The organism is Pseudobdellovibrionaceae bacterium (assembly GCA_019637875.1).
Taxonomy (GTDB): Bacteria; Bdellovibrionota; Bdellovibrionia; order Bdellovibrionales; family Bdellovibrionaceae; genus JAHBUW01.
Genome location: JAHBUW010000008.1, coordinates 1 through 56815, shown reverse-complemented (window position 1 = coordinate 56815; position 56815 = coordinate 1). Strand labels below are relative to the sequence as shown.

General features: G+C 58.6%; 56 protein-coding genes and 1 tRNA gene (1 of these 57 cut by a window edge). 39 read left to right on the top strand and 18 right to left on the bottom strand.

Annotated features, from left to right (window positions below; translation table 11 throughout):
- Positions 1-896, bottom strand: partial view of a class II fructose-bisphosphatase gene (gene glpX / locus KF767_11185; GenBank protein ID MBX3018446.1) — the 5' portion only. The gene continues 76 nt to the left of window position 1, outside the view; the window shows 896 of its 972 coding nt (coding positions 1-896); the start codon lies at positions 894-896; the stop codon falls past the left edge of the window.
- A complete protein-coding gene (locus tag KF767_11180) occupies positions 866-1300 on the bottom strand; it encodes an acyl-CoA thioesterase (GenBank protein MBX3018445.1) in 435 nt (144 codons plus the stop codon). The genes glpX and KF767_11180 overlap by 31 nt, the downstream gene beginning before the upstream one ends.
- 36 nt (positions 1301-1336) lie before the next feature.
- Here KF767_11180 and pgsA point away from each other — a divergent pair, with 36 nt between their 5' ends.
- The 3 genes from pgsA to KF767_11165 all read left to right on the top strand — a co-directional run bounded on the left by pgsA (position 1337) and on the right by KF767_11165 (position 2851).
- Positions 1337-1909, top strand: coding sequence for a CDP-diacylglycerol--glycerol-3-phosphate 3-phosphatidyltransferase (gene pgsA, locus KF767_11175; GenBank protein ID MBX3018444.1), 573 nt, complete (start codon positions 1337-1339; stop codon positions 1907-1909).
- A 204-nt stretch (positions 1910-2113) separates the two neighbouring features.
- Positions 2114-2189 (top strand) — tRNA-Gly (locus KF767_11170).
- A gap of 293 nt (positions 2190-2482) precedes the next feature.
- Positions 2483-2851, top strand: a complete 369-nt coding sequence (locus KF767_11165; GenBank protein MBX3018443.1) for a CrcB family protein — start codon at positions 2483-2485, stop codon at positions 2849-2851.
- A 69-nt stretch (positions 2852-2920) separates the two neighbouring features.
- Here the strand turns inward: KF767_11165 and KF767_11160 are convergent, their stop codons facing one another.
- Positions 2921-3745 (bottom strand): hypothetical protein, encoded by an 825-nt coding sequence (locus KF767_11160; GenBank protein MBX3018442.1) that lies wholly within the window; start codon positions 3743-3745, stop codon positions 2921-2923.
- 155 nt (positions 3746-3900) lie between these two features.
- A complete protein-coding gene (locus KF767_11155; protein ID MBX3018441.1) occupies positions 3901-4320 on the bottom strand; it encodes a group III truncated hemoglobin in 420 nt (139 codons plus the stop codon).
- Positions 4321-4407: 87 nt separating this feature from the next.
- Here KF767_11155 and KF767_11150 point away from each other — a divergent pair, with 87 nt between their 5' ends.
- Positions 4408-5517, top strand: coding sequence for an NnrS family protein (locus KF767_11150; GenBank protein MBX3018440.1), 1110 nt, complete (start codon positions 4408-4410; stop codon positions 5515-5517).
- Positions 5518-5545: 28 nt separating this feature from the next.
- The gene (locus KF767_11145; GenBank protein ID MBX3018439.1) at positions 5546-5980 is read left to right on the top strand and encodes an Rrf2 family transcriptional regulator; all 435 of its coding nucleotides are present in this window, start codon (positions 5546-5548) and stop codon (positions 5978-5980) included.
- Here the strand turns inward: KF767_11145 and KF767_11140 are convergent.
- From KF767_11140 to KF767_11125, 4 genes are all read right to left on the bottom strand, one after another.
- Entirely contained in the window at positions 5974-8262 is a 2289-nt protein-coding gene (locus tag KF767_11140) for a nitric-oxide reductase large subunit (GenBank protein ID MBX3018438.1), read from the bottom strand. The two genes, KF767_11145 and KF767_11140, sit on opposite strands and share 7 nt — an antisense overlap.
- A gap of 83 nt (positions 8263-8345) precedes the next feature.
- On the bottom strand, positions 8346-8570 hold the full coding sequence (locus tag KF767_11135) for a SlyX family protein (GenBank protein ID MBX3018437.1): 225 nt from the start codon (positions 8568-8570) through the stop codon (positions 8346-8348).
- 138 nt (positions 8571-8708) lie between these two features.
- Entirely contained in the window at positions 8709-8957 is a 249-nt protein-coding gene (locus KF767_11130; GenBank protein ID MBX3018436.1) for a hypothetical protein, read from the bottom strand.
- Between the two features lie 93 nt (positions 8958-9050).
- On the bottom strand, positions 9051-9911 hold the full coding sequence (locus tag KF767_11125; protein ID MBX3018435.1) for a hypothetical protein: 861 nt from the start codon (positions 9909-9911) through the stop codon (positions 9051-9053).
- A gap of 99 nt (positions 9912-10010) precedes the next feature.
- Here KF767_11125 and tilS point away from each other — a divergent pair, with 99 nt between their 5' ends.
- The 8 genes from tilS (at position 10011) to KF767_11085 (ending at position 18260) form a co-directional block, all read left to right on the top strand.
- Entirely contained in the window at positions 10011-10970 is a 960-nt protein-coding gene (tilS, locus tag KF767_11120) for a tRNA lysidine(34) synthetase TilS (GenBank protein ID MBX3018434.1), read from the top strand.
- Positions 10971-11183: 213 nt separating this feature from the next.
- Complete coding sequence (ftsH, locus tag KF767_11115) at positions 11184-13139, top strand: ATP-dependent zinc metalloprotease FtsH (GenBank protein MBX3018433.1); 1956 nt, start codon at positions 11184-11186, stop codon at positions 13137-13139.
- A 125-nt stretch (positions 13140-13264) separates the two neighbouring features.
- Positions 13265-14068, top strand: coding sequence for a diadenylate cyclase CdaA (gene cdaA / locus KF767_11110; GenBank protein MBX3018432.1), 804 nt, complete (start codon positions 13265-13267; stop codon positions 14066-14068).
- An 8-nt stretch (positions 14069-14076) separates the two neighbouring features.
- A complete protein-coding gene (locus KF767_11105) occupies positions 14077-14454 on the top strand; it encodes a hypothetical protein (protein ID MBX3018431.1) in 378 nt (125 codons plus the stop codon).
- 31 nt (positions 14455-14485) lie between these two features.
- Positions 14486-15883, top strand: coding sequence for a phosphoglucosamine mutase (locus KF767_11100; GenBank protein ID MBX3018430.1), 1398 nt, complete (start codon positions 14486-14488; stop codon positions 15881-15883).
- Between the two features lie 68 nt (positions 15884-15951).
- Positions 15952-16707, top strand: a complete 756-nt coding sequence (locus KF767_11095; protein MBX3018429.1) for a pyridoxine 5'-phosphate synthase — start codon at positions 15952-15954, stop codon at positions 16705-16707.
- Positions 16704-17138 (top strand): tRNA (adenosine(37)-N6)-threonylcarbamoyltransferase complex ATPase subunit type 1 TsaE, encoded by a 435-nt coding sequence (gene tsaE, locus KF767_11090; GenBank protein ID MBX3018428.1) that lies wholly within the window; start codon positions 16704-16706, stop codon positions 17136-17138. Before KF767_11095 ends, tsaE begins: the two co-directional genes overlap by 4 nt.
- Before the next feature lie 63 nt (positions 17139-17201).
- On the top strand, positions 17202-18260 hold the full coding sequence (locus tag KF767_11085) for a hypothetical protein (protein ID MBX3018427.1): 1059 nt from the start codon (positions 17202-17204) through the stop codon (positions 18258-18260).
- On the opposite strand, the gene KF767_11080 is transcribed toward KF767_11085, so the two are convergent.
- Entirely contained in the window at positions 18257-19810 is a 1554-nt protein-coding gene (locus tag KF767_11080) for a hypothetical protein (protein ID MBX3018426.1), read from the bottom strand. The genes KF767_11085 and KF767_11080 overlap by 4 nt on opposite strands.
- A gap of 120 nt (positions 19811-19930) precedes the next feature.
- On the opposite strand from KF767_11080, the gene KF767_11075 reads away from it, so the two are divergent.
- The 8 genes from KF767_11075 to KF767_11040 all read left to right on the top strand — a co-directional run bounded on the left by KF767_11075 (position 19931) and on the right by KF767_11040 (position 28847).
- Complete coding sequence (locus tag KF767_11075) at positions 19931-21142, top strand: cysteine desulfurase (GenBank protein MBX3018425.1); 1212 nt, start codon at positions 19931-19933, stop codon at positions 21140-21142.
- A gap of 23 nt (positions 21143-21165) precedes the next feature.
- Positions 21166-22224: a tRNA 2-thiouridine(34) synthase MnmA gene (gene mnmA / locus KF767_11070; protein MBX3018424.1), complete on the top strand. Its 1059-nt coding sequence runs from the start codon at positions 21166-21168 to the stop codon at positions 22222-22224.
- A complete protein-coding gene (gene mtaB / locus KF767_11065) occupies positions 22221-23582 on the top strand; it encodes a tRNA (N(6)-L-threonylcarbamoyladenosine(37)-C(2))-methylthiotransferase MtaB (protein MBX3018423.1) in 1362 nt (453 codons plus the stop codon). The genes mnmA and mtaB overlap by 4 nt, the downstream gene beginning before the upstream one ends.
- Positions 23582-24304 (top strand): ribonuclease III, encoded by a 723-nt coding sequence (rnc, locus tag KF767_11060; GenBank protein ID MBX3018422.1) that lies wholly within the window; start codon positions 23582-23584, stop codon positions 24302-24304. The genes mtaB and rnc overlap by 1 nt, the downstream gene beginning before the upstream one ends.
- Positions 24301-25203 (top strand): GTPase Era, encoded by a 903-nt coding sequence (gene era, locus KF767_11055; protein ID MBX3018421.1) that lies wholly within the window; start codon positions 24301-24303, stop codon positions 25201-25203. The genes rnc and era overlap by 4 nt, the downstream gene beginning before the upstream one ends.
- Complete coding sequence (gene der / locus KF767_11050; protein ID MBX3018420.1) at positions 25196-26533, top strand: ribosome biogenesis GTPase Der; 1338 nt, start codon at positions 25196-25198, stop codon at positions 26531-26533. The genes era and der overlap by 8 nt, the downstream gene beginning before the upstream one ends.
- Complete coding sequence (locus KF767_11045) at positions 26530-27888, top strand: sodium-dependent transporter (protein MBX3018419.1); 1359 nt, start codon at positions 26530-26532, stop codon at positions 27886-27888. The genes der and KF767_11045 overlap by 4 nt, the downstream gene beginning before the upstream one ends.
- 77 nt (positions 27889-27965) lie before the next feature.
- Positions 27966-28847: an IS1 family transposase gene (locus tag KF767_11040; protein MBX3018418.1), complete on the top strand. Its 882-nt coding sequence runs from the start codon at positions 27966-27968 to the stop codon at positions 28845-28847.
- 12 nt (positions 28848-28859) lie between these two features.
- Here the strand turns inward: KF767_11040 and KF767_11035 are convergent, their stop codons facing one another.
- Entirely contained in the window at positions 28860-29579 is a 720-nt protein-coding gene (locus KF767_11035) for an outer membrane beta-barrel protein (protein MBX3018417.1), read from the bottom strand.
- Between the two features lie 191 nt (positions 29580-29770).
- On the opposite strand from KF767_11035, the gene KF767_11030 reads away from it, so the two are divergent.
- From KF767_11030 to mpl, 14 genes are all read left to right on the top strand, one after another.
- Positions 29771-30856, top strand: coding sequence for a naringenin-chalcone synthase (locus KF767_11030; protein ID MBX3018416.1), 1086 nt, complete (start codon positions 29771-29773; stop codon positions 30854-30856).
- Complete coding sequence (gene ubiG, locus KF767_11025; GenBank protein ID MBX3018415.1) at positions 30853-31599, top strand: bifunctional 2-polyprenyl-6-hydroxyphenol methylase/3-demethylubiquinol 3-O-methyltransferase UbiG; 747 nt, start codon at positions 30853-30855, stop codon at positions 31597-31599. The genes KF767_11030 and ubiG overlap by 4 nt, the downstream gene beginning before the upstream one ends.
- A 155-nt stretch (positions 31600-31754) precedes the next feature.
- Positions 31755-32774 carry a phosphoribosylformylglycinamidine cyclo-ligase gene (gene purM, locus KF767_11020; GenBank protein MBX3018414.1) on the top strand — a complete coding sequence of 340 codons (1020 nt, stop codon included), beginning with the start codon at positions 31755-31757 and terminating at the stop codon, positions 32772-32774.
- Positions 32771-33319, top strand: a complete 549-nt coding sequence (locus KF767_11015; protein MBX3018413.1) for a hypothetical protein — start codon at positions 32771-32773, stop codon at positions 33317-33319. Before purM ends, KF767_11015 begins: the two co-directional genes overlap by 4 nt.
- Positions 33316-34656 (top strand): hypothetical protein, encoded by a 1341-nt coding sequence (locus KF767_11010; GenBank protein ID MBX3018412.1) that lies wholly within the window; start codon positions 33316-33318, stop codon positions 34654-34656. The genes KF767_11015 and KF767_11010 overlap by 4 nt, the downstream gene beginning before the upstream one ends.
- Positions 34653-35939 (top strand): adenylosuccinate lyase, encoded by a 1287-nt coding sequence (locus tag KF767_11005; GenBank protein MBX3018411.1) that lies wholly within the window; start codon positions 34653-34655, stop codon positions 35937-35939. The genes KF767_11010 and KF767_11005 overlap by 4 nt, the downstream gene beginning before the upstream one ends.
- Before the next feature lie 269 nt (positions 35940-36208).
- Complete coding sequence (locus KF767_11000) at positions 36209-36937, top strand: phosphoribosylaminoimidazolesuccinocarboxamide synthase (GenBank protein ID MBX3018410.1); 729 nt, start codon at positions 36209-36211, stop codon at positions 36935-36937.
- 34 nt (positions 36938-36971) lie between these two features.
- The gene (locus KF767_10995) at positions 36972-37214 is read left to right on the top strand and encodes a phosphoribosylformylglycinamidine synthase subunit PurS (GenBank protein ID MBX3018409.1); all 243 of its coding nucleotides are present in this window, start codon (positions 36972-36974) and stop codon (positions 37212-37214) included.
- Positions 37211-37852 carry a phosphoribosylformylglycinamidine synthase subunit PurQ gene (gene purQ / locus KF767_10990; GenBank protein MBX3018408.1) on the top strand — a complete coding sequence of 214 codons (642 nt, stop codon included), beginning with the start codon at positions 37211-37213 and terminating at the stop codon, positions 37850-37852. The genes KF767_10995 and purQ overlap by 4 nt, the downstream gene beginning before the upstream one ends.
- The gene (gene purL / locus KF767_10985) at positions 37849-40053 is read left to right on the top strand and encodes a phosphoribosylformylglycinamidine synthase subunit PurL (GenBank protein MBX3018407.1); all 2205 of its coding nucleotides are present in this window, start codon (positions 37849-37851) and stop codon (positions 40051-40053) included. The genes purQ and purL overlap by 4 nt, the downstream gene beginning before the upstream one ends.
- Complete coding sequence (locus tag KF767_10980) at positions 40046-41509, top strand: amidophosphoribosyltransferase (GenBank protein ID MBX3018406.1); 1464 nt, start codon at positions 40046-40048, stop codon at positions 41507-41509. The genes purL and KF767_10980 overlap by 8 nt, the downstream gene beginning before the upstream one ends.
- Positions 41510-41522: 13 nt before the next feature.
- The gene (locus tag KF767_10975; GenBank protein ID MBX3018405.1) at positions 41523-42545 is read left to right on the top strand and encodes an LD-carboxypeptidase; all 1023 of its coding nucleotides are present in this window, start codon (positions 41523-41525) and stop codon (positions 42543-42545) included.
- Positions 42546-42551: 6 nt separating this feature from the next.
- A complete protein-coding gene (locus tag KF767_10970; protein ID MBX3018404.1) occupies positions 42552-43610 on the top strand; it encodes a serine hydrolase in 1059 nt (352 codons plus the stop codon).
- Between the two features lie 21 nt (positions 43611-43631).
- Positions 43632-45068, top strand: a complete 1437-nt coding sequence (mpl, locus tag KF767_10965; protein MBX3018403.1) for a UDP-N-acetylmuramate:L-alanyl-gamma-D-glutamyl-meso-diaminopimelate ligase — start codon at positions 43632-43634, stop codon at positions 45066-45068.
- A 26-nt stretch (positions 45069-45094) separates the two neighbouring features.
- On the opposite strand, the gene KF767_10960 is transcribed toward mpl, so the two are convergent.
- From KF767_10960 to KF767_10950, 3 genes are all read right to left on the bottom strand, one after another.
- Positions 45095-45307: a hypothetical protein gene (locus tag KF767_10960; protein MBX3018402.1), complete on the bottom strand. Its 213-nt coding sequence runs from the start codon at positions 45305-45307 to the stop codon at positions 45095-45097.
- Positions 45308-45570: 263 nt separating this feature from the next.
- Positions 45571-45930 carry a hypothetical protein gene (locus KF767_10955; GenBank protein ID MBX3018401.1) on the bottom strand — a complete coding sequence of 120 codons (360 nt, stop codon included), beginning with the start codon at positions 45928-45930 and terminating at the stop codon, positions 45571-45573.
- A 26-nt stretch (positions 45931-45956) separates the two neighbouring features.
- Complete coding sequence (locus KF767_10950) at positions 45957-47210, bottom strand: hypothetical protein (GenBank protein ID MBX3018400.1); 1254 nt, start codon at positions 47208-47210, stop codon at positions 45957-45959.
- A gap of 266 nt (positions 47211-47476) precedes the next feature.
- Between KF767_10950 and mutS the strand changes: the two genes are divergently transcribed.
- Together mutS and KF767_10940 are read left to right on the top strand one after the other, a co-directional pair.
- A complete protein-coding gene (mutS, locus tag KF767_10945) occupies positions 47477-50071 on the top strand; it encodes a DNA mismatch repair protein MutS (protein MBX3018399.1) in 2595 nt (864 codons plus the stop codon).
- The gene (locus tag KF767_10940; GenBank protein MBX3018398.1) at positions 50038-52326 is read left to right on the top strand and encodes an HD domain-containing protein; all 2289 of its coding nucleotides are present in this window, start codon (positions 50038-50040) and stop codon (positions 52324-52326) included. The genes mutS and KF767_10940 overlap by 34 nt, the downstream gene beginning before the upstream one ends.
- Before the next feature lie 7 nt (positions 52327-52333).
- Here the strand turns inward: KF767_10940 and KF767_10935 are convergent, their stop codons facing one another.
- Together KF767_10935 and KF767_10930 are read right to left on the bottom strand one after the other, a co-directional pair.
- Positions 52334-52561, bottom strand: a complete 228-nt coding sequence (locus KF767_10935) for a hypothetical protein (protein MBX3018397.1) — start codon at positions 52559-52561, stop codon at positions 52334-52336.
- A gap of 114 nt (positions 52562-52675) precedes the next feature.
- Positions 52676-53020, bottom strand: coding sequence for a hypothetical protein (locus tag KF767_10930; GenBank protein MBX3018396.1), 345 nt, complete (start codon positions 53018-53020; stop codon positions 52676-52678).
- A gap of 196 nt (positions 53021-53216) precedes the next feature.
- Here KF767_10930 and KF767_10925 point away from each other — a divergent pair, with 196 nt between their 5' ends.
- The gene (locus KF767_10925; protein MBX3018395.1) at positions 53217-53858 is read left to right on the top strand and encodes a CAP domain-containing protein; all 642 of its coding nucleotides are present in this window, start codon (positions 53217-53219) and stop codon (positions 53856-53858) included.
- A 66-nt stretch (positions 53859-53924) separates the two neighbouring features.
- On the opposite strand, the gene KF767_10920 is transcribed toward KF767_10925, so the two are convergent.
- Positions 53925-54326 (bottom strand): hypothetical protein, encoded by a 402-nt coding sequence (locus KF767_10920; protein ID MBX3018394.1) that lies wholly within the window; start codon positions 54324-54326, stop codon positions 53925-53927.
- A gap of 5 nt (positions 54327-54331) precedes the next feature.
- A complete protein-coding gene (locus tag KF767_10915) occupies positions 54332-55111 on the bottom strand; it encodes a hypothetical protein (protein MBX3018393.1) in 780 nt (259 codons plus the stop codon).
- A 198-nt stretch (positions 55112-55309) separates the two neighbouring features.
- Between KF767_10915 and KF767_10910 the strand changes: the two genes are divergently transcribed.
- A complete protein-coding gene (locus KF767_10910) occupies positions 55310-56182 on the top strand; it encodes a hypothetical protein (GenBank protein MBX3018392.1) in 873 nt (290 codons plus the stop codon).
- Positions 56183-56229: 47 nt separating this feature from the next.
- Here KF767_10910 and KF767_10905 read toward each other — a convergent pair.
- The coding region (locus KF767_10905) for an HNH endonuclease (GenBank protein MBX3018391.1) at positions 56230-56815 on the bottom strand (586 nt) is incomplete at its 5' end.

Below are 56815 nucleotides of genomic sequence, written 5' to 3'. Positions count from 1 at the left end.
CGCATGACGACCGAGTGGGTGGTCGCGCGGCCATTCGCCAGGAATTTCACGCCGTCCAGGAAGGGACCATCGGTCACGCCCGTCGCCGAGAACATCACCGAACCCGTCGCCAGGTCCTCGAGTTTCAGTTTGGCGTCGGGATTTTTCATTCCCATTTTCAAAGCGCGCTGTTTTTCGTCGTCGTTGCGGAACTTAAGACGGCCTTGGAAATCGCCGCCCAAACATTGCATCGCCGCGGCCGAGATCACGCCCTCGGGCGCGCCGCCGATGCCGATCAGAAGATCGATCCCGCTGTTCGGCCACGCGCTCGCGATGGCGGCCGAGACGTCGCCGTCGCCGATCAGCTGGATACGCGCGCCGGTTTTGCGGACTTCCGCGATCAGATCCGCGTGGCGCGGACGATCCAAAATCACGACCGTCATGTCTTCCAGATTTTTGCCGAGCGCTTTCGCGACGGCTTTGATATTTTCGGTCGGGGTCTTGTCGATGTCGATCTGACCTTTGGCGCCCGGTCCGCACGCGATTTTGTCCATGTAGGTGTCGGGGGCGTGCAGGAATTTGCCGCTCTCCGCGACCGCGATGACCGAGATCGAGCCCACGCCGCCGGTCGCGCAGATGGTCGTGCCTTCGAGGGGGTCGAGCGCGATGTCGATTTTGGGGGCGTCTTCGCCTTTGCGGCCGACCTTTTCGCCGATGTAAAGCATGGGCGCTTCGTCGCGTTCACCTTCACCGATGACGACCGTGCCGTCGATACGGACCGAATCAAACGCCCGGCGCATGGCATCGACCGCGGCTTGGTCGGCGGCCTTCTCGTTCCCGCGGCCCATCCAGCGCGCAGAGGCCAGGGCGGCGGCTTCAGTGATCCTTACAAATTCGAGAGCCAGGTTGCGGTCCATGTTTCTTTCTCCATCACGGCCTTCAAATTCGGCGTGGGTTTTTCCGGGCGGCCCTGGGCGTTGATCGCCACGTGCGTGCTGCGGACCTCGGCGGACAGTTTCGGGGGTAAAGAAGCATCCCCTAAATTCCATATTTTGTACTCAAAGACAATGCGGATTCCGTCCCGTTTCGCCTGCATCTCCACCTCGAACGTATCGCCGAATCGCAGAGGGGAAATGTGGCTCACCGCGGTCGAAAGGACGGCGAGGCTCGCGGCCTCTTCAGGGCGCGTGCGAGCGAGAACTTTTTCATGAAACGCCCACGCGACCCGCGTCTCTTCGGCGAAACGCAGATAGTTCGCGTGATGGACGATCTTCATCAGGTCGGTCTCGTAAAAATGGATCTCACGGCGATACTTGAACATTTGACAGTCCTCAGTCGCCCAGAGTCTATTGGGACGATGAAGCCTTGGCAAAAGAATCTGCCTCACTTGCTGACCATGTCGCGGATGGCGTTCGCGATCCCGATCGCCCTCATCATGAATCATCCCGAGCTGTGGGTGCGGGTCGTGGCGGCGGCGCTTTTCGCGCTGGCGTCCTTCACGGACTATCTCGACGGTTACTACGCGCGAAAATGGAATCTGATCTCGGACTGGGGGAAAATCATGGACCCCATCGCCGACAAAATACTGGTGACCACGATCCTTGTGATGTTCATTCCCGTCGGGAAAATTGAAACGTGGATCGTGATCATTCTGGTCGCGCGCGATCTTCTGATCGGTGGAATTCGCTCGGTGGCCGCGGCCGAACAGATGATCATCGCGGCCAATCCCGGCGGCAAATGGAAGACCGCTCTACAGATGGGCGCGATCCCGGCGGTGATGGTCGGAGATCAGTTTTTGGGCATTCCGTTTCAGACGGTGGGCGGCTGGATGCTGTGGCTTTCGACGCTACTTAGTTTGTACTCGGGGGCGCAATACGCTTGGGCGTACGAGCGGGCCAGAGGTCGTTTCGGTAAGTCTGCCAATCGCTAGTTCCGTGAGCATAGCCTAGGGACCAAGCACCGAGCCCGGCGAGGACGACCAAGCTCCACTTTAACACAAGGCGTTTGAAACCGAGGTTTCTGAAATGTCGATTTTGGGGCGTTGACAGAATTCCGCGAAACATGATCTAAGTGTTTCTCACAGTTTCTCGGGGATCAAGTTTTTTGAGTCTTGAGGGATTGAAGTTTCAAGAGCGCGGGAATAGCTCAGTTGATAGAGCGATGCCTTGCCAAGGCATAGGTCGCGGGTTTGAGTCCCGTTTCCCGCTCCACTCTACACAAAAGCCGACCTCTGGTCGGTTTTTTCGTTTTCGGGCTGCGCTTCGCGCGGCCCTTCAACTGCAAACGCTCCCCTGGTTTGTTTCGTTTCTGTTGTGTTCGCCTCTGCTCCGCAGAGGCTGTCGCGTCCTCCGGACGCTCCATTTTTTCTTCGTGTCGCCCTTGCTCCGCAAGGGCTGGTCGCGCCTTCGCGCTCCCATTTTTTTCTCGAAGTGGTTTGGGCTCTGAGGTCGCTTTGCTCCCTCATCGCTTGCTTTGGGGGTGAGGGTGTTTTTATCGTTTGTGAATGAACTTCTTTGTTGTCGGTCTCGGTGGATGTTTGGGGGCTTTGGCGCGGTACTCGAGTGCGCTTCTCGTGGCGCGGTTTTGGGGGCAGGCGTTTCCGCTCGCGACCTTATTGATTAACTTCGTCGCTTGTTTGCTGGCCGGAGTTTTGATGGGGGTGGCCGAGGTGCGGGCCGTTTCGCCGACGCTGGTTCTTTTTCTTGGGATGGGGTTTCTGGGGTCTTATTCGACCTTTTCGACTTTGGCGGTGGAGTCCTTTTCGCTTTTGCAGATGCGGGAGCTGGGACTTCTCGCTTTGAATTTGGGGCTCAGCTTGCTGCTTGGGATTTTGGCCGTGACGCTCGGACGGGCGGCGGTCGTCGGGTTTTGAGGTCGGGGATCGGAGCGCTCGGTTTCAAAAATAAAAAAAGCCGGGAGGTCCCGGCTTTTTTGTTTCTCTTTACTGGATGCGCGGTTTGGCGCGCGGCATGTCTTCGCGGGGATCACCCGTGCGCTTTCTGAGCTCGCGGTTCATTTCACCCAAACGCGCTTCGACGTTTTGGATGTTGGTCGCCAGCGCCGTGAGGGCGCGGTCCAGTGCCGACGTGTAGGACAGGTTCGAACGGTCGATGCCCTTCATCAGGGATTGCGCTTTCATCGAGTGCGCCATCAGTTTTTTCGCGTCGTCACGCATGTTCTCGAGTTTGCGCGTGTCCATCCGGTCGAGGCCACGCAGCGACTGCGTGCCGGTGACGTTGTGGTTGTAGCGCGAACGGATTTCTTCCTCGAGTTTTTCCGCCGACTTCAACTCGTCCAGGGCGATGTGCATGTTTTCGCCGTCGGTGCGTTTGCGGTCGAAGCGTTTTTGCGAGTCGGCTTTTTCACGATCACGGCGAGCTTCGTAGCCGTCCATTTGGGTCAGGTAAGATTGCGCCGAGCTGACTTGTGATTTGAGCTTGGCGGTATCACTGAAATAGACGTCTTTGTCGTTCGTGCGCATCAGAACTTGGTTTCCGAGCGTCACGTACTCGTTCAAAAGACCGCGGACGTAAGTGGCCTTGTCGTTGGACATATTCGAAGGAAGTGTGCGCGACGACGAGCGTGTGGAATAGAGCGAGCTGTCGTTCAGGGAAATTCCCTCTTGCGCGAGGGCGACGGAGATCGCGTTCAGGCGACTGATCTTGCCGTTCATGTCGTCGACTTTTTTCTCGGTCGTTTCTTGCGAGCAGGCGCTCAGCGCGAAGGCGAGCAGAGTCCCCATCATGAACTTCACTGCGGTATTCATGTTCTTCCTTTAAAAGGTTACGCCCCGCGATCGATCCCCGAATGATCCCTGAATCCCTCGCGATGGACAATTTTTGTCTCTGATTCGCGCGGAATTTAACATGTCTTCCATCCTCCGAAAAGACGGGCAGAGAACTCTACAGGTTCGTCGAAAGTTTAGACGGATTCGCCCTGCGCCCGACCGTAGATTTCGTTTTTAAGTGAAAGGGCGTGCCCCATCCGGCGGGCGATCTCGCTCCAGAGCTGGGCCGGAGCTTCGGGAAGGGTTTCAGTCAGAGTCCGTTCGAAGAGCTTCAGCCAGCGGGCCAGCAGTTCCGCGTTGAAGCCCGCATGGAAGTGTTTGGGGACCGGGTTGTAGTGAGTCCACTGATAGGGCTCGCCGCCAAAACGAATCCACCAGAAATGGGTCAGCCGCGAGACATGCTCGGGCCAGTCGTGCACGGAGCGGAAAGGAACGCTCAGTTCCGCATCCTCTTGGACTCGCGAGTAGAAGAGATCCACGACGTTGAAGATGTCGGCGTGGGTGAATTGCTGACCGTTCACGGTCACGAAGGTTTCGGGAAGCGGAGGGTTCATGCTTGACTCCGAAAAGATAAATGTTGCAAATCGGATGCAACAAATAGCACCTTCGTCCTACTGACGCAAATCTCGATTGGAGATGACATGGCTCCCTATCAGATCTTCTTTCCCATCGGTCTTTTGGGAGCGCTTTGGGCGGTGGGCGTGTGGTTCGTGCCGACGGCGGTTCTGGGCTCGCCCGCGATGTTCATCCACGGAAAGCTGATCGCCGGCGTCTTTTTGTGGAGTTACATCGTCGGTTTTTTGATGACGGCGGTCCCCCGGATGACGGGGACCCCGGCCGCGCGGATTTGGGAATATGTCGTGGGCCTTTCAATTACGGCGGTCCTTTTCGTCACGGCGTGGATGCTGGATCCGGTTCCTTTTTATAGCGCCGTGATCGCGCAGGTTTTGTTTCTGGCGGTCTTTGCGGGGCGCCGACTGTGGCTTGCGGTGAAGGTGCCGCCGGTCTTTTTCTCGCACGTGGGGCTGGCGTTCGGACTCGCCTTGGGGGGCGCATTCGCCCACGCCAAGGGCGAAAGCTATTTGGGGCTTCACCTTTATCATGTGGGGACGGTCCTTCTGCTGGTGTTGGGCATCGGGACGCGATTCTTCGCTTTTCTCTCGGGATTGCCTTCGGACTTCGAGACGAACGCTCCCTCGTGGGCGCGTCGTGGCTTTCATGCGCTTGGAGCGTTGACCGCGCTGCTGTTGATTTGTGCGGGCTGGGGCTTTGCGAGCGCCTATTTGGGACTAGCGGTTGTGGGGCTGGTTTACCTTTTCGGTATCTGGCGCATCCAACGTCCCGCCACGCGCCCGTCGGCGCTGAAGTGGGCGATGCGGGTCGTGGCGGCGGTCATCCCGCTGACGTTTTTTCTCGCGTGGTCCTGGCCGGAGTTGGCGCTCGCATGGCTGCATCTGCTTTTCATTGCGGGCTTTGCTTTGATCACTTTGGCCGTATCGACCCGCGTGACCCTTGCGCACGGGTCCTATCCGACCGAGATCGAAACGCGCGCGCCGGCCCTTTGGGGGATGTTTGTGCTTCTGGCTTTCAGCGCGCTGATGCGGGTAGGGTACGGCCTTGTGGATCCGCCCTTCAAAACGATGTTTCTGCACGGCGGGGGAGTGTTGTGGTTCCTCGCGCTCGGTTCGTGGAGCGTTTCGTTTTTGCCGAAAATTTTTATTCCCGGACCTCAACAAAAACCCTCTTGTTAAACGAGCGAAACCGCATAAGGAGGCGATCATGCGGCTGACCGACCATACCGACTATTCGCTGCGTGTTTTGATGTACCTGAACCAACGCGCGAAGCAGACCACGCTGAATGAAATTTCGGCGGCGCTCGGAATATCTAAAAACAATTTGATCCAGATTTCGCGGCGGCTGGCGCACGCGGGTTTCATCGAAACCAGTCGCGGTCGTCGTGGGGGGCTTTCGCTGCCGCCGTCGACCGGTGCACTGACGCTCAAAGAGATTATCTTAAAGACCGAAGAGTCTTTCGAGATGGCCGACTGTTTTACGGAGGGTCATAAGGACTGCAGTTTCTTGCGGGGATGCTTGCTCAGACGACGTCTGAACGATGCGTTGAAAGCCTTTTTGGAAAGCCTGGGCGCGACCACGCTGAACGAGGTCACGCCCGGCCGAAGATTCCTGGAGATCAGCCGTCCCGCGGGTCAGTGACCGCGCGGGGACGGGTAGTCTTCGTGGGAAAGATCGACTTCGGTTTTCAGCGAGTGCCCGGTTTTAAGACCGATCACGAACCAGCCGAGCGCGAGCGTCCCGATCGCGAAGATGGTATCGCCGATCACACGTAGCCAGCGAATCGTGTCGAAAAGCGGTTGTTGCATGAACTCCGCGGAACGCGCGTACCACAGGCCATGCTCCACGCTCGCCACCGTTTGGAAAAGTCCCAACGGCAGTAAGCTTAAAAGCGCCATCAGCAGCAGTCCGATGTTGATGCTCCAGAACGCGAAAGAGATGACGCCGTCTTTCCACTGATTGCGCGCGGCGAGTCCCTTGAGCACGAAAAGCATCAAGCCGATTCCCAAAACACCGTAGACGCCGAAGAGCGCGGTGTGGCCGTGCAGCGGTGTCGTGTTCAGACCTTGCATGTAGTAAAGCGCGATGGGCGGGTTGATCAGGAAGCCGAAGATCCCGGCGCCCAAAAAGTTCCAGAACGCGACCGCCACGAAACAGTAAATCGGCCATTTGTACGCCCGTAACCACGGCGTCGCCTTGCCGAGCTTCAGGTTGTGGTAGGCCTCGAACCCGATCAAAATCAGCGGCACGCATTCCAGCGCGCTGAACGAAGCGCCGATCGCGATCACCGCGGTGGGAGTCCCCGTGAAGTAGAGGTGGTGGAACGTGCCAAGAATTCCGCCGAACAAAAAGATCACCGTCGAAAACAGCACGGTTCCGGTCGCGATCTTCGGATGGATCAGGCCCATACGCACAAAAAGAAACGCGATGACGACCGTCGCGAAGACTTCGAAGAAGCCCTCGACCCAAAGGTGGACAACCCACCAGCGCCAGTACTCCGCGATGGCGAGATTCGTGTGCTGTCCCCACATGAGGCCCGCGCCGTAAAACAGGGCGATCGCACCACAGGAAATCAAGAAGAGCGCCAGCAGATGACGCTGCTCTTTCACCTTTTTAAAGGCGGGAAGGATCGCGCGGACCATCAGCGTCAGCCACAGGAAGAGTCCCACGAAAAGGAAGATCTGCCAGAAGCGGCCCAGATCCACGTACTCGTAGCCTTGATGTCCGAACCAGAAGTTCACCTCAAAGCCCAGGCGTTGCTGCACGGCCATCCACTGACCCACCATCGAGCCCACGACGATGACCAAAAGTGCGAGGAACAAAAAGTTCACGCCCGCGCGTTGAAAGCGCGGCTCGTGGCCTGAAACCGCGGGGGCGATGAAAAGTCCCGTCGCGAGCCATGAGGTCGCGATCCAGAAGATGCCGAGTTGGACGTGCCAAGTACGGGTGACCGAGTAAGGGAAAATCTCGGCGAGCGGAATCCCGTAGAAAGCGGTGCCCTCCACGCCGTAGTGGGCCGTGACCGCACCCAGCAGAACCTGCACGACCATGAGCGCCGTGACGACCCAGAAGTATTTAACCGTCGCCCGCATCGACGGCGTCGGCGAGAGCCCCAACAGCGGATCTTTTTCGGGAAGGCTTGAGGATTCGGGCGGCTCTTCGCGGTTCGTGGCGTAGTAGAAAGCCAAAAGACCAACGCCAAAAAGCAGGATGATGACGCTAAATCCCGTCCACAAATGCAGCGAACCGCTCGGCACGTTGCCGATCAATTGATCCGGCGGCCAATTGTTCGTGTAGGTGACTTTTTCGCCGGGACGTTCGGTGATCGCGGCCCAAGAGGCCCAGAAGAAAAACGCGTTCATCCAACGCATCCGTTCGGCATCGCGAATCGTGTGCGCGGGGATCGCGTAAGCTTCCCGCAAGTCCGCGAGCGCGGGGTCATCCATGAACAGACCGCGGTAGTGATCGCCATTACCGGCGATCGCCGCCGCTCGCGTCGGTGAAACCGTGAGGATCGCGCCCTCGGCCACGTAAGTATTGGTCCGCATCTCTTTTTTGAGACGCATTTCCAAAACAGCTTTCGCTTCAGGGGGGAGGTCCGCGTAACTTGTTTGGTGTTCCGCGCGCGCCCACTGCTCTAAGATGTGCAGGGCTTCGCGATGAAGCCAGTCGGCGCTCCAGTCCGGCGCGACGTAAGCGCCGTGTCCCCAGATCGAGCCGACCTGTTGGCCCCCGATGGACTGCCAAACGTTCTGGCCATTGCGGATGTCGTCGCCGGTGAAGATCACTTCACCTTGGGTGGTGACGATCCGATCAGGGATGGGTGGGGCTTGGCGGTAGATCTCATACCCATAAAAAAGAAGGACGGCGAACGAAAGGCCGACCACTAGAGCAAAGCCGACCCATAGCCTACGAAAACTCATTTGAACCTCGAGATGTGAAATCGTTGATGCGTGTTCTCATCGGACGAGAACAGCCTTCGGGAATTCGAGTTCTATGTCAATTGTCAATAATGCGGGGGTTTCTCGTGGCCGGGGCGAACGAACGCGTCCACCGTGCCCAAATCGCGAAGTCGCTTGATGATCGCATCGAATTTGGCAGTCAGACTGCCAATTTCATCCTGCTGTTGCGTCACGCTCTGATTAAGAGATTCTAAGAGTTGCTCTTGATGCGCGACTTTGGATTCGAGTTCGACGATCAGTCGGCTGAGCTCAAGGACTTTATCTTCCATAGCCGAGGTATAGCGAGACTCCCGCGAGCGAAGCCAGCGGGAGTTCGCGTCTCTGCAGAATCTTCAGGCACATCAGCCCTGCGGCTGTGCTGGTCTACTGGAACATCAGCCTTGCTGCTGTGCTGGTCTATTGCAACATCAGCCCTGCTGCTGTTGGTTCATCCCGGGGGCGTCTTCGACGGTGGCGCGGGGGCTTTCGGCGATGCCGCTGCGGACGTCGCCTTCGTCATGCTCCACCGAACGTTTGTCGTCGGCTTGCAGGTCCGGCACCGAATGATCGGGATTGGACTGCGGCGGCGGCGGTGTGCCCGTGGTCTTCTGCGGTTTTTCTTGTTCGTCGCCTTGATGTTTCAAGGGGTGCTGGTCGGGTTTGACTTTCGGTTCCATAGGTCCTCCTTGGTTCACGAAGACCCTTCATTGCAAGGCCAGGCCCTCCAGGCTTGTGTCGAAAATCGCGCGATAAAGGGCGAAATGGGACGATTAACGAAGCGTTGCGCTGTCGTCGGTGGAGCGAATGCTTTGAATCCGCGGGGCGGGCGGGGGCGGGCTGCCGATGATGTCTTCCAGGGCGGGCGTCGGCGTTTCGTTTTCGCCCTGTAGTTCCGCGAGAAGTTCCGGATCGAGGCTTTCCGCCTCGATGGTCTCCGGCAGGGCGGTTTGCGGCTCCTCGGTCGCGGTCAAGGTCGGAACCTCGGGCATCCCCGGGCCGATCAGTTGAATCGCTTCATCCACGGGCGCCTCGGCCTCCGGAGTCAGGGGCGAAAGCAGGGTGACGGGTGTCGTGTCCTCTTCAGAAATCAGCGTCATGCGTGCGGCGAGATCATTCCAATTCTCTTCGTCCATCTCGCGGGCGCTGACGGATTCTTGGCCATTTAAGTAGGCGCGTGAGGCCAGAAACTGATTGGCGCTCATCACGTTTTTGATTCCCGAAGCTTCGGTGAACTGACGAATGAAGCGGGCCAGGTTCTCGTTCGGTTCGCGAATCGTGCGCACCGCTTCGAGAAGTTCGCGCAGATAGCTTGTCGTGTACGACAGGCTCAGGTTCTGCGGCTGCTCTTCCAGCTCCAAGAGAAACGCCAGAATTCGGATCAGCGAAGCGTCGTCGCCGGTATAGCGTCGTTCGACTTGAAAGCGCAGACGCAAGATGAACTCGCGTTCCAGATCCCGCTCGAACGCATCCATGGCGCGGTCTTTCAGCGAGACCTCCCAATCCTTCAGGGCGGTCAGTAAATTCGTTTTGTTGTACACGCGCGGCGCGGGCGCGGCATGGCTGAACGACGGAGCCATCGGTCCGGCAAACAGGCTCATGATCAGAATGAAAAGACCCAGTGAACGGCGCATATTAGAACCCGTGAATTTACACGATTTCCCTTGGGAAATCGAAATTCCCGGCACTGTCAAAACATTGTCCAGAGAGGCTTTTCATGCTTTAACCTTCCCATGTCCGCGAAGAAGCCCTGGTCCGCCCTCGTTCACCGCGTCCACCGCGCCCTCAAAGCGCAAGGGGCGGGACCGCGCCGTGTGGGGGTGGCCGTCAGCGGGGGGCGGGACTCGATGCTGCTGCTCGAGGTCTTGTCTGATCTGCGCGAAGCCTTGGGCCTGGAACTGCATGTCCTGCATGCGCACCACGGCCCCACGGACGAACCGGCGCAGGCGGAATTTCGCGAGGCTGCGCGCGCGTTGGTCGAACAAAAAGCGCGCGCCCTGGGTTTGCCGTTTTCCCTTCGAATTTCAAAAACGCCACTCACCAGCGAAGAAGAGTTCCGCGATTTCCGGCGTGAATTTTTCCGTGAAGTCTCCGCTCAAGAAGGGCTCGCCGTGGTTTTTTTGGGACATCACGCCCAGGATCTGCTTGAAACCAGACTGCTTCGCTTGATTCGCGGAACGGGTCGTCAAGGATGGGATGCCATGAGCGAAAGTGACCATCCTTTTCTGCCCTGTTCTCGAGAGGAGCTCGCCGAGGAAGCCAATGCGCGGGCTCTTGATTTCGTTGAAGATCCGTCCAATGGGGACTCTCGTTATTTGCGCAATTGGTTGCGTCAAGAGTGGCTGCCTCAGCTCGAGGCGAAGTCCCCGGGCGCACTGCGCAGTTTTGCGCGCTCAATGGAGAATTGGGTCGAGGTCGAGCGCTCGCGAGATGAGCAGTTCCCGCCCGAGGGCCTGTTCTCGACAGCGCAAAGTCTGCATCGTGCGTTCTACCTTCGCCTGAGTGCGTCTGAGCAGAGACGGGCTTGGGCCTACCTGATTCATTCCCTCAAAGGCGCTGATTATTCACGCGGCCAGATCGAAGAAATTCAAAAGCGCCTCGACAATTCCCAAAACGAGTACACATTCAATGTGGCGGGTCTGGCGTTCGCCGTGAAATCTCAAGAGATCCGCGTTTCTCTCGAGGGAAAATAGCGACGCCGTCTTCGTATCGCCTTCATTGATCCTAGACTTCAGTCGAAGCGAAGGGTTTTTGGGAGCATCGAACGGAGGCGTCGACTTTGCCAAAGATTCAAGACGCTTTTCGGGAACAGAGGTTGTTCCCGGTCGCGCGCGGGTTTAAACTGTCAAGAAGCGTGCGATGCTTGCGGTCCTCGCAAGACTTGATACGCAGGGAGGCTTCTGCACATGAAGGCAACTCAAAAAACGATGGTCCTCTGGCTTCTGCTCGTCGTCGTCGCCGTTTTTCTTTTCCAGGCGATCGAGGGCCGCGAAGATAAACTCATTACGGATTTCAATTACTCGAAGTTCGCCGAATCGGTGAAACGCCAAGAGATCGCGTCCGTCACCTTCCGTGAAGACACGGGCGAAATTTTGGGCGAAGTGAAGCCCGATTTCGAGAAAGCCTACGGCGGAAAACATTTCCGCATTATCGGCAACACCGGTGACGAAGGCTACCGTTTGGTCCGCGATGCGGGGCTGACCCCGAATTATGAGCGCGGCAAGTCCTCGGACTTCATGCAAAGTTTCCTCGTGAACTGGCTGCCGCTTCTTCTGGTCGCCGGGATCTTTTTCTATCTGCTGCGCCAAATTCAAGTGGGCGGCGGTAAGGCGATGTCTTTCGGGAAATCACGCGCGCGTCTTTTGACCGAGAACAAAAACAAAGTGATGTTCAAAGATGTCGCCGGCGTCGAAGAAGCGAAAGAAGAGCTCGCAGAGGTCGTCAGCTTTTTGAAAGATCCGAAGAAATTCACCAAACTCGGCGGGCGCATTCCCAAAGGCGTTCTGCTCGTGGGACCTCCCGGAACCGGTAAGACCTTGCTCGCGCGTTCCGTCGCGGGTGAAGCGGGCGTCCCCTTCTTCACGATTTCGGGTTCGGACTTCGTCGAGATGTTCGTCGGTGTCGGTGCGAGCCGCGTGCGCGACCTGTTTGAACAGGGGAAGAAAAACGCTCCCTGCATCATCTTCATCGATGAGATCGACGCCGTGGGACGTCACCGTGGCGCCGGCATGGGCGGTGGTCACGATGAGCGGGAGCAGACGCTCAACCAAATGCTCGTTGAGATGGACGGTTTTGAGTCCAATGATGGCGTGATCCTGATCGCGGCGACGAACCGTCCTGACGTTCTCGATCCGGCGCTGCTGCGTCCCGGTCGTTTCGATCGTCGCGTGGTCGTCAACAAACCCGATCTGGCCGGTCGTCAGCAGATCCTCGAAGTCCACACCCGCAAGACGCCGCTGTCGCCCTCGGTGCAGCTGGATAAAATCGCTCGCGGGACTCCCGGATTCTCGGGCGCGGATCTCGAGAACTTGGTCAACGAAGCGGCGCTCTGCGCGGCGCGGGCCGATAAGAAATATTTGGAAATGTCGGATTTTGAACACGCGAAAGACAAAGTCATGATGGGCTCGGAGCGCCGCTCGATGGTCATCAGTGACGAAGATAAACGTGTGACCGCGTACCACGAAGCGGGGCATACGCTCGTCGGCAAAAAGCTCGTGGGTCTGGACCCCATTCACAAAGTCACGATCATCCCCCGCGGCATGGCGCTCGGGATCACGCAGACTTTGCCCGAAAAGGACTCGCTCAATTTGTCGAAGTCGAAAGCGATCAATATGATCGCCTTCCTGTTCGGCGGTCGCGCCGCGGAAGAGCTCGTCTTCAAAGACATCACCACCGGTGCGGGCAATGATATTGAACGTGCGACCGATATCGCCCGCAAGATGGTCTGCGAGTGGGGGATGAGCGAAAAGCTGGGACCCTTGTCCTATGAAAAAGGCGAAGGTCCGGTTTTCCTGGGCATGGGGAGCGGTCAGAAAAGTCGCGACTACTCCGAAGCGAAGGCACAAGAGATCGACGAAGAGGTCTTTGGTCTGGTGAACGGCGGATACAAAACGGCGCTGAAGATCCTCTCCGATAACCGTGAAGCGCTCGAGGCGCTGACCCAGGCTCTTCTGGAGTTCGAGACCATCGACGGTCACGAGGTCGAGATGTTGGTCAACGGAGCGGGGGTTTCGGAAGTTCGTAAAGTCCGCGGTAACAAAGGTCACGACGGAGGCCTGGGTGCCGCCGCCGCGAGCGAGAACAAGGCCGCGAAGAACACGGGAGACGACCCCGTCGGCGAACCCGGACCGGCTCGCAGCTAGGTCGAGACCTCGTCCGGACCAATCACGAGAAACGAAGCCACGCTAAGACGTGGCTTTTTTCTTTTTGGGAGTTGAGTTAAGGTAGGGGTACGGGATTCGAATACCCAGCGGAGCAACCACGCCCCATGTTCCTTCAGATTAAGGACAACGTTCTTTTTATTCTCACGCACCTGCGTTTGCAGGACTTGTTGGACATGATCCTCGTTTGGGTCGTGGTCTACCGGGTGCTGATCCTGATTCGTAAAACCGGCACAATCCAGATGCTCTCCGGTCTCGGCGTCCTCGCGATTCTTTACATCGCCTCGATCGGTCTTGAGCTCTACACCTTCAACTGGATTCTCGAGAAATTCTTCTCAAATCTTTTCGTCATCGTCGTGATCCTGTTCCAAGGCGAGATCCGTCGCGCGCTCGCGCAGATCGGTTCGAATCCCTTCTTCTCGGATGTCAGCGGCGCGCAGGAAACCCAGGTCGTCGAAGAGATCGTGAAGTCCGCCTTCCAGATGGCCGAGCGGGGTTACGGCGCTTTGATCGTGCTCGAACGCGACATCATGATCGACTACCACATCGAGTTCGGAACCGAAGTCGACTCCAAAGTTTCGTCGGAGCTTTTGTGTTCGGTCTTTCACCCGACGAGCCCCATGCATGACGGCGCGGTCTTGATCCGCGGGGGGAAGATTCATTCGGCGGGGAACTTCTTGCCGCTCAGTAAAAATCCCGTCCTCGATAAGAACTTGGGGACGCGTCACCGCGCGGCCATAGGGCTCACGGAAGAAACCGACGCGATCGTCATCATCGTCAGCGAAGAGAATCGCAACGTGGGCTTGGTTCAAGGGGGCCACCTGACGACGATGGAAGATTCCAATCGTCTACGTAAAGCGCTCTACGGCGTCTTCGGCTTGAAGTTCCGTAAGACCGAGGAGTTCGCGTGAAACCCAGGATGCGCGCTTTTTTCACCGAAAATCTGAGTTACAAGATGGTGTCGCTGTTCATCGCGCTCATCTTGTGGATCACGATCCTGGGGCGTCGGGATTTCGTGGTTGCCAAAAAAGTCGACATCGAGCTGATCCCGCCGCCGGGCTACTCCGTCGTTTTTCAGTCCGTGGACACCATCAAAATCAAAGTTTCGGGACCAAGAACGGCGCTTCGCCGTTTTATTGAAAATGGCGTCAGCCAAATCGTCACATTGGACTTGAGTTCCAAGGGCCCGGGCCGCTATGAAGTCGAGATCCCGCGCGGACGAGTCGATGTGCCTTTCGGCGTAAAGCTGGTCACCCTTCAGCCCGAGCGGATCGAAGTGCAGATCGAAAAGAAGTGAGTGCACGGTAGAAAAAAGTGAGGACCTGATTTTGAGCAGCGACGCGAAGACCACCGAAAAAAAATCCAAGTTGTTCGGCACGGACGGAATTCGTGGCACCGCGAACGTCTTCCCCATGGTTCCCGAAACCGTGATCCGGATCGGGCAGGCCATCGGCTACCTCCTGCAAAAAGAAACGAATCCGTGGTCGTCACGGGATAAAAAGGTCGTCATCGGTAAAGACACCCGTTTGTCGGGTTACATGATCGAGCAGGCGCTGGCGTCGGGACTGAACTCGATGGGCGTGCACGTGCAGCTCGTGGGGCCGCTGCCGACACCGGGGATCGGCTTTCTGACCCGCAATATGCGGGCGTCGGCGGGGATCGTGATCTCGGCTTCGCACAACGCTTTTCAAGATAACGGCATCAAAATTTTCGGCGCGGATGGCTTCAAACTGAACGAGGACATGGAGCGCGAAATCGAGCGCCTGGTCCAAGGCGAGGACTTTCAGAAGCTGATGCCGCCTTCTCCGCAGATCGGACGTACGCGCCGGATCGACGATGCCCAAGGCCGTTACATCGTCTTCGTGAAAAACACGTTCCCGCTCGAGCAGACCCTCGATGGTCTGCGCATCGTTTTGGATACGGCGAACGGCGCGGCTTACAAAGTCGCGCCCGCCATCTTTGAAGAGCTCGGCGCGGAAGTTATCCAGCTGGGCGACAATCCGAACGGGACGAACATCAACGATAAGGTGGGCGCGCTTCATCCGGCGAAGCTCGCCGAAGCGGTTTTGGAATTCCGCGCGGATCTCGGTATCTCGCTCGACGGCGATGCGGATCGGGTGATCCTGGTCGATGAAAAAGGGCATATCATGAACGGGGATCACATCCTCGGGATCTGCGCTCTGCACATGAAAAAGAAGGGGCTCCTCAAGGGGAACACCCTCGTGACGACCCAGATGGCGAACTTCGGGTTGGAGCGCAAAATGACCGAAGCCGGCATCAAGGTCGTCAAGACCGGGGTCGGTGACAAATACGTCGTCGAAGAAATGCGGCGCAACGGTTTCAATCTGGGCGGGGAGTCTTCGGGACATATCATCTTTTCGGATCACGTGACGACCGGGGACGGTTGCGTCGCCGCGCTCAGTGTTTTGTCCGTTATGCGCGAGACTGGCGCCAAGATGTCCGAACTCAACCGGATCGTCGAAGACGTTCCCCAGGTGCTGGTGAACTTGCGCGTGAAACGACGCCAGGACCTCGACTCCATCCCGGGTTATAAGGAGCTCGTGAAGGCCACGAGCGACGACCTGAAGGGTGAAGGGCGCGTCTTCGTGCGCTTCTCGGGAACCGAGCCGCTCGTGCGGGTCATGATCGAGGGCCCGGATCAGGCGCGGATCACCGTCATGGCCGAAAAGATCGCCGGCTTCTTGGAAAAACACCTCGGCGAATAGCCCTCGCGTCTGGGGCCGCCCGCGCGGCAGCCTTTGCTATCGCGCGGATTTCGCGGTACGAGGGGCTTATGAAAAAGAGCCCCCGCATCCGTCTCGGAGTGAACATCGATCACGGCGCGACCCTGCGCCAAGTCCGCGGCGGTAAAACGCCCTATCCCGATCTGCTCAACCTGGCGCGCTTGTCCGTGAAAAACGGCGCCGAACAGATCACCATTCACTTGCGCGAAGACCGCCGTCATATTCAAGATCGCGACGTCACCCGGATCTGCAAAGCGCGGCCGGCACTCATCAATCTCGAAATGGCGGTGACCCGTGAGATGATGAAGATCGCGCTGAAGGAAAAGCCCGACTGGGTTTGCCTCGTCCCCGAAAAACGCCAAGAGCTGACGACCGAAGGCGGACTCGACGTCATCCGCGCGGAAAAAGAGCTCGCGGTCATGATCCCAAAACTTCAAGCGATCGGCATCGAGGTCTCGCTTTTCATCGAGGCGGACCCCGCGCAGGTGAAGATGGCGGCCATCCTGGGCGCCGAAGCGATCGAGCTGCACACGGGGCACTGGTGTGAATCCGTACAGGCGGGCCGCAAAGCCGAAGCGAACCGCGCGTGGAAACGCCTGGTCCGCGCGGCCGAGATCGGCGACGCTTTGGGCCTTTCGGTGCACGCGGGGCACGGTCTCGATTACGCCACGACGCAAACGATCCGCCGGCTTCCGTATCTGAAGGAAGTGAACATTGGCCACTCGCTCATCTGCTACGCGCTGGAAGAGGGGCTGGGCCCCGCGGTGAAAAAAATGCGCCGGATCCTCGACGGAAAACGTCCATGAGTTTTCACCCCTTGCCGGATCTCGCGGCCCTACGCGGTTTCGCAAATGAGTGCGCGGCGGCGCTTGCGCCGGGCACCGTCTTGCGGCTGATCGGTCCCATGGGGGCGGGGAAGACCACCTTCACGCGCTTTCTGCTGGAGTCTTTGGGGGTGCGGGACGTGGCTTCGCCGACCTACGCGCTTCATCACGCCTATCCGGGTGGTGGTATTTTCACGCACGTCGATCATTGGGATCTTTACCGCGTGAAGGAGGAGTCCGAGCTCGACGCCGCGGGATTTTGGGAGATGTTGGAAGACGCCGCGGGGCTGACCGTGATCGAGTGGCCCGAGATGATTCCGCTTTCGCATTTTCCGCGTGATCGCCGGATCGTGACCTTAGAGTTTGCGGCAGAGCCTCGCGGGGTTCGTCGGGTGGACGATTCTTCGCGCTGATTACGTTCTCGATTTTCGCTTGGCGAACGCCGCCGGTCCGCCTTATCGTTGGGGAACGGGGTGGTGGCGAAGATGGTTTATTGGCTCGGCGAGTTTCTTTCGCAGTATTACGGACCCTTTCGGCTTTTGACGTCGCATTTGTTCTTGAGTGGACTCAGCGTCTTTTTCTGCTTTCTATTGAGTTTTTATTTGCTGCCCCGTTTGATGAACAAACTTCCGCGGGATCGCGGTCGCAGTCACGCGGTTCAGGGCGCGGTCGCCGCCGGAAAGCCCACCGGCGCGGGCGTCATTTTCGTGAGCCTCTTCATCCTGATCGAGATTTTGTTTTTACCCTGGTCGATCGAAGTGCTCGGGGTGCTGGCGCTCACGTTCGGTGCGATGCTTTCGGGATGGCTGGACGATAAATCGGTCACCTCGTGGGGCGAGTACAAAAAAGGTTTGATCGATCTGCTGCTCGCAGTGGCGGCGGCCTTGGTTCTGAGCGGATTTCAGGACGTCCCGATTTGGTTGCCGTTCACCTCGGGGCTTTTTTTGGTTCCCCTTTGGCTTTTCATTCCGCTGGCGACCGTTTTATTGTGGGCGACGATCAACTCGACCAATTGCTCAGATGGTGTTGACGGCCTCTCCGGAACGTTGACCGCTTTCGCTTTCACGAGTCTGGGTTCGCTCCTTTATTTCATCATCGGTCACCGCGAGATCGCGCAGTATCTTCTCATTCCGCACGATGCGGACGGCGCGACCTTCGGGATGATGGCGTTTTCCATGGTGGGCTGCATCCTGGGATACCTCTGGTACAACGCGAATCCGTCGATTCTGCTGATGGGCGATGCGGGTTCGCGCGCGCTCGGATTCTTGCTGGGGGTCTTCGTCATCAAATCGGGAAATCCGTTTTGTATTCTGATCGTTTCGGCGGTTTTGATGGTGAACGGCGGGACCGGTCTGGTGAAAGTTGCGATCATGCGGTTTTTCAAAGTCGCCTTTTTGAAGAACGTCCGTTTTCCGCTGCACGATCACGTTCGTCACAACAAAGGCTGGTCCAATACGCAGGTGCTCGTGCGCTTCGCGCTCATTCAGGTGATGATCACCATGACGCTTCTGATTTTTCTGATTAAAATCCGTTAGCCGGCTTTGGATTTCGGATTCGCGGGCGCCGCCGGCCAGTTGCGCACCAGATTCTCGGCGAGCGCTTCCACCGCTTGCAGTCCCGCTTTGCCGGCCGCTTGCGCGGAGCCGAAGGCGATAACGAAGCCCATGATGTTCGCGCCCGACAAGACCGGGGCGACCGTCAGATGCTCGGGATAATTCCCTTTATTCCAGGATTGGAAAAACTGGTCGAGGTAGGGGCTATTGATCAAATAGCCGTGGTACGACTTTTCGGTACGGGTCACGATCCGGAACGGAGAAGGCGTACTGAGTGAAAAATCCCGTTCGGATTCGGGCGTCGCGAACTCGGGTTTGGAGCTCGCGATCACGCGCAGTGAATTTCCCGCTTTGCTGGCGAGCAGAGCGGCGGTGAACGTGGGCGGCAGTCCCGCGAGCATCGCTTTCGTCTCGGCGGTGACTTTCAAACCGTGGAACGTCACGCTCGCTTCGACGGGAGCCTCGGGGGTCGCCGGGCTCGGTGCCGCGGCGACGGCGGCGGATGCGGCCGCCGGGGGCGGTGCGGTCTTCGGAGTGGATGCGGGCTTCACGTCTTGATGCGGAGGAGCTTTCGGCGCGGCCGCCACGGGCGGACGTCCGCGGTCCACGGCGGCCGGGGGCGGATCGAGTTTCGACATGCCCGCGGTCGCCGGAGCGCTTGCGGGAATGGGCGGAGTCTTCGCCTTGGGAACGCCTTGCGGAATTTTTGCGGGCGCGCCGTCATCCGGTGCGCGTTGCAGGCTCGAGATCGTGACCTGCGAAGCGCCGGTATTCGTCGTCGAGAAGTTCTCGATCCCCGCGAATTCGTCCGGGACTTCGACTTTCGCGACGGGCTTGACGTCGCTTGCGAACTCGAAGCCTTCGGGGGCGCCGTCCATTTCCGATTCATCAACGGCCGGGGTCAGCCCTTCATCGCCGTCGGCGGCGGCCGGAGTTTCCTCGGCATCGGGGAAACCTCCGGTCAGATCCAGGGACTCTTCGCTCGCGTTGATTTCCGCGACGGGGGCGGCGTCGGCCGTTTCAAGAAATTCGGCGGGATTGAACTCGGGAATCTCGGGCAGCGGCGCGCTCGGCGGGGGCGTCGCTTCCATGGCCGGCGGGAACGCTTTCCCGGATGCGGCGGGCAGCTCGAATTCATCCGAAGGCAGTCGCGGCATCTCGACCGGGGGACTGGTGTCCTCGTTCATCTCGATGGGGATGCGCGGTTGGGTTGAATCTTCGAAGTGCATCGAGCGCGGCTCCGAGTCGAAAGGGTTCGACTCGGGGGCGACGGTCTCGGCGGGATGCCAACCTTGCCAGAGCGCGCGCAGGTCCGCGGCGTCGGCCTGAAGCAGGACCCAGTTTTCGGGCCAGGTGCTCATCATTTCCGAGATGGCGGCCGGATTGACGGCGGCGATATAGACATGCCTTTCCCAGGCGTAAACGGGCAAAACCTCTTCGTTCCAAGGGAATGAGCCCAGGTGAAGTTCGAAGAACTCCCGGCTTGGCGGATGGTCCGTGAAAAATTGCGATTGCAGTTGCGCCCAGTTCACGTTTTCTTTATCGGCTAAGCGCCCTGAAAGCTTGCGGATTTAGGTGAGGAAAAGCCGGGCGATTGACCTTGTCCTAGGTCGGGCATTGTGCTATGTCCCATCCACTTAAAGACGGGCGAAATGCAAGAATTTTCAAAAGTTTACCTCGATTTCAATGCCACCACCCCGCTGTCGGAACGCGTGCAAAAAAAGCTGACCGAAACTTTGGCGGTTTGGGGCAATCCCAGTTCGATTCACTGGGCCGGTCGAGAGATCAAACAAAAGCTCCGTGAGGCGCGGCAAAATATCGCGCTCGCGCTCGGGGCCAGTCCGCTGGAACTCATCTTCACGAGCGGCGCCACCGAGTCCAGTAACACCGTCATTCAGGGCGTGTTCGCGATGCTCAAGGCGAACGAACTCCCGGCACCGCTGCAAGGTCGCGACGAGTTCATCACCACCGACGTCGAGCACCCGAGCATCGCGAAGACCTTCCAGATGATCGAGACGTGGGGCGCGAAAGTGCACCGCATTTCCGTCAATCGCGAAGGCGTCTTCGATCTTGAGGCTTTCTCGAAAGTGGTCGGACCGAAAACGCTTCTCGTTTCGGCGATGTTCGCGAACAACGAAACCGGAAATCTGTTGCCGCTCTCCGAGATCGTCGCGCGCGCGAAAGCGGCGGGCGCGCTCGTGCACACCGACGCCGTGCAGGCCCTGGGAAAGGCGAAGCTTCACTTAGGCGAAATGGGCGTCGACTACGCTTCGCTTTCGGGACATAAATTCTACGCGCTGAAGGGGACGGGGCTTTTGTACGTGAAGCGTGGCAGTCCCTACCGTCCGCTGATCTACGGCGGAGCGCAGGAACGCCAGCGTCGCGGCGGCACCGAAAACACTTTGGGGCAGATCGCATTCGGCGAAGCCGTGAAGGATCTGGTGAAACTTGAAACCGAAGTGCCGCGCATCCGCGAATTGCGCGATCACATGGAAGCGCGCATCTTGAATGAGATCACGCAAGTCACGCGCACGGGCGCGGGCAGCTGCCGGTTGAACAACACCTCGAGCCTCGTCTTGAAAGGCGTCGACGGAGAAACATTGCTGATGAGTTTGGACCTGAAAGGTTTCGCCGTCTCCACCGGCGCCGCGTGTTCCAGCGGCAGTCCCGAGCCCAGTCCCGTGCTGCTCGCCATGGGGCTCACGCGCGCGGAAGCGCAGAACTCGCTCCGGGTCAGTCTGGGCTGGACGACGACGCGGGAGCAGGTCGACGCGTTTGTCGATACGTTGAAAGAGGTCGTCCGTCATTTGCGTCAGATCGCCACCGAAAGCGCTTCGGCGTCGGGCGAAGGAGTCTCGGTATGAGTAAAGGTCGTGTGCTGGTCGCGATGAGCGGCGGGGTCGACAGCTCGGTCGCCGCAAGTCTCTTGGTGGATCAAGGTTATGAGGTCATCGGCGCAACCATGCAGGTTTGGGATTACTCGAACTGCGACATCGAAGAGGGGAACGGCACCTGCTGTTCGTCGCTCGATGTGGATGATGCGCGCTCGGTGGCGGATCATCTGGGCATTCCGTTTTACGTTCTGAACTGCGAAACGCAGTTCAAGGAAGCGGTCATCGATCCTTTCGTGCAGGGATATCTGAACGGTAAAACGCCGCTCCCTTGCGTGAACTGCAACACCTTCCTGAAGTTCGATCACCTGGTGCGCAAAATGAAAGAGCTCGAGTGCGATTATCTCTCGACCGGGCACTACGCGCAGATCCGCACGAACGCGAAGGGTGAGCCCGAGCTCGTGACCAGCGAGGACTCGTGGAAGGATCAAACTTACTTCCTGTTCACCATGGAAAAAACGCTTCTGCCGAAGCTTCTTTTCCCGGTGGGCGGCATGAATAAACCCGAAGTCCGAAAATACGCGGAAGAGCGCGGGCTCGTGGTCGCGCGCAAAAAAGACTCCACCGGCATTTGTTTCGTCGGCAATCAGGGCTACGACAATTTCATCAAAACCCAGGTCGCGGGTTCGGTCCTGAAGAATCTGCGCGGGGATCTGCGCCGCTATCCGAGCGGCGAGGTCATGGGCCAGCACGACGGCATTCATCATTACACCTACGGTCAGTCGAAGGGTTTGGGCCTCGACCACCACGAAAAGATGTTCGTTCTGAAAATCGATGCGGACACCAAGACCGTTTGGATCGGCGAAGAGAAACATCTTTTCGCGTCGTCCTTGCAGATGGAACGCACGCACTGGCTGCAGGATTTCGAAGAGGGGGAGACCCTCAACGTGAAGATCCGTTACCAGCACCGTGGAAGTCCGGGACGGGTGATCAAGGACAAAGACGGACGCGCGCGCATCGAGTTCGATGAACCCCAACGCGCGATCACGCCCGGACAGGCGGCGGTCATCTATCGCGGTCAGGCTCTGGTCGGCGGGGGATGGATTCAGCAATGAAGTTCAAGCTCCATAGCTTCGGCTGCAAAGTGAACACCTATGATTCGGGCCTGATCCAGAAAAATCTGGCGGGTCAGGGGTTCACCACAGTTGATGGCGCGCGCTCCGCCACGACTGAAGACGAGCCCCGTATCCACATCCTGAACACCTGCGCGGTCACGGCCGAGGCGACCAAAGAAGCGGTTCGCCTGATTCGCAAACTGAAAGCGCGCGATCCGCTGGCGACGGTCGTCGTCACGGGCTGCGCGGCCCAGGTGGACACGGGTTCTTTCGAAAATTTGCCGGGCGCCGATCTGGTCGTCGCCAATTCGCACAAAGGGGATCTGCCCCGCATCCTCGATCAGCACTTCAAGGGCACATTGCCCGCGCGCGTTTTGAAGTCGAACATCTTCCGCAAAGACGATCTGGAAGCGGGCGGGGGGCTGGAAGAAAATCACTCGCGCGCCTTTCTGAAAATCCAGGACGGCTGCAACTCGTTCTGCAGCTACTGCATCATTCCCTACGCCCGTGGGAAAAGCCGCTCGATCCCGATCAAAGACCTCGTCGCGCGCGTGAACGAGCTGACGAAGCTGGGATTTGAAGAGGTGGTCCTGACGGGCGTACACATCGGTGACTACGAAGATGTGCAGGCGAAAGAGCCGCGCAAACTCGAAGACCTTGTGGAAAACGTGCTGAAGTACACGAAGATCCCGCGCATCCGTTTGACGAGTCTCGAGCCCGTCGAAGTCAGCGAACGCCTTCTGGAACTTTATGTTTCGGACGTTCGTCTATGTCGTCACTTTCACATGTCGATTCAAAGCGGCAGCACCGCGGTGCTGAAGGATATGAAGCGCCACTACGGCGAAAAAGAAGTGCGCGAGTCGCTGGCGCGTATCCGTGAGCGCCTTCCTGACGCCTTCATCGGTATGGACGTCATCGCGGGCTTCCCGACCGAAACGGAAGAACTCTTTGAAGAGACCTACCGTACGCTGAACGAAACGCCGTGGACGCGGCTGCACGTCTTCCCCTACAGCGAACGCAAAGGGACCCGCGCCGAGACCTTCAAACAAATCCCGAACGAAGTCCGTAAGGCCCGCGCGCGTCGCCTGCGTGAATTGAGCTTGGCGCGTTTTCGCGAAGAGGCCGACAAGCAGCTGGGGTTGCGCAAAGAGGTTCTGCTCTTGAAGGATCGTAAACCCGAAAACGATTCGCGTCTGGGACTTTCACGCGACTACTGGAATATCCTGATCGACGGCATGAGTGGCGGTGAGGCCGACGCACCCGGGGAAATCCCGGTCGAGATCACGGGCTACCGTTTCGATCAAAGTCCGCGTATGGAAGGTGTTCTGCTGGGGCGTCCGGTCGGGGGACGTCTGTGATGGGCATCGAAAATCTTCTTCAAGGCTTCGGGATCCGGTTTCAGAATGCGGAGCTTCTGCAGAAAGCGCTCACGCATAAAAGCTTCGGCGTGAAGCCCGAGACCCACAACGAGAAGCTCGAGTTCCTGGGGGATGCGGTCTTGGATCTCGCCCTCGCGGATTTGCTGATGAAGCGCTTTCCGGATAATGACGAAGGTCGTCTTTCGAAAAAGCGGGCGAGCCTCGTGAATGAAAAAAGTCTGGCCGCCGTCGCGAGCTCTTTGAAGTTGGGCGACCATCTGCGGTTGGGGAAAAGCGAATTGCAAAGCCAGGGAGCGCTGAAGCCGCGGCTCTTGGCCAGCACCCTCGAGGCGCTCATGGGCGCCGTGTACCTCGATCAGGGCTTCGAGAAAACGCGCGAGCTCGTCTTTCGCCTTTTCGACGCGCTCTTGGCGAATGATGACGTCACCGAGGATTTTCGTTCTGATTATAAAACCCGTTTCCAAGAGGCCGTCCAGGCCCGCGACAAAGTGACCCCGGTTTACAAACTGACATCCGAGGACGGTCCGCCCCACGCGCGCCGTTTCACGGTGCGGGTTGAAACGGATGGTCGCGTTTGGGCGGAGGCCGAGGGCTCAAGTAAAAAAGCCGCCGAACAAGAGGCCGCCCGCGCGGCCTTAGCGGTTCTAGAGTCCGAGGCGCATCCCGTTCCGGAAGAAGAGAAAGAGAGTCGAAAATCATGAGTTACCGTGCTGGCTACTGCGGACTGATCGGTCTTCCCAATGCGGGAAAATCCAGCCTGATGAATTGGCTGTGTAAAGAGAAGCTATCTATCGTCACCGCGAAGCCGCAAACCACGCGTCGCCGCGTGCTGGGGCTGTGGAGTAGTGAGCAATCGCAAGTCGTCTTCGTCGATGCTCCGGGCTTGATCCGCAGCGAGGGCGGTCTGAACGCCTTTTTGCAAAAGGAAGCCGAAGACGTGATCGCAAATAGCGACGCGCTTCTTTTCGTGCTGAACGTGGATCAGAAAGAAAAAGACAATATCGAAAACGTGATCAAGCTCGCGCTCACGACGACAAAGCCGAAGGCCTTCGTCGTGCAGAAGATTGACATCATCGCTTTGGATCACCGTCGCACGATGATCAAGGGCTTGATCCGCGAGCATGTGCCGGACGCCACGATTTTTGAGGTCTCGACCGAGCCGGGGCGTGATTCGGACGATCCCGAAGCGATCCGTCAGTGGGCGCTCAAAAACATGCCCGAAGCGAAGGCCCCGCTGTACGACCCCGAGTTCTCGACGCCCCATACGACACGCGAATTGGCGGTGGAGTTCGTGCGCGAGAAGTGTTTCGAAAACCTCGAACAAGAGATCCCTTTCGGAATCGCCGTGCGGATCATGAAGTACGAAGAAACTGGCGATCTCGATAAAATCACGGCCGAGATCCTGGTCTCGCGCGAATCCCACAAGGCGATCGTGATCGGTAAAGGCGCCACTAAAATCAAAGAGATCGGCACCCAAGCGCGCAAGGCCATGGAAAAGGCATTCGACCGCAAGATCTTTCTCGAGCTGCACGTCAGCGTCCAAGAGGGCTGGGAGAAAAACCCGCGCCTCATGAAGGAGTTCGGTTATGTCGTTGAATGAGTCCTTCCGCCTGGACACAAAGAAAGTCGCGATCGTCGGTCGTCCCAACGTGGGGAAATCCACGCTGTTCAACCTGTTGACCGAAACGCGCAAAGCGGTCGTGAAGGATCAGCGCGGGGTCACGCGCGATCTGATCGTTGAAACCGCGGAGCTCTGGGGAAAAGAATTCGATCTGATCGATACGGGCGGACTGACGGAAAGCCCCGACCTGGTCTCGAAGCTTATTCGTGAGCAGGTCGTCGACTTCCTGGATAGCGTGGATTTGATTCTGTTGGTGATGGACGGCCGCGACGGTCTCGTGCCTGAAGATCGTGACGTGGTCCGCATCGTGCTCGAAACCGGCAAGCCCTTCTGCCTTGTCGTGAACAAGGTGGATCGCGAGCATGACCAGGACATGAAGATCGCCGAGTTCTTCGAGTTCGGCGTGGATGTCGTGGCGACGTCTTTCGAGTCCCGTCGCAATTTGTCGCCGATGCTCGAGTGGCTCGATCGCCATTTGCCCGCGCCGACCGAACAGAACGTGGTGCAGGGGATGACGCTCGCGATGGTCGGTAAACCCAATGCCGGGAAGTCGTCGTTGGTGAATCGCCTGTTGGGTGAAAACCGCATGCTCGTCAGCGAAATCGCAGGCACGACCGTCGACGCGGTGGATACGCCGTTCACCTATAACGGGAAGAAATTCATCCTGATCGATACGGCGGGTTTGCGTAAAAGCGCGCGCCGGGATGAAGACCTCGAGATCATCGCCGCTTTCAAATCCCACGATTCGATCCGCAAGGCCGATGTCGTGATGCTGGTCGTGGACGCGACCTTGGGTCCGTCGGATCAGGATGCGCGCATTCTGCAAAGCATTCTCGAGGATCACAAAGCGGTTCTTTTGGTCGCGAACAAAGCCGATCTGGGCGAGGGCGAAGCCGAATTCAAAGAGAAGTTCCGCGCCCAGTGCCATCAGGTCTTCCACTTCTACCGGGATCTGCCGATCGTTTTCACCTCGGCCGTGACCGGCAAAGGGATGCGCGATCTGCTCGAGGGGATTGAGTGGATGCACGAGAAGATGAATATGCGCATCTCGACGCGCGAGCTGAATGATTTCTTCTTCGAGACCATCCGTAAAGCGCCGAGCCCCGTCTACGGCGTGCACAACGTGAAGTTCTACTACCTCACGCAAACGCAGCAAAAACCGCCGGCCTTCATCGCCTTTGCGAATCATCCGGACGGCGTCGACAATGCGTACCGCCGTTTCTTGATCAACAACATGAAGGAGCGCTTCGACCTGCAGGGCGTGCCGATCCGGATCTTCGTCATGAAGTCCCGCGGAAAGGGTGAATGACGCCCAAGCGGATGAAGTGGCGTACGCGCTACGGATTTTACCTTGCCGCCATCGGCTCGGCCTTCGGGCTGGGGAACCTGTGGCGCTTCCCGTACATCGTCAGTGAAAATGGCGGCGGGGCCTTCGTGCTTTTGTACGTGCTCTTGGCGATGAGTCTGGGGCTGCCGATCCTGATCGCCGAGCTCATCCTGGGGCAAAGTCAGCGTCAACCCGTGATCGCGGCCACGCGCTCCCTCAAGATGCGCGAAGGCGGGCGCAGCTTCCGTTGGGTGGGCCGCATCTGCTTCGGCCTCGCGCTTTTGGTTTTATCCTATTACGCGGTCATCAGCGGCTGGGTTCTTTACTTTGTGGTCCAGTTCCTGTCCGAGGCCTTCGTGCCCCGCGGGCCCGATCAGGTCATGAGTTTGAGCGCTTTGACCGACAGCGGTTTTCTGCAGATCGGTCTGGCCTCGGTTCACCTGATCATCTGCACCGCGGTCATCGCGCGCGGGGTGCATGAGGGGATCGAGCGTTGGATCGGCAGCATGATGCCGGTTTTCGGTGTGCTGCTCGTCTTTCTGCTTTGGCAGAGTTTGAGCCTGCCCACGGCGACCGAAGCCTTCCGGTTTTTGTTTTACCCGAACTTCTCGGCGTTGACCTGGAACTCGTTGGGACATGCCATCGGGCATGTCTGCTTCACGTTGGGCGTGGGTTTAGGGACGATGGTGACTTTCGGTAGCTATCTGCTCGAAAAGAAAAACATCCCCGCCGTGGGTTACCGCGTGGCGCTGATGGATACGAGCTTTTCGCTCATCGCGGGTCTGGTGATCATCCCGATCGCGCTGGCGGTTTCGAACGTTCCGCTCAACGATCCCAGTCTGCTTTTCCAATCGCTACCCGGATTTTTGCAAAACCGCAGTGGCGGGGTCTTGTTCGGTTTGGGCTTTTTCGTCTGTCTGTACCTGGCGGCCCTCGGCGGAAGTTTGGGGTTGATGGAGGTCATCGTCTCGAACGCGAAAGAGGTCTTCCGGGTTTCGCGTTTGTTCGCAAGTTGGCTTTCGGGCTCTATCGTGCTGCTCTTTTCGGTGGTGCCGGCGGTGCTGGGCTCCATGCGCAAAGAGGACTCCTCGCGTTCGGTTCTGGAAAACCTCGACGCCATTTTGATCAACTGGCTTTTGCCGCTGACGTGTCTTTTCGTTTGCGTGGCGATCGCGAAGGGGATGAAACGCTCCGAGATCGAAGCGAACTTCAAGGGGGAGGGCGCCAGCGCCGAAACCCAATCGCTCTTTTCCCATTGGTACTTCGCGCTCAAGTGGGGGATTCCCGGCTTGATTCTTTTGGGGCTGGCACTGCAGGTCGTGGGACTTTTCCGTTAGAAATTGAAACTGCCCCACTAACGTGTGGCAGGAGATGAATGACTGGAAGGGCGCAGAAATTGCGCCCTTCGTCGTTCATGATCCTCAAATGCCCGTATTGTCATATTCAAAGACAAAAAGAGTTCGCCTCCCGGACGATTCGTCGCTGGGGTTTTTATCGTCGTAAGTCCGATGGCCAGATTCTGGTCCGATACCGATGCTTTCGCTGCGGAAAATCCTTCTCTGCCGCGACTTCCAGTCCGCTTTACTCTCAGAAAAAACGCACCTACAACCGCCGTGTGGTTCGACTTATGACCGCCGGCGTAAGTCAGCGAAAGGCCGCCAAGCTACTTCGTTTAAACGCGAAGACCGTGATTCGGAAGTTCCGCTTCGCGGGGGCTTTGGCGCGGGAAGAGAATCGTCGTTGGAACCTGCAGTTCCCGCTTTCTGAAAAGGTGCAGTTCGATGATATGGAAACCTTTGAGCACACGAAGTTAAAACCCATTTCAATCACGCTTGCGGTCGAGGAAGAGTCACGCCGGATCTTAGGTATAGAATGCTCCTCGATGCCCGCGAAGGGGGGCTTGGCTCATCTGTCTCGCAAGAAGTACGGACCTCGGGTGGACGGAAGGTCGCCAGCTCGAGTGAAAATGTTTGAGGGGCTGAAAGAGCTGGTGAACCCATTTGCAACCTTCACCTCGGATTCCAATCCCCACTATCCCAAAGATCTCAGGCGCGTCTTTCCGAAGGCCACTCATAAAACGGTGAAGGGTGGTAGAGCTGCGGTCGTGGGCCAGGGGGAATTGAAGAAGCTGAAATATGACCCGATCTTCTCTTTGAATCACACCTGCGCGATGATCCGGGACAACATCAAACGTCTTTCACGCAAAACATGGTGCACGACGAAGCGGATGCCTCAGTTGCAGATCAATCTGGAGCTTTACGCCCTTGAGCATAACCGGAGGCTTGCAACACCATAAGGGGGCAGTTTCTTAGAAATTCGAGCCCAGTAGGAATACGATGTCGAACGAGTCCCCGTTGACCTTCGTGCTGGTCGTGATCTGTGACTGCGGCAGGACGACGTTTTTATTCTCGTCCTTGAAGTTGAAATAGCGATAGACGCCCTGAATGCCGATGAAGTTCTTCTTACGCATGATCGGGATCTCGATCCCGCCGCCGAGGGAAAGCCCCATCGTTGCGTCACGTCCGCCGCCGGTGTCGCCGGTGATCGAGATCGTGCGGTAAACCTGCGCGAGGCCCCCGATGACGTAGGGATTCAAATCCGCAAGCCCGCGGGTCACGTTCTGCGAAGTCAGAAAGTATTTGTAGTCGAGGCTGATGATCGTGAAGCTGACGTTCCCCGCGATGCGCTCGGACGGATGCGACAGATCGAAGGCATGATCGCCGGTCAAAAAACCGAATTGCGCGGCTGTGCGCAGATCGAAAAAGTAAGACATGAAAAGGCCGTAGGTGGGGTTACTGGAGTAAACCTTCGCCATGTTTTCGGTGAATCCACGAAGGCCGCCGCCGAACCCGATCGTGAAGAAACGACCGTGACGGAAGAAGTTGATGTCCGCTTCTTCCTCGGATGCTTCATCAAATTCCGAATAGTCCGCGAAGGGATCGTAGGCATCCTCGCCGTCGTACTGCGCGTAGCTGAACACGGGTAAACACAGAGTCAAAAGTAGGACGAGCGCGCGGAATTTCCCCATGTCCCAAGTATCGGATATTTACCGCGAGGGAGCAAAGCCTCGCCTCGACGGAGGTCGGGCGGGGGCTGGATTCGAATGAAACGTCCCGCAATGAGACATCCCGGGAACCGGCGCCGGAAAAGTGAGCGACGCGAGCGGGCGGGCCCCGAAAAGCCATGGAATTGCGGTCAATTTTAGCTAGGTTCGACGGGATGTTTCTGAGCGGACTGCGGATCGATCGTCCTCCTTTCCTCAAATCACAAACCGACGCCCTTCAGTGGCTGTCGCGAGCTTATCTGCGCGCGAATCCGCAAACGACGGGGCTTGATCGTTTTTTGGAGCGGGTCGCTTGCCGCCCGCCGCACATCGAGTCCCGCGCGCATTACTCACCCGCCTTCATGGGCGCCGGTGACGCCGAACTTTTCCCCGAGGTCGAGGGGCATCCCGGTGCGGGAACGAAACTCCGTATGGAGGTCTTTGCGCGTGAGTCCCGTGTCATGCTCGATCAGCTCCTTCAGCCTACGTCGACTCTGGCCCCGCATCTTTTGCACGTGACCTGCACCGGGTACGTCGCGCCGTCGCCGGCGGAACTTCATGTTCTCGAGCGCGGGGCCGCGGCCGCGACGACGGTGACGCATCTTTATCATATGGGCTGTTACGCCGCGATTCCGGCCCTGCGGGTGGCGCAGGGACTGACCGCGCGCGGGCAGGATGTGGACGTCATTCATACGGAGCTCTGCACTCTGCATCTCCGGCCCAAGGATCCCACGCCCGAGCGCATGGTGATCGAATCGCTTTTCGCCGATGGGGGCGCCACGTACCGCTTAAGCGCTCAGGCGCCCGATGAACCGCACTTCGAAGTCCTCTCGGTTCGTCAGGAGCTGTTACCGGACAGCGCGGGCTTGATGGCCTGGGTGATCTCGGAAAACGGCATGGATATGAGTCTTAAAAAAGAAGTGCCCAAACATATTCAGCTCCACTTGCGTGATTTTCAGCTGCGGTGGCTGAAAGAGCTGGGTCTTTCGCTTTCCGAATTTCAAGCTTCGAGCTTCGCGGTCCATCCCGGCGGTCCGCGCATCATCGATCAGGTGAAAGAAACGCTGGAACTTCCCGAGGAAAAACTCACGCATTCGCGACGGGTTTTGCGCGAGCGCGGGAATATGAGCTCGGCGACGCTTCCGCAGATCTGGACCGCGATGTTGAATGAAATTCCCGACGGCGAGCGGGTCTTCAGTTACGCTTTCGGTCCGGGACTCACGGTGGCGGCGGCCCTCCTGCAGAAGCGGGGGCGTCCGTGACCGATTTTCGTAAAGACCGCGAGATCGTGAATAACGCCTACTACGACGACCTCAAAGACCGCTGGCTTACGGCGGAAGATGATCCCGTCGCGCTCTTGCGGCAAGAGGGCGCCTTCCGCGCGAAGTGGGTGCGCGAAGTCTTGGCCGGTCGTCGTCACGAGGTTTTGGATATCGGCTGCGGCGCCGGATTTTTGCTGAAAAGTCTATTGGACGCCGGTCATACGGTGACCGGCTTGGATGCATCGGGAGCGAGCCTTGAGGTCGCGGGTCGCCTGACCGCGGGCCGCGCGCGGCTGGTGGAGGGGGACGCCTACCGTTTGCCGTTTTCTGATGCGAGTTTCGATGCGGTGACGTGCATGGATTTTCTGGAGCATGTCTCGGAACCGGCAAAGGTTGTCGCCGAGGCCGCCCGGGTTTTGAAGCCCGGCGGGGTCTTTTTTTACCATACTTTCAACCGCAATCCGGTCGCGCACTTGATCGTCATCAAGGGCGTGGAGTGGTTCGTGAAAAACACGCCGAAGGACCTTCACGTGATCGAACTTTTCATCAAACCCCGGGAGCTGCGGGCTTGGATGGAGTCCGAGGGCCTCGAGCCCGTGGAAGAGCGGGGACTGCGGCCCGTGTTTCTACAGTGGGCGTTCTGGAGGATGATTTTCACGGGGCATGTCGGTCCCGACTTCCGTTTCACCTGGGAGCGGGGGCGTTTGACCGGATATACGGGTTTCGCCCGGAAAAAGGCCTGAATCCGGGCTCTATTTGACCCCTTTCTCGCGGCGCGAAAGCCCGGAAAGCCGGGCTTGGAAATGTGTTCCCGGCCGAGGCCTCAAGCCTTAACGTATTCTCGACAAATCCCCCCTCGCGTGATTGTATGCGGCCACACCTATTTTGGAGGCGGAACTTGGCCCAGGACTCGAATCCTTCGCGCTCGTCATCAACGTCTGACCAAACGCCGACTCAAGGCCTCAACTATAAAAATGCGGGCGTCGATATCGAAGCGGGCGACGCGCTGGTCGACTGGCTCAAAGACGACAAAACGCCCATGCCCCATCAAGAGCGCATCTTGGACGGCATCGGCGGCTTCGCTTCGCTGTTTCGCTTTCCTTCCGAAAAATACGAAAAGCCCGCGCTCATCACCTGCACCGACGGCGTCGGCACGAAAGTGAAATTGGCGTCCTACTTCGGCGACTACTCCACCGTGGGGCAAGATCTGGTCGCGATGTGCGTGAACGATCTGGCCTGCACGGGCGGCGATCCGTGGCTTTTTCTGGATTACTACGCCACCGGCAAACTCGATCTCGCGGCGGCTCGCTCCTTCCTTGGCGGCGTGAAGCGCGCCTGCGCGGAAAGCGACTGCGCGCTCGTCGGCGGCGAGACCGCTGAAATGCCCGGCGTGTATCAGGACAAGGACTTCGACTGCGCGGGGTTCGCCGTGGGCGTGGTTGATGAACATAAGACTTGGGGCGCGCACCGTGTGAAAGAAGGCCAGCACATTTTCGCTCTGTCGTCCTCGGGGTTTCACTCGAACGGCTACTCTCTTCTGCGCAAGGTCTTCGCCGCGGATCTGGATCAGTGGAAAGAGACCTTGCTGCGTCCGACCGCGCTTTATGTGAGGGCCGCCCGCGCTTTGCGCGAGGCCTTCCCCATCGCGGCCGCGGCCCACATTACCGGCGGCGGCATCGAGAACATCCCGCGGGTTTTGCCGGAAGGCTTCACCTGGGAAAAGAAAGACTGGGGCTGGCCCGAACAGTTTCAAGAAGTGCAACGCCGGACCGGCATGACGAAAGACGAAATGCTCGTGACTCTGAATTGCGGCATCGGCTTTTGTATCGTCACCGAAAAAGCGAACGAGGCGGAAACCCGCCGGATCGCGAAACAGTTCGGCTTCGACGTTCACCACCTGGGCGAGGTGGGTCGGTGAGTCCGCGTTGGGCCCTGCTGATTTCTGGCCGGGGCTCAACCGCCCAATCCGTGATGGACATCATGGACTCGGTCGACGTGCGGCTCGTCGTTTCGTCCCGCGCGAACGCTCCCGGACTTTTTCGTGCCCGTCGTGCCGGGGTCCCCACGATGCTGCTACCGAAAGAGATCCAGTGGGACGAACTCAGCCGCTCTTTGCAGAAGCGCGGGATCGAACGTCTTTTCCTGTTGGGTTTTATGCGCCTGATTCCCGAATCTTTTTTGAACAATTGGACCGGACGGATCTGGAATGTGCATCCCAGTCTTCTGCCGAAACATCCCGGGGCGAAAGCCCTCGAAGCCGCGATCGCGGCGGGGGATGATTTGGGCGTGACGATCCACGACGTGATTCCCGAAATGGACGCGGGGCAAATGCGTCGCCAACAGTGGGTCTCAACAGCCCAGGACCATTCCGAGATCGGATTCTCGGCGGTCGAGCAACATCTCGTGCGTGAATTTGCGCGAAGCCAGTCGCTGCAATTTCTCGCCGACAAGGAGGTCTCATGATTGAATCCCAGCCCGTCGTCATCGTTTCGGCGTTCGGACGCGGACATGCGCTGGCGCACGAGCTGCGCTTGCAGGATATTCCCGTGGCGCTCTTGGACGTCAGCCCCTCGCTCGGCGAGTCCTCGGCGGATGATGAGGAAGGCCCCTTCGGATTTTTCAGTCAGGGCCTGACCGCCACGGAAAGTCAGCGTCTCTTGGAAGAGTCGCCGCTACTGCAGATTCAGGGTTTCGCGTGGATGCTTCCGCGCGGGCCGATCGAAATGCGCGGGGCTTTGGCGAACCTTCACCGCGAGTCCTACGGGATTCCCGAAACGGTCTGGAACTGGGTGTACGGCGAGGGACCCTCGACGGTGAAAGATCACCAGTACCTTTTGAACGGAGACTTCACCGAGACTTGGTTCTACCATGTCAGCCGCGCGTTCCATTCCAATCACTGGTCGCCGAATTACCGCGCGGGATTGGTGGAGGGCTCATTGCCCTTCGGTTCGGATTTCATGCTGCGTTCGGTTCACCGGGCCGGTCACCAGAAGTCGCTCGAGGCGCTCGCGCAGGTGGGCGTCGTCGTCAAAGCGCCGGTTGAGATTCTGGACGTCGCGCGCGAAGGCAATACTCGCTTGAAGAGTTTCGAAATCCGCCGTGCGGGTTCGGATTCGACGGAACTTCTGGGTTTTGAAACGGCGGTCTGGTTTTTGAGCGGTGAAGAGACCGAACGCCTGGCGCCGAAACTTCAGGAAAAACTTCTGCCGTCCGGAGTCTTGCGCCCGAAGGGCTCGTGGGTGCGGGCGCGCTTGAAAGTGCCGCCGAGTCCGCCCCGGGATTCGCTGCCGCTGTCTTCCGCTTGGGTTCAGGATACGGATCTGCCGTGGACGCACGACAATCTTTTCGTCGTCGCGCGCACGACGAACGCGGAACTTTTCGATTTGTGGTTGCGCCTGCCGGAGTCTTTCCGCTTCCAGAAGGATTACGTCCAGGGGCAGATCCAAGCTTGCGTGGACGCGCTCGAAGCCCGTATGGGGACCAGCGGGATCACGCTTTACGAAGACCCCGTGACGATTCGTAAAACCTCGGTCGAGGTCGGCCCGTCGCGTTTTCCTTTGTACGATGAGAAAGAGTGGCAAGACTATTCCCACCCGAAGTGGCGCAACTTCGACTGGGTTGCCCCCGAGACGAGCCTGGGGCTCGGATGGAACTTCCTGTTCCTGCGCGCGCGCAAATCCGCCGCCGACGTGAAGGCGTGGTGGCTGGTCCGTGAAGAAGAACGCAAAAAACGTGAAATGAAAGCCCTGGCCCAAGCGCAGAAAAACGCCGCCCGAGTGGAAACGGAGTCTGAGAAGTGATCGAACGTTATACGCGCCCCGAGATGGGCGTGATCTGGGAATTGGAAAACCGCTTCGCGAAGATGCTCGAAATCGAGGTCGCGGTGGCCGAGGCGCAAGCTGAGCTGGGGATCATTCCGAAACCCGCCGCGAAAGCGATCCGCGAAAAATCGAAGTTCTCCATCAAGCGTATCAATGAAATCGAAAAGATGACTAAACACGACGTCATCGCGTTTGCGACCAACGTTTCGGAAAACGTCGGCGAGTACGGTCGCTTCGTCCACTTCGGCATGACAAGCTCCGACGTCTTGGACTCGGCCTTTTCGCTGCAGGTCCGCGAAGCCTTTAAGGTGCTTTCACAGTCCATCGACTTCCTTGAAAAATCGCTGCGCACCCAAGCGAAGAAGCATTCCGAGACCCTGTGCGCGGGCCGCACCCACGGCATGTTCGCCGAGCCCACGACTTTCGGGTTGAAGCTTTCGGGCTTCGTCGCCGAGCTTTACCGCAATCGCGAGCGCCTGGAGCGCGCGATGGATCAGATGATGGTCGTGAAGCTTTCGGGCGCGGTGGGCACCTATTCGGGGCAGCCCCCGGAAGTCGAGGCGCGGGTCGGTAAAAAACTGAAGCTGCAGCCCGAAACGGTGGCGACCCAGGTCGTGCCCCGGGATCGTCACGCGGAAGTGATGCTGGCACTCGCCATGCTCGGGACGGGTCTTGAACGACTGGCGATCGAGCTTCGTCACTTGCAACGTTCGGAAGTGTCGGAAGTGACCGAAGGTTTCACGCAAGGTCAAAAGGGCTCGAGCGCGATGCCGCACAAAAAAAACCCGATCTCGGCGGAAAACATCACGGGCGCCGCAAGGCTTTTACGCTCCTACGCGCAAGCGGCTTTGGAAGACGTGGCCCTGTGGCACGAACGCGACATCAGCCACTCTTCGGTTGAGCGCGTGATCTTCCCCGACGCCTTCATCCTGGCGGACTACGCGACCCACCGGATGGCGGTCCTGATCCAGGGGCTGGACGTGAACAAGAAGCGGATGCTCGAAAACATCGCGCTCTCGCAGGGACAGCTCTTCAGCTCCCAGGTGCTTTTGGCGCTGGTGGAAAAGGGCCTCGACCGCGATCTGGCGTACCGCCACGTGCAGCGTCTTTGCCACGCTTTGGGTAAGGGCGAGCAACTGGTTGATAAGATCAAAAAAGATCCCGAGGTCTCGCGGCTTTTGAAAGCGAAGGATCTGCAGAAGATCTTCTCGGGCGAGCGGAACAAAAAGAACGTCGGCACACTCATCAAGAGGGTTCTTTAGGGCCTATTCCTAAATTAGATAGGGGTTGAATCGAATGGAAAAGGGACAGATGCAAGGAGCGACGACAAATCATAGCCCCGTCTATGGGGCGGAGGAGCGACGCCGTCAGGTGGCCCTTTTCCATTCGACCCGAAGGGCATATCCGAATGAGGCTTGCCCTTCGTTACATCCGGCTCGAATTGGCTTTGGCCAGTCCTTCGCCGGACGCGCCTCGGTCAAGGCTCATTCGGATATGTTCAACCCCTATCTAATTTAGGAATAGGCCCTATATGAAAAAGGAAATGATCTACGAAGGAAAAGCGAAACGCATTTTCTCGACGGACGAGCCCGGCATCCTCATCATGGAGTTCAAAGACTCGCTGACCGCGTTCAACGCCCTTAAAAAAGGATCTTTCGAAGGGAAAGGCCAAGTGAACCGCAATATCGCGGCCTTGATCTTCAAAGAACTGAAGAAGGCGGGCGTGAACTCGCACTTCGTGGAAAATCAGGGCGACTTCGATATGAAGGTGCGCGCGGTGAAGATCATTCCTTTGGAAGTGGTCGTGCGCAACGTACTGGCCGGTTCCACCGCGAAGAAGATGGGGATCGAAGAGGGGCGCGTGCTGCCGAAGCCGCTCGTGGAGTTCTACTACAAAGACGACGCCTTGGCGGATCCTTTCGTCTCGGACGATCAAATCACGATCTTCAATATCGCGACCGAAGACGAAATCAAAGAGCTGAAGCTTCAGGCGCTGAAAGTGAACGACGTTTTAAGGACGCTCTTTTTGAAGATCGGGCTGAAGCTCATCGACTTCAAATTGGAGTTCGGTCGGTTGGAGCAGGGCATGGATCTGGGGCAGATCGTTTTGGCGGATGAGATCACGCCGGACTGCTGCCGTCTGTGGGACGTCGAAACGAACGAGAAATACGACAAAGACCGCTTCCGCCGCGATCTGGGCAAAGTGGACGAAAGCTACCAAGCGGTTTTGAATCGCCTGGCCAGTGTCGTGACCGAATAGATATTTGAAACATAAAGTTTGAAGGGTGGGAGTGATGGCGACAATTGGTGTGAAGGTGATGCCCCGGGAAGTGATCTTGGATACGCAAGGTCGCGCGGTGGAACAAACGCTCGCGCGCGGCGGATCGGGCGGCGTGAAAGTCCGTGTCGGTAAATTCATCGAGCTCGAAGTCGAAGGCGACGAGGCGACCGCGATGACCCGCGCGAAACAGATCGCGGACAGCGTTTTGCACAATCCCTTGATCGAAACCTACACCCTGGAAACGGTGAAAAAATGAGTCTGAAAGTCGGCGTCGCCCGGTTCCCCGGGACGAACTGCGACCGTGACGTTTTCGCCTTCGCGGAAAAGAAGGGCTTCAGCGTCGAGTGGTTGTGGCATCTCGATCGTTACGATCTTAAAAACTATCACGCCGTGCTTTTGCCCGGTGGCTTCAGCTACGGCGATTATCTGCGCTCGGGCGCGCTGGCCGCGAAAGCGCCGGTCATGGATTCGATCCGTGAGTACGCGGGCCAGGGCGGACGGGTTCTTGGTATTTGCAACGGCTTTCAAATTTTGACCGAGGCTCGCCTTCTACCAGGTGCGCTGGTTAAGAACGTCAGTCAACGCTTCCGCGATGACTGGGTCGAGTTGAAAGTCGAAGGAAAAAACACCGCGTGGTCGAAGGGCTTCGCGACGGACACTTTGAAGCTTCCCATCGCCCACGGCGACGGACGCTTCTACGCGCCCGCTGACGATTTGAAAGCCATCGAAGACGGCGGTCAGGTGTGGATGCGCTATCTGAAAAATCCGAACGGCTCGTTGAACGATATCGCGGGCGTGACCAACAAGGCGGGGAATGTCGCGGCGCTGATGCCGCACCCCGAGCGCGCGATCGAAGACTGGATGGGCGGTCGTGACGGATGGGGGTTCCTATGAGCGAACAAAAATTGAGCGCGGCGGAGTTCGAACTCAAGCTGAAGCAGTACCGCATCTCGAAACCCGAATACGAAATGATCTGCGGCCTTTTGGGACGTGAGCCCCGCTCGGTCGAGTGGGCGCTGTTTTCGGCCCTGTGGTCTGAGCACTGTTCTTACAAAAGTTCGCGCGTGCATCTGAAGAAATTTGGCAAAACGCTCACGCCTTCGGTCATGCAGTCGCAAGGCGAAAACGCGGGCGTCGTTGATTTGGGTCAGGGCGAAAAAGTCGTTTTCAAAATGGAATCCCATAATCACCCGAGCTTCATCGAGCCCTACCAGGGCGCGGCGACGGGCGTGGGCGGGATCTTGCGTGACATCTTCACCATGGGCGCGCGTCCCCTCGCTTCGGCGGATTTTCTGTGTTTCGGTGAACCGAAAGCGGACCGCATGAAGGTGTTGGTGGACGGCGTCGTGCGCGGGATTTCCGGTTACGGAAACTCGGTGGGGGTTCCCACCGTCACGGGTGCGACGAACTTCGATGCGAGCTACAATAAAAACATCCTCGTCAACGCGATGAACGTGGGCCTCGTCCTTGAGGGCGAACCCATCGCGCTTTCGGGCGCGAAAGGTCCGGGGAACGACGTCGTTTACGTCGGCGCAAAAACCGGGAAAGACGGCGTGCACGGCGCTTCGATGGCGTCGGAGTCCTTCGGCGCGAATAACGAAGCGAAAAAGCCCAACGTTCAGATCGGCGATCCCTTTTACGAAAAACTCCTGATCGAGTCCTGCCTGGAAGTCATCGCCCAGGATCTCGTCGTGTCCATTCAGGATATGGGCGCGGCGGGGCTGACGAGCTCAAGCTTCGAGATGTCCTCGAAAGGCGGACTGGGATTTGACCTGGAGCTTGATCAAGTTCCCGTGCGTGATTCCTCCATCGGGCCGGAAGAGATTCTTCTGTCCGAATCGCAAGAGCGGATGCTGCTGATCTGTGAGCCCGGAAAGTTCGCGGCCATCGAAAAGGTCTTCGCGCGCTGGGGTCTGGACGCCGTTCGCGTCGGTAAAGTCCGCAGCGACAAGATCATGCGCCTGACCTGGAAAGGTGAAGTGCTGACCGAGATCGATCCCTCTTTGGTCGTGGATAACTCACCCGAGTATAAACGCCCCTATGAGGCGTGGCTACCGAAGCGCCGCGCGGGCGACTACGCTCTGCCGACCGCCCCGGCTTCGTCCGAGATGAAGGCGAAGGTGGCGGGTGTCATGAAAGAACGACTGACGGGTGCGGTCTGGGCGTCCCGTGAAGATATCTATCACCAGTACGATCAGCGCGTGGGCGCGAAGACCGCGCGGGGGGCCGAGGCGCAAACGGCGCTTCTGCGTTTGCCCGCGTCGGGGCGCGGAATGTTCGTCGCGACCGGTTGTCGACCGAAGCTCATGCAGGTGGACGCGCAGATCGGCGCTTACGATGCGGTGGTCGAGCCTTCGCTCAAGATGGCGGCGAAGGGCGGTTATCCCATCGGCGTGACGGATTGTCTGAATTTCGGAAATCCCGAAAAACCCGAGATCATGTCTGAATTCGTGGCGTCCGTGGAAGGTCTGCGCGACGTTTCGATCGCGCTCGGGGTCCCGGTCATTTCCGGAAACGTCAGCTTCTACAACGAAACCGAAGGTCGCGGCATCACCTCGACTCCGGCGGTGGGTTTGGTGGGCTTGCGTGCCGATGTAACGAAGGTGCCCCAGGACTTCTTCACGGCGGCGGGAAACACTCTACTTAAAGTGAAGTTCCCCTTCGCGCGCGTGGAGAACGGGAAGTTTTGCGGCGGCTTCGACCTCGCGCGGGCCGCGAAGATGGTGAAGCAGACGCAAGCTTGGGTGAATTCACTCCCGATCTTGTCGTCGCAGGTCGTGGGCGCGGGGGGTTGGTTCTGGACCCTGGCGAAAATGGCGGGCGAAAAGGGCTTCGCGCTCTCGGGAGCGGCGGAATCTTCCGAAGAACTTCGCGCGACGGCCTTTGACTTCGGCCTTTATGAACTCATCTTCGAGGTTCCGAAGGCGGAAGCGGCCCGCGTTTTGGCGCAGCTCCAGAAAGATTCGGGCGCGGACGCTTCGGTGGCGGAGCTTGGCGAGACCACCTCTGGCGCCATTCGCGCTTGGGGTTACGAGACTTCGGGTTCGGAATTCACACAATCACGCCACCAGGCGTGGAGGATGGACTTTGAATAATCCCATTGGGAATGAATTCTTGGACGATCACGACAGCGAACTCAGCTCCTGGAAGGAAGAGTGCGCGGTCATCGGCGTATGGAATCATGACGAGGCGGCGAAGCTGTCTTACCTGGGTCTGTACGCCATGCAGCATCGGGGGCAGGAGTCCTCGGGCGTCGTCTCGCTCGACCAGGGCGAGCACCGGGTCCACAAGGGCATGGGCCTTGTGGGAGACGTCTACAACGACGCGGTCCTCGATACGCTGAAGGGGATGGCGGCCATCGGTCACAACCGCTACTCGACCACGGGGCAAAATCATCTGGCGAACTGCCAGCCGCTGACGGCGGGGCTGCGTTGGGGGCCGGTCGCGGTCGCCCACAACGGCAATATCGTGAACAGCGCCTCGCTGCGTAAAGAGCTTCAAGAGATGGGCGCGATCTTCCAGGGGACGACCGACACCGAACTCTTTTTGCATTTCATTTCACGCAGTTCCGAGAAGAACCTCATTTCGCTTCTGCCGCAGGTTCTCTCGAAAGTCGTCGGCGCTTACAGTCTGGTTTTCCTGACCAAGGACTCCATGATCGCGGTGCGGGACCCTTACGGTTTCCGTCCCTTGGTTCTGGGGATGAAGGCGAATGCGGTGGGCGAGACCTCGTACGTCGTCGCGTCCGAGACCTGCGCGCTGGATCTGATCGGCGCGCAGTACGTGCGCGAACTCGAACCCGGCGAAATCTTCTGGTGCGACGCTCAGGGGACGCACACGGCGCATCTGCCGAAAGCGCCGCGCGGGGCGCGCTGCATTTTTGAACATGTCTACTTCGCGCGTCCGGACTCCATCGTTTTCGGTCAGAGTGTTTACGAATCGCGCAAGCAGTTCGGGCGCTGGCTCGCCCGTGAAAATCCGGTGGACGCGGATGTCGTGATTCCGGTGCCGGATTCGGGTGTGCCCGCGGCGCTGGGTTACGCCAGTGAATCGGGCGTGCCGTTTGAGTTCGGAATCATCCGCAATCACTACGTGGGCCGGACTTTCATCCAACCTCAGCAGGCCATTCGCGCCTTCGGGGTGAAGGTGAAGTTGAATCCGCAAACCGCTGTTCTTGCGGGCAAAAAGGTCGTCGTCGTCGACGATTCGCTCGTGCGCGGAACCACGAGTCAGAAGATCATCCGCATGATCCGTCAGGCCGGGGCGAAAGAGGTCCACATGCGGATCGCCTCGCCGCCGACTACCGGGCCTTGCTACTACGGTGTGGATACGCCTCAGAAAAGTCATCTGATCGCGGCGAACCAGAGCCTGGAAGAGATTCGTCAGTTCATCGAGGCGGACAGTCTCAGTTACCTCTCGATGACGGGTCTTTACGAGGCGGTGCACGCGGACTCGAAGAGCTTCTGCGCGGCTTGCTTTGATGGGGAATATCCGACACAGTTAGAGGATGACTTTAACTCCACCGCCGTTAACGCCATTCAGGCCCGGTGATTTGATCGACGTGGTGGCGCCGGGTTCCTCGGCGCCCGCGGAAGCACTTCAGCGTGGGGTCGAGGTCCTGAAGTCCTGGGGCCTGCGGGTCCGCGTTCCCGAAAATCTCATCGTTCCCACGACCTTCTTTGCGAATACCGACGAAGAGCGCCTGCGCGTTTTGAAGACCGCGCTGCACGCGAAAGACTCGCGCGCCGTGTGGTTCGTACGGGGCGGGTCGGGGACGCACCGGCTTTTGCCGGGATTGTTCAAAGGCGCGCGTCCCAAAACGCCGAAACTCATTTTGGGTTTTTCGGATGCGACCTCGCTTTTGAACGGCGCGCTCAAGCACTGGAAATGGCCGACCCTGCATGCGCCGGTACTCACGCAGCTGGGGCGGGGGGAGCTCGATCCCGCAGACGTCGAGGATCTGCGTCGGCTTTTGTTCGGCGAAGAGGACCGCGTGGTGTTCGAGGGGCTTCGGCCTTTGAACGATGCGGCCCGCAAACTGCGTCGTCTTTCGGGTGAGGTCATCGGCGGGAATCTGACCGTCTATCAGAATTTGATCGGTGTGCCCGAGGCGGTGAAACCCGCGGGCAAGATCGTTTTTTTTGAAGAGATCAACGAGCGGGGTTATCGCATCGACCGGACGCTCACGCATTTGCGCCAAGCGAAGTTTTTCGACGGCGCGAAGGCGGTTGTGCTCGGGGACTTCATCGGCGGTGACGAGCCGACGGCATCGACGGCCACCGCACCTCGGCCGGCCGCACCTCAGCCGGCCGCACCTCAGCCGGCCGCACCTCAGCCGGTCGCACCCGTGAACCGCGTTGAATGGGCGATGCAGAACTTCGCGCGCGATTTGAGGATCCCGCTGTTTGCGGGCCTTCCGGTCGGCCACGGAAATCGCAATCGCCCCGTGCCCTTCGGCACCACGGCCACGATCCAGGGGGATCGTCTGGTCATCGCCTCGCCGCTGACGGCGGAGAAATCGCCTGCGGGCAAGACCCGCCGGAAAATGGCTGCGGGTAAAACCCGCAAGAAAACTCGGAAAGGTTAAAGTCCCATGCGCACGACGCTGCTGGAAAGCCGTCTGAAACAGAAAATCGAAGAGAAGCTTCCGGGCGCGGCGCCCGGACTGCAATTGCAGGTGCACCAGAACGGCCGCAAGTTCTGCGACGTCTCGGTTGGGGATACCTATCCCTATTACGATCTGGCGAGTCTGACGAAAATCATCTTCACGGTGCCGGCGATGATGCTCGCGTTCGAAAAGGGGTTGTGGAATCTCGACTCGAAGGTCATCCAGTTTTGGCCCGATTTTCCGCAGCCCGATCTGCGCGTGGTGCAGCTTCTGACCCACAGCTCGGGCGCGATCTGGTGGCATCCCTTTTACCAGACGCTGGATCTTTCAAAACCCATTCCCGAGCGCCGCCGTCAGCTCAAAGAGATCATCAAAACCCTGCCCTTTGAGTCGCGCGACGAAAGCGTGTACTCGGACGTGGGTTTCATGATCCTCGGCGCTTGCCTGGAAGAGATGGAGCAGAAATCGCTTCCGGAAATCTGGGCCGCGCAAAAGCAGCTTTTGTATCCGGGTCTTTCCACTTTGGATTTTCATTTGGACAATCAGTCCCATCAGCCCGCGCGTTTCTACGGCCCGACCGAGCGTTGCAAGTGGCGGGGACGCCTGATTCAAGGCGAAGTGCATGACGAGAACTGCTTCGCTTTGGGCGGGATCAGCACGCATGCAGGACTTTTCTCGAGCATCGACGACGTCAGCTGGTTCGGTCTTTTTCTGCGCTCGCAGCTTCTGGGGATCTCGAAGACGAGCTTCAAGCTGAAGACCGCACGCACGTTCACGACCCGCGCCCGTCCGTTGGGAAAAGGCGACTGGGCTTTGGGCTTCATGATGCCAACACCGGGCGCGGCCTCTTGCGGGGATTACTTCTCGCCGTATTCGGTGGGGCATACGGGCTTTACGGGAACGTCTTTGTGGTACGACCCCCATACGGATCTTTTAGTCACGATTTTGTCGAACCGGGTCTTGCTCGGACGCGAGATCAAAGAGTTCGCGAAGCTCCGTCCGCAGATCCACAACTGGGTCGTGGAAGAATTGAAACGCATTTAATCGTCCGCACGAGGTGACGTCATGGAAGATCGCTCGATCTCAATTTCTGAATTACCGCCCGGCTCGCACATCCACATGCTGGGGATCTGCGGGACCGCGATGGCTTCGCTCGCGGGGCTTTTGAAAGATCGCGGCTTCAAGGTCACGGGCTCGGATTCGAACCCCTATCCGCCGATGTCGACCCAGATCCAGAATCTGGGGATTCCTCTCTATTCGGGCTATTCGCGGGGGCATCTGCGCGAGCGTCCGGACTTCGCGATCATCGGGAACGTCATCTCGGCCTCGAACGAAGAGGCCCAAGAGGTCATGAAGCTCGGCGTGCCTTACACGTCATTGCCGAAAGCCATGGGCGAGATGATCATCGAGGACCGCGCGTCCATCGTCGTCGCCGGCACTCACGGTAAAACCACCACGACCTCGATGATGGCGTGGATCGCGGATCAGGTCGGGGCGCGTCCCGGATTTTTGATCGGCGGCATCCCGAAAAACTTCTCGCGCAGTTTTCAAAATCCGCACGGGCAGATCTTCGTCATCGAAGGCGACGAATACGATACCGCGTACTTCGATAAAGTGCCGAAGTTCATCCACTACCGGCCCCGGCACGTGATCTTCACGAGCTGCGAGTTCGACCACGCGGACATCTACAAGGATTTCGATCATGTGAAGTCGGCATTCAAGATGCTGATGGATCTGATTCCCGCGGGCGGAAGCCTGCATTACTGGGCGGACGATCCGAACGTGGCGGCGCTGGCCGCGCAGTCGAAGGCGGGGCTGAAACGCGGTTACGGCCTGAAAGAGGGTGGCCTGCGTGCGACGGAACTGGCCACGGACGCCGCGGGGCAGAGTTTCCGGGCGTCACTCGACGGCAAGGATCTGGGCGTTTTCAAGATGGTATTGACGGGCGAGTACAACGTGATGAACGCACTCGCGGTGATCGGTGTCGCGTTGAAAATCGGCTGGGATCTGGAGAAGGTCCGCGCGGCGCTCGCAAGCTTCCAGGGCGTGAAGCGTCGGCAAGAGATCCTGGGCGAGCCGGGCGGGGTCTTGGTGATCGAGGATTTCGCTCACCACCCAACAGCCGTGCGCGAAACCCTGAAGGGCTTGCGCGCCCGTTATCCGAACCGCAAACTCTGGGCGGTTTTTGAGCCGCGCTCGGCGACCTCGCGTCGCAAGATCTTCCAGAAAGACTACGCCGAAAGCTTCGGGATCGCGGACGAGACTTGCTTGGCGCGCGCGTTCGATCAGTCCAAGATCGATGAGGGTGAGCGCTTTTCGTCGGACGAACTCGTCGCCGATTTGAAGGCGAAGGGCCAGTCGGCGGCCTGCTTCGACAACGCCGACGCCATCGTCGCTGATTTGAAGGCCCGCACCCGCTCGGGGGATGTCGTGGTCATCATGTCCAACGGCGGCTTCGACGGGATCTACACGAAGCTCATGACTGCGCTCGGCGGGCGGTAGGGGCACGGCTGCAAGTCGTCTCGGCGCTAGTGGTTTTTCCAGTAGTTGGAGTATTCGCTAGTTCCATCCGTGAACTGAATCTCCCAGGCTTCATATGAAGTGAAGTTAAAAATCTGGAGATGCGCGTGGTTGGCGAGAGTGATCGTGATATCTCCGGCTGAAGAGATCTCAGCCGAGGTCACGGTTTGTTTTAAGATGCACTTTTTTATCTCTGAATCCATGTCGAGGGGTGTTTCCATCCCGTATTTCTGGCCTACGTCAAACGACGAGAAATGCTTTTGGTTTACGGGGATGATCCTCCAGTAACTCGCAGATATTTTAGTCCCGTCCGAGAACTCCAGGGCGAGTCGTCCATCTTTGAAGGTGGCACCGGGACCTGCGTGTGGTGGTTACCTCATCTTCAGGCGTAGCTTAGATTTCCGACGTGGCGTTTTTTTAATGAAGTCGTGAATCCTCACATTGGGATACCAATGTGAGGATTGAGTTGGTCCCCGAAATAGAACTAGGGAACCCGCTGGCACTTCTCGATGCGATTCCCGATCGCGAGTTCGTTCGCGCGCGGATCGTAGCTCAGAACCGCGTCGTGCTCGGTGCGGTCTTCGCAAAGGAAACGTCCCGCGAGTTCGATACGGCCCGCGTTCATGGTGACGGCGAAGGGCGCAAGGCTCGCGCAGGCCGGGTGGGCTTCGTCTTCGACGACGAACAGCGTTTGCACGTCGGCCGCCTGACCGCCGGCGTGAAGTTGAATGCGGGTTTCGTATTTCAAGCCGAAGCCGGCTTCGTCGTAGCTACAGACGTAGTTCGCTTGGGCGAAGAGGGGCGCCGCGAGCGCCCCCAGAAAGATCATCAAGATGGTTTTCATGCTGGGTCCTTGGCGAAAGGGATGGATTAGTTGTCGGTTCCGACCGAGATATGACCCGCGTAGGTGCCGTCGGCCAGGCGCACGGTCAGGAACATGCTGAGCTCTTCGCCTTTGTAGATGCCTTGGCTTTCGCTGATGTCGTCGGTGAAAAGCAGGCGGCCGATGCTTTTCGTGCCGTTCGGCTTTTCGTAGGTCTGCGCGCGGATGCGGGCGTACTTCGCCGACAGCATCTCGGTTTGTCCCGAGATGTTTTCGATGGGCCACTGCAGGGTTCCGGTCTCGCCTTGGCAAACGCCGCTCACGGGAACGCGCGAAGTTTCGGGTTCGTCGGTGAACTGACCTTCGCGGTAGATGAGCTCGCCTTGGATTTGGCCGTTCACGCACTCCGCTTTCAGGGTCGCGTAGGAAAATCCGATCTCGTCGAATTTCATACGGTCGCGAAGGGCGTAGTCCAGGTGGAAGTTCGTGTCGGCGAACTCGCCGGTCAATTTCCGCTCCAGCGGTAACTGCTCAGTGCGCGCGGCCGTATCGTCGATCGTGAGCGCGCCCAGAAGACCCACGAGGTTCGGCGCGAAGTTCAGTCGACCCGATTTCACCGTTTGGTATTCGTAAGTGACCACGTAGTCGATGGCCGCGTCGGTCGCGAGTTTGCCGGGAAGAAGCATGTAGGTCTCACGCAGATCGACCCAACGTTTAAGCGAGAAACCGGTTTGCTCCAGGCGCACGGTCGTGTCCAGATTGTCGGTTCCGCTCAGGCCGAAGTCGAGTTCGACGGTCACGCCGACGTCGCGGCCTTCGTTTTTCAAAAACTCGTTCAGATCACGGCCGCTTTGCAAACGGATGTCGAGAACGCCGGGATCCGCGCGGAACAGCGAGAAGTCGGGCGCTTTCAGCTCCGCGAGGTTGCTGATTTTACGTTTGTCGGTCAGCTGCGCGAGATCACCCGGGGCGACGCCTTTCGGAAAACGCGCGTCTTCGGTCGGCAAAGACAAAAACACGAAAAGCGAGTAGCGGCGATCTTGCGGACGGGTCGTGCCCACTTCGAGTTCGAAGTCCGGGATCGTGTAGATGCCGAAGGCGTTGAGGTTCTGCTCCAGCTCGAACGAACCGCAGGACACGCCCGTGGTGCTTTGGCAGCGCACGCTGTACGAGACTTTGAAGGCTTCGGGCGGAAGCGAGGTGTGGTTGATCAGAACTCCCGTGGAGCCGGGAATCTTGACGACCGACGCGGCCGCCGAGGCAGAGACGAGTAACGAAATGGCGAAGAAAAGTGATTTCACAGGCATTCCCCCTTCGAATGAGCGTTGATGAGTCTGGGAATAGTCGGAGTTCGGAGGAGGCGATAGTTCGGGTCTTGTGAAGGATAAGGATTATAGATCGCGCAGCGCATTTAAACACTTGTTTAAAACATAAGAGTTGTCGGGAAGGTTTCGAATTATGTTCTAGACGCAGCCCGCAAATAGAGCGGCGATCTGCCGTAAGTATTGAGAGGTTCCGGGCTTTATGGGAGCAACGAGGGATGGAAAAAACGCATGAAACTCCCCTGATGCGTCAGTATTGGGAAATGAAATCCGCCCACACGGACAAGGTCCTTCTGTTCCGGATGGGCGACTTCTTCGAGATCTTTTTCGACGATGCCGTGAAGGCCGCACCGATCCTGGGGATCGCGCTCACGTCGCGCAATAAAAAATCCGCCGATGAAACTCCGATGTGCGGCGTGCCCCATCACTCCATCGGTGGGCATATCAACAAGCTGCTGACGGCGGGGCTGAAGGTCGCGATCTGCGATCAGATCGAAGACCCGAAATTCGCGAAAGGGATCGTGAAGCGCGCCGTGACCCGCGTGCTGACTCCGGGAATGGTTTACGACGCCGAAACTCTCGAAGCCACGCGCCCGAACTTCGTGGCCGCGGCGAATGAGACGTCCTTGGCTGTGGTCGACGTCACCACCGGCGAAGCGCTTTACTGGAAAAACCTCGACGCCGCGAAAACGCTGGCGCTTCTGCGCGCGCTTCCCATCGCGGAAATCGTGACCCGCACTCCCGACAAAGATAACGTTTTCGATTCGGAGCTTCCGAAAACCGGCGAACGTCGGCTGCTGAGTCGCTACGACGGTCCCCTCTCGACGAACGAATTCCTGATGAAGTCGGCGTCGGGGCTCGAGACTGTCGGCGTTTTGTTGGGTTACATCGACTCTTTGGAAGGGGATGCGCGACTGAAGTTCCTGCGTCCTTTTGAAGAGCGCTTCTGGAACGAACGTCTGGAGATCACCCCCACGGGGCTTCGGCATCTGGAGATTTTCGAAACCTCGCGCGGCGAGCGCGCGGGAAGTCTGCTTGCGGCGGTCGACCGGACCAAGACCTCCATGGGCGCACGCTTGTTGCGTTCGCGTCTGGCGTTTCCGTTCACGAATCAAAAAGAGCTCGAAGCCGCTTGGGCGAAAGTGGAAGCCTGGGGCGCGCGCCATCGCGATCTGAAGCTCATCCGTGAGCGACTCACGCAAGTGGGCGATCTGGAGCGTCGGTTGACAAGGCTCGGCCCTTCGACGGCCAATGCCCGTGACTTGCGTTCGGTGCAGTCCTCGGTGCAGGCGGGGCTGGACGTGCTCGCGCTGATCGAGTCGATCACACCCGCGTTTCCGCATCCCGAGGTCTTACCCGAGGGGGCGCGCGAAAAACTGCTGGACCTGTCTTTGAAAATCGATCGTTGCCTGCTGGACGAACTCCCCCTGTCCGTGCGTCAGGGCGGCATGATCAAAGAGGGCGTGAAACCCGAACTCGACGAGGCACTGAAATACGCGACTCACGGGCAGGCCCTTTTGGCCGAGTTCGAAGCGCGCGAAAAAGCGGCCACCGAAATCTCCAGTCTGAAGGTGCGCTACAACAACGTCTTCGGCTACTACATCGAGATCACGAACACCCACAAAGACAAAGCGCCCAAGCACTACCAGCGCAAACAAACGCTGACGAACGCCGAACGTTACACGACCGACGAGCTCGTGGAGCTGGAGCGCAAGGTTCTCAGCAGTCAGACGCGACGTTTTGAATTGGAGTTCGAGGTCTTCGAGACCCTGAAGAATCAAACCCTGGCGCAGACCTCGTTGATCTTGAATCTGGCCCTGCGCCTGGCCGAGATCGACCTCAGTACGTCGTGGGCGCAGCTCGCGCTCGAACGCTCGTACGTTAAACCCGTGATTTCTGAATCGGGCGTGCTTCGCCTGACGGCCAGCCGTCACCCCGTCGTCGAGCAGAAAGTCGGCGTACGCTTCACCGCCAACGACATCGAAGTCGACCGCGGCGGATGCTTGCTGCTGACGGGGCCGAACATGGCCGGAAAGTCGACGCTCATGCGGCAGGTCGCGCTCAGTGTGATCCTCGCCCAGTCGGGCGGTTTTGTTCCTGCCCGCAAGGCGGAACTTCCGCTCTTTGATCGCGTCTTCACGCGGATCGGGGCGAATGATTCGTTGTCGGAAGGGCTTTCGACCTTCATGGTCGAGATGAAAGAGGCGAGCGAGATCGTGCAGGGCCTGACCCCGCGTTCGCTCGTGATCTTGGATGAGTTGGGACGGGGAACGTCGACGTTCGACGGCATGAGCCTCGCCCAGGCGCTCCTCGAGTATTTGCTGGGACGTCAGGGCGGCTATTTCTTCTTCGCGACCCATTACCATGAGCTCACGAAGCTCGAAGCGCTGTACCCGCAGGTGCGTAACGCCCACATGGCGGTCACGGATCGCGGCGAAGAGCTGCGCTTTTTGTACTCGCTTCGCCCGGGACCGGCGCTGAAATCCTACGGGATCCACGTCGCCCAGCTGGCGGGACTGCCGAAGTCTTTGATCAAGCGGGCGGGGGATCTTTTGAAGTCGCTCGAGGCCGATGGGGGCAAAGCGCCGCAGATGTCCTTGATGGATCTTGGACGTCCGGTCGAGGACGAACATTTCGATCTCGAGGCCGATGACGGACCCGCCGCACCTCCGCCGGCCGCACCTCAGCCGGCCACAAACCCAGAAGAGGCAGGACGTCGGCTCGCGCACGAGATGTTGGCGCGTCAGCTCCGTGAGTTGCCCCTCGATCAATTGACTCCGCTGCAGGCCCTCGTCAGACTTCAGGAGTGGCAATCGACGCTCAAAGACTCCGGTCACTGATTGAAGAGGCGCGCAAAGACGTTCCCGTGCCGACGGAGCTGTATCGCGGCTTCGCCGACACCTCGCTTTTTCAGCCTTTGAAAGACAAGGCCGCGGGGCTCGCGGACCTTATTTTGGCGGAGTTCGATCACGACCCGCGTTTTCGCCAAGGCGATCCCGTTCTTTTGGGATCGTGGGCGCGCGCGCAAATCACGCCGAAGTCCGATCTGGATCTGGGCTTCTGGACCGACAACGCCGACACCCAGGCCTTCATCCGCGAGTTGCAGGCGACGAAGCTTCCACTGCGCGCGCGACTTTTGACTCCGGAAGAGATCCGGGCCTGGCCCATCCCCGAGCAGCTCGCCTTTCTCGAGGCGAAAGCCTTGACCGAATTGTCCACGGTGAGGACCGAGGGCGAACGCACGCGCATCATGGGATTGAGTCGCGCGGAAAAGAAAAAATGGGTGAAGGCCCTGCAGGTGGAGCGCGAACAGCGTCACCGCAAAGGTTACGAGTTCGAGAACGTTCTTGAGCCTCACGTGAAAACCGGACGGGGCGGGCTTCGCGATACGCAACAGGCGTTTCAACTCATGGCACTTTTGCCCGAGGTCTGGAGCGATCCACATTTCATCGAGGTCATGGACTCGTGCCGTTGGTTTTTGCTGCAGGTCCGGTTCGAGCTGCAGGCGCTCGGCTCGGGCGATTTTTTGCAGGCGGGACTGCAAATCGAGATCGGCGCGAAGCTCGGTTATCCGCACATGAAGGACTTCATGCGCGAGCTGCAGCTTTGCCTTTCGCGCGTCGCTTTTTACGGGGACGTGATGTTCGAGATGGCGCTCGCCTCAAACGAGACCCGTGCGCGGGTGCAGTCGCGGCCCTTCAGTACGGGCGAGGAGCTTGTGCGGGCGCTGAAGAAGGACGCGGGACTCCTTACGCAGTACCAGGTGCGCCGGCAGATGGACGATCTGATCACGGCGGGCTGGCTGAAGAAAAACGCCGACCTGATCGAAGAGTTCAAAGGATTTCTGTTCGCGAAATCCACGCCTGAGAAATTTTTGCGGGCGGCGTTTCGCTCGCGCCTTTTGGATCAGCTTGACCCGCGACTGCGCGCGCTGGTGGGCTACAATCAGCACGATCAGTACCATGCCTTCACCGCCGAAACCCACATCTTGAACTTGCTGCTGCTTTTGAAAAAGTCATTGCAGCATCCGCGCACGCAGGGACTTTTCGCAAAGGCGTTTCGGACGCTTTCCGCCCGCGATGAGTCGATTCTGGCGTGGTCGTGTTTTTATCACGATCTGGCAAAAGGGCAGGGCGGCGATCACGAAGCGGTCGGGGAGAAGTGGGTGCGTGACGACGGTCGCAAATTCGAACGCTCCGAGCAGTTCACCGAAGAGGTCGGCTGGCTCGTTCGTCACCATCTGGATTTTTCGGTGGCGGCGTTTCGCGAAGACCCACGCTCCGAGACGACGTGGCGGCGGCTTTTCGATCTGGGCTTGAATCCTGGCCGCATCCGCCGATTGGCGCTGTTCACCGTCTTGGACATCCAAGCGACCCATCCCAAGGCGTGGACGCCTTGGAAAGAAAAACTCATGTTCGAGCTGATGGAGAATCTGCTCGACCCTTCGCGCCTGAAAAGTCTGAAAGCGCAGCGCAAGCTGCACGAAGAATTCGGTTTCACCCGCTTTGAACTTCCGTTCATCGAAGCGGTCGGCTCCGTGCGGATCGCGAAGGATCTGCGGCGTTTGGTGAAATCAAAAACCGACACGGGCTTTTACATCGAGAAAACGCGCGGAGGTTACTGGGTCCGCTATTTCACCCGCGAGGACGCGCCCGGAGTTCTGGTCACGGCGCTCAAATCACTTTTCGCGGCGGGCGCTTCGGTGCAAGAAGCCTGGGTGCACGGGATTCCCGGCTTCGGCGTTTACGATTGGTTTTTCGTGAGTTCCACGCTGCAGACGGAAGTTTTTGAACGTCGCTTGCAGCTGCTGGATCCCGCAAAGGTGACGCTCCCCCAAGTGAAATGGTCGCAGGTCGAGATCGAGCGTCCGCCGGAGTCAAAGCTCTGGACGCTGCATCTCTCGGGCGACGATCAGCGGGGACTGCTCGTCTGGACGGCGGAAAAGATTCGTGATCTGGGCGGTAACATTCAAAGCGCGCGCATTCAGACCTGGGGCGCGCGGGCCGAGGATCATCTGGTGGTGGACTGGAACGAAACTCCGACGATCGAGACCGAAAAACGTCTGCGCGGAGAGCTTCTGGGCGTGAAGCCGTGAGCGCGATTTAGTTCTTCGGCGGCGGGGTCGTGGAGCTCGGGTTTTGGCGTTGGGGATTGTGTCCCGCCAAGGTGCCGGTGTGATTGCGCCAGTTGTACTCGGACGAGGTCTTCAGGCGGTTCTGCCAAGCATCCCATTTCTTCTTCGGGAGCTTGTGCATGACATTGCCGTTCTCATCGAAAATATCCGGATCTTTGCCGACCAAGAAGTTAGCGATTGTGGACAAGATTCCCATGCGAGGCCTCCCAAATAACAAGAGCCGATGGGCATCGGCTCAACTGGCTTTCAATTTAGGGGGAGATGCCTTCAGGGTCACGGCATGGAGCGGCGCGGCAGGATGGTGCTCAAATCAAGAACCGCGGGGGTTCGCGCAGGTGTCGATGACCGAAAGCCCAATCTCTTCGCTGAGTCGCTCGCCACCTTTGAAGTGGTTGTAGCAGGACTGAGCGGCCTTTTTGAAAGCCTCGTCGTAGCTTGCGGCCTGGGTGCGGAATTTATAGGGCGTTTCGGCCTTCGGAAGTTTCGCCTTCGTGTCGCTGTCCAAACGGAAAACGAATTCGAAGTGGCCGCTTCCCTTGTCGGTGGCCGCGAACGTGGGTTTCGCGAGCCCCAAGGTCATCAGCACCACGGCCAGAAGTTGAATCATGGTCCGGAGGATCTCGAGCGTCGATTGGAATTTGTGTGTCTGTTCCATGCCCTTCCTAAGAGCAAGCTTAAGACCGGCGGGAAGAAATCCATGGGCTTCTGGAGATGTGAAATCGGCCCCGGGGCTCAAGGGGGCTGGGCAGGTGTCTCGGATTTTGACACCCGTTTGCGCCCTCTAATCCAGGGCGCCCGGAGGCACGAATCTTGGATCAGAGTGAGACTGGGGCAAGAAGAGAGGCTTGATCATGTCCAACACATTTCGCCGAACCCTGCTTCTATTGCTCCTGAGCCCGCTTTTGGGCGGAGCTTTCGCACAAGCCGAAACCGTCAACCGCACGCTGAAAGGCGATCGGCTGCCGGTGCACAATCGCGAGATGTTCGGTTCGGACGTGCCCGAGTGGGATGAGCGCGCCAACCCCGGTCGCATCGGCGTTTCGGACTTCGATGCGCCCGCCCGTCGTCGTGAAGTCCCGGCGAGCCGCCCCCTGCGCGGCGAATGCGCCGGCATGAGCGAAAGTGTCTGCGCCGTTTTGATCGCAACGAATGTGGAACGTGAGCGCAACGGACTTTCGCGTTTTCGCGTGGATCCCGCCTGCCAGCGGGCCGCCGACGATCACGCCCGCGATATGGCCCGCCGGGGATTTTTCAGCCACACCTCGCCCGACGGTTCGTCTTTGCAAAGCCGCTACGAGCGCTACGGCCGCTGGACGGTCTTGGCCGAGAACATCGCCATGGGCACCCACATGGACGGCGCGGGCGCCGTCCGCAGCTGGATGAACTCCCCCGGGCACCGGCGCAATCTCCTCGGTTCGCAGTACGGTTCCATCGGGATCGGCGTCGCCGAGGGCGGCGGTTACCGCTACTTCGTGCAGTGCTTTAGCCGGTAGGGTCTGGTTTCACGTCACGGCTTCGCCGTCGACCGAACTCACGTCACCGCTTCGCGGTCGACGCAATCAATTCTTCACGCAGACGATTTCGCAGCCGCGCTTCTTGGCGGCGAGGCTGAGCCAGAATTTGAAGCCCCCTTCGGGGAGGCGTTCAAAGCTCGGCGTCGTGCCCTTCTTGTGCGAACGCACTTCAATGGACGGATAGATTTGAATCTCGGCTTCGGGCGTGCGGACCGCGTTCCCGCAGATCAGCGCTGTTTGCACTTTCGGATGCAGCTCGAAGTTCGCTTTTTGGGGATCGACGCCGAGGATACCGCCGTCGGTGTCTCTCATGGCCCAGGGGCCTTGGCCCGTGGCGGGGCGGCAGGTGTAGGTCACGTTCTGAAGGCCGGTCTCTTCCACTTCAACGTCTGCGCGGGCCGAGAGGCCCGCGAGAAGAAGAAAACTGAGAATAAGGGGGCTCCGCATACGGATTAGCGTGTCCCGCGGATCAGGCCGGGCGTGTCTTGTTGCAGGGTGCTTGAAGTCCCGTTCAGGCGGCCTTCCAGATAAGTCTGGCACGAGCGCACGGTGGCTTTTTCACTCGAGCAGCCGAGCGAAAGATTCAACCAGCTCGAATCGTGTTTACGGATGTCGTAGTACAGGCCCGCAAAGTTCGCGGTGGTCACGTTGTTGTTCATGATCATCGTACACTGGGCCGCGTAGTTCTTGTAAGTCTCGCAGTTCGAGCTGTTGTACATGTACAGACCGAAGGCCGCGACACCGATCCCCAGGACCCAGCCCCAGAACGCTTCCGCCTGCGGCAGGAAAAGAAGCATGATCGGGTTCATCGCGGTCTTTTGCGGGAAGAGTGCGTTGATGTCCTCAAGCAGATACTCGGGCTTCAGTTTGAAGTCGATGGTGGTCGTGCGGTTATTCACCTTGAAGCGACCCTCGGCCAGGCTCAAAACTTCCACGACCGCTTCGTTGCCTTGGGCCTTGAAGACGACCTTGTTGCCACCGAGCATTTCAAACTCGAGGGTTTCGTTTTGGACGGGCTTCGCTTTTTCGCGCAGGGCCTCGATGTAGTTCTCGGGAACTTTCTTTTCCAAGCGCTTGATCAGATCCGAGATCTTCACTTTTTTATTCGGGAAAGCTTTGGTGAAGTCCTGCACGGCGCTGGCTTCCGGAGTCGCGGTCGAAGCGACCTTGCGGTTCGCGAAGCTGATTAGCGATGTGTGCACGATCAGGAAAGCGAGAAGAATGTGACGCACGCGAAACCCCTTTGTTTCCAATTATTCTGACAGCAATTGAGTGAATTGCAAAACACGGGCAGAGTCTCAGAATGAAATGAAGTGAGGGGGAAACGTCTCACTTCACGACGTCTTTTGACACTTTCGTGCCGATGTGGGACGAAGGCCGACGTGATTCCCGAGTGATTTTGATGGGTTCGGTGGAAGGTTGTGAAGTCCGTGGTCAAGTGTCTAACGAAAAACGCCCTCGGTGAGAAGGGGAAAAGGGCGCTCGGCGCCCAGGTTCCGGATCTCTACCAACGTCTGGTGGGTTTCCTGGATCCGGACCTGATGCGCTCGCAAATCGTCGAGACGCTCGCGACCTGCGACTCGTGCGCGATGTCGCGCGAGCACCGTGGACCTCGCGCGAAGATCACTTACGAGCCCGATTTGAAGTGCTGCACCTTCGATCCGTGGGTGCCGAACTTCATGGTCGGCGCGATGCTGGAAGATCCGTCCCTCAGCGCGGCGGGGCTTCAAGCCGTGCGGGCGAAGATGAACTCGATCGAGGAGTGTTCGCCGCTGGGTCTTCGCGCGTCGACGAAATTTCAGCGGAGGTTTTTACGCAAAGACGAACATGAGTTCGGAAATCGCGAGGACTGGCTTTGCCCTTATTACGACCGCGTTCAGCAGAACTGCGGCGTCTGGAAGTACCGCGGGAACGTCTGCGTGAGTTTTTTCTGTAAAAGTAACTCCGGCGCGCGCGGGCTCGCGTTCTGGTCCTCGCTCGGCGATCTTTTGCATTTGATCGAACTCTCGGTGATGGAAGAGTGCCTCGTGCAGCTCGACTTTTCGCCGCGCCAGCTGTCAGAACTGCTGCCGCTCATTGATCGACAGACCCATCTGGAACGTCGGGCCTTGCCCGCGATCACGCCGCAGGAGTCGCGGCGGATGTGGAATCACTACGACGATCCTGCGGAATTTTTCCGGAAGTGTCACCGTATCGCTCAGGGGCTCACGAAAAAAGATCTGCGCGAAATTCTGGGAGAGTCGGGCGAGCGCGTGCTCGCACAGGTTCATCAGCGTCAGGCGAAGCTGGGCGCGCGTGCGTGAGTCGCGGAGCCTGAGATGTCGTGCGAAGGCTGATTCTTCTCGCGGAATCACGAGTCTTTGGTCGGCGACGAAAAAACATACCGGTTGTGTGGTCCACACAGAGCGCGCAGATTCTCTGGCGCACGGGTGCCGCCGTCACTGACGGGTTGAATGTGATCGATCTGCACATAACGACGTGACCCACAGATTTTCCCGGTTCGGGGATCGCGGAAGCGGCAACCCGCGTCTTTGAGAAGTATTTTGCGATTTCGAGGCAGGATTTGCCGCGGATTCTGCGACTCGTTCTTGCGGCGGGGTGCGGTCACTGCCGTTTCGGAAGTGCGTATCGGGGTCGGCGCTTCCGATTTGGAAGTGACACTCGAGGTCGGAACTTCCGAAGCGGAAGCCGATTTGAGTTTCGGGAGAGTCTCACCCCGAATCTTCGTGCGACGAGCGATCTCCTTTTTCGCGAGGTAAGCCGCGAGCTCCGAAGCCTTGCCTCCGGAAGTGATATGCGATGTGAGTTCCGCGACCCGCAACCAGTCCGCATACTGCTCGCGGGACAGCGTCATCGTGATCGTCACCGAGTCGTCGCCGTGATGCTGGGTGCGGTCCGAGGCGGGGATCTCGAATTTGAGATCTTGGCTTAGGATC

Excerpts from the sequence above, each read along its gene's own strand:
- KF767_11180 (MBX3018445.1), bottom strand. The coding sequence starts at position 1,300 with ATGTTCAAGTATCGCCGTGAGATCCATTTTTACGAGACCGACCTGATG.
- pgsA (MBX3018444.1), top strand. The coding sequence starts at position 1,337 with ATGAAGCCTTGGCAAAAGAATCTGCCTCACTTGCTGACCATGTCGCGG.
- KF767_11165 (MBX3018443.1), top strand. The coding sequence starts at position 2,483 with ATGAACTTCTTTGTTGTCGGTCTCGGTGGATGTTTGGGGGCTTTGGCG.
- KF767_11160 (MBX3018442.1), bottom strand. The coding sequence starts at position 3,745 with ATGAATACCGCAGTGAAGTTCATGATGGGGACTCTGCTCGCCTTCGCG.
- KF767_11155 (MBX3018441.1), bottom strand. The coding sequence starts at position 4,320 with ATGAACCCTCCGCTTCCCGAAACCTTCGTGACCGTGAACGGTCAGCAA.
- KF767_11150 (MBX3018440.1), top strand. The coding sequence starts at position 4,408 with ATGGCTCCCTATCAGATCTTCTTTCCCATCGGTCTTTTGGGAGCGCTT.
- KF767_11145 (MBX3018439.1), top strand. The coding sequence starts at position 5,546 with ATGCGGCTGACCGACCATACCGACTATTCGCTGCGTGTTTTGATGTAC.
- KF767_11140 (MBX3018438.1), bottom strand. The coding sequence starts at position 8,262 with ATGAGTTTTCGTAGGCTATGGGTCGGCTTTGCTCTAGTGGTCGGCCTT.
- KF767_11135 (MBX3018437.1), bottom strand. The coding sequence starts at position 8,570 with ATGGAAGATAAAGTCCTTGAGCTCAGCCGACTGATCGTCGAACTCGAA.
- KF767_11130 (MBX3018436.1), bottom strand. The coding sequence starts at position 8,957 with ATGGAACCGAAAGTCAAACCCGACCAGCACCCCTTGAAACATCAAGGC.
- KF767_11125 (MBX3018435.1), bottom strand. The coding sequence starts at position 9,911 with ATGCGCCGTTCACTGGGTCTTTTCATTCTGATCATGAGCCTGTTTGCC.
- tilS (MBX3018434.1), top strand. The coding sequence starts at position 10,011 with ATGTCCGCGAAGAAGCCCTGGTCCGCCCTCGTTCACCGCGTCCACCGC.
- ftsH (MBX3018433.1), top strand. The coding sequence starts at position 11,184 with ATGAAGGCAACTCAAAAAACGATGGTCCTCTGGCTTCTGCTCGTCGTC.
- cdaA (MBX3018432.1), top strand. The coding sequence starts at position 13,265 with ATGTTCCTTCAGATTAAGGACAACGTTCTTTTTATTCTCACGCACCTG.
- KF767_11105 (MBX3018431.1), top strand. The coding sequence starts at position 14,077 with ATGCGCGCTTTTTTCACCGAAAATCTGAGTTACAAGATGGTGTCGCTG.
- KF767_11095 (MBX3018429.1), top strand. The coding sequence starts at position 15,952 with ATGAAAAAGAGCCCCCGCATCCGTCTCGGAGTGAACATCGATCACGGC.
- tsaE (MBX3018428.1), top strand. The coding sequence starts at position 16,704 with ATGAGTTTTCACCCCTTGCCGGATCTCGCGGCCCTACGCGGTTTCGCA.
- KF767_11075 (MBX3018425.1), top strand. The coding sequence starts at position 19,931 with ATGCAAGAATTTTCAAAAGTTTACCTCGATTTCAATGCCACCACCCCG.
- mnmA (MBX3018424.1), top strand. The coding sequence starts at position 21,166 with ATGAGCGGCGGGGTCGACAGCTCGGTCGCCGCAAGTCTCTTGGTGGAT.
- mtaB (MBX3018423.1), top strand. The coding sequence starts at position 22,221 with ATGAAGTTCAAGCTCCATAGCTTCGGCTGCAAAGTGAACACCTATGAT.
- rnc (MBX3018422.1), top strand. The coding sequence starts at position 23,582 with ATGGGCATCGAAAATCTTCTTCAAGGCTTCGGGATCCGGTTTCAGAAT.
- era (MBX3018421.1), top strand. The coding sequence starts at position 24,301 with ATGAGTTACCGTGCTGGCTACTGCGGACTGATCGGTCTTCCCAATGCG.
- KF767_11045 (MBX3018419.1), top strand. The coding sequence starts at position 26,530 with ATGACGCCCAAGCGGATGAAGTGGCGTACGCGCTACGGATTTTACCTT.
- KF767_11040 (MBX3018418.1), top strand. The coding sequence starts at position 27,966 with ATGATCCTCAAATGCCCGTATTGTCATATTCAAAGACAAAAAGAGTTC.
- KF767_11035 (MBX3018417.1), bottom strand. The coding sequence starts at position 29,579 with ATGGGGAAATTCCGCGCGCTCGTCCTACTTTTGACTCTGTGTTTACCC.
- KF767_11030 (MBX3018416.1), top strand. The coding sequence starts at position 29,771 with ATGTTTCTGAGCGGACTGCGGATCGATCGTCCTCCTTTCCTCAAATCA.
- KF767_11010 (MBX3018412.1), top strand. The coding sequence starts at position 33,316 with ATGATTGAATCCCAGCCCGTCGTCATCGTTTCGGCGTTCGGACGCGGA.
- KF767_11000 (MBX3018410.1), top strand. The coding sequence starts at position 36,209 with ATGAAAAAGGAAATGATCTACGAAGGAAAAGCGAAACGCATTTTCTCG.
- KF767_10995 (MBX3018409.1), top strand. The coding sequence starts at position 36,972 with ATGGCGACAATTGGTGTGAAGGTGATGCCCCGGGAAGTGATCTTGGAT.
- purQ (MBX3018408.1), top strand. The coding sequence starts at position 37,211 with ATGAGTCTGAAAGTCGGCGTCGCCCGGTTCCCCGGGACGAACTGCGAC.
- purL (MBX3018407.1), top strand. The coding sequence starts at position 37,849 with ATGAGCGAACAAAAATTGAGCGCGGCGGAGTTCGAACTCAAGCTGAAG.
- KF767_10970 (MBX3018404.1), top strand. The coding sequence starts at position 42,552 with ATGCGCACGACGCTGCTGGAAAGCCGTCTGAAACAGAAAATCGAAGAG.
- mpl (MBX3018403.1), top strand. The coding sequence starts at position 43,632 with ATGGAAGATCGCTCGATCTCAATTTCTGAATTACCGCCCGGCTCGCAC.
- KF767_10960 (MBX3018402.1), bottom strand. The coding sequence starts at position 45,307 with ATGGAAACACCCCTCGACATGGATTCAGAGATAAAAAAGTGCATCTTA.
- KF767_10955 (MBX3018401.1), bottom strand. The coding sequence starts at position 45,930 with ATGAAAACCATCTTGATGATCTTTCTGGGGGCGCTCGCGGCGCCCCTC.
- mutS (MBX3018399.1), top strand. The coding sequence starts at position 47,477 with ATGCGTCAGTATTGGGAAATGAAATCCGCCCACACGGACAAGGTCCTT.
- KF767_10935 (MBX3018397.1), bottom strand. The coding sequence starts at position 52,561 with ATGGGAATCTTGTCCACAATCGCTAACTTCTTGGTCGGCAAAGATCCG.
- KF767_10930 (MBX3018396.1), bottom strand. The coding sequence starts at position 53,020 with ATGGAACAGACACACAAATTCCAATCGACGCTCGAGATCCTCCGGACC.
- KF767_10925 (MBX3018395.1), top strand. The coding sequence starts at position 53,217 with ATGTCCAACACATTTCGCCGAACCCTGCTTCTATTGCTCCTGAGCCCG.
- KF767_10920 (MBX3018394.1), bottom strand. The coding sequence starts at position 54,326 with ATGCGGAGCCCCCTTATTCTCAGTTTTCTTCTTCTCGCGGGCCTCTCG.